We start from the raw sequence: 45978 nt of genomic DNA on the forward strand, positions 1-45978 counted from the left end.
AGATAATAATTATCTTTTTAGTATTGAATTAAGTAATAAAGCAACTTTAACAAAAGAAGGTAAAAATACTATATTTATATTTATCTTAATAGTAATAATATTTTTAATTGTGCTTTTTTATATTACTTATTTATATCACAACATAGTAAAAGATCAAAATAATCAATTAGAAGAGAAAGTTGAAGCAAGAACTTTACAAATAAGATCAACATTAAAAGAGCTAGAAAAAGTAAATCTAAAACTTTATGATTTAGCTCATACTGACTTCTTAACAAAAACAATGAATAGAAGACATTTCTTTATGCATGCACAAAATGCATATAAAACTGCAATTGAAAAAGAAGAAGAATTAAGTGTAGTAATGATTGACATTGATAATTTTAAAAAATTAAATGATTCATATGGCCATGACTTAGGAGATAGAGTTTTAGTATCTTTTAGTAAAAGTATTAAAGATGCAATTGGAAAAGAGACAATTTTTGGTAGACTTGGAGGAGAAGAGTTTGCAATTATCTTTAAAAATACAAATTTGAAAGAAGCAATAATTAAAACAAATGAAATAAGAAATAATATTGAAAAATTAGAAATTGCAACAAAAAATAATACAATAAAAATTACAGCAAGTTTTGGAGTATCAGATAGAAAAAATGCACATAGTATTGATGAAATGCTTAAAAAAGCAGATATACATCTTTATCATGCAAAAAGTTGTGGCAAAAATATAGTAAGAAGTAGATTAAATTTAATTTAATTAACTGTTACTCTTCTTTTCTAATTAATCCCGCTTCTTTTAAAAATGGTGAATGTATAAAATCAATTTTCTTTATTCTATCATACTTAGCAAAGCTTAAATATAAAATATCTTTTGCTCTGGTTGCTGCCACATAAAATAGACGTCTTTCTTCTTCTAGACTTCCACCTTTACTCATTAGTTTTCTATTAGGAAACCTTCCATCCATTAAATCAATTACATATACCTCTTTAAATTCTAAACCTTTACTTGCATGAACAGATAAAAGATTTACACCATCACCTTCACTCATTTCACTTCCACCTAAAACCATTGAATTAATAAATTTTGACAAATCAGAGTAATGTGTTGATAACCTTTTTAAAAGTACTGTTTTTCTATTTATTTTTGAAATAGAATTACTTTTTAATTCTTCATTTATAGATCCATCTTTTTGAGTTGCTCTTTTTGTAGATACTTTTTCTTTTATTCTTTCAAAAAGTGGACTTTTAATAATATTTTCTATTTTTGTTGATGGAATTTTAATTCTTCTTTGTTCTTTTATTAACTTGTAAAAGTCATATAAATATGTTGCGCCCTCAACACTCAATTTAGGGTGTTTTAAAATTGGATTTGATAAAAAATTCTCTTCAAAACCACAATCTTTAAACTTAGATAAGCTTCCTAATTCAATAAAATCATCAAATAATCCTAACTGAATATTTTTTACTTTACTAGATTCATAGGGGTTTTTAATTTTTTCATCAGGATTAAATAATCCATCAAAAAGTTTTCCATGTCCAAGTTTTATTAAAGCATCAAAAATATCTTTTGCAATAGCTTTTCCAATACCTTTGCCATACTCTATAATATGAATAAATGCCATCATATCATTATGTGATAATTGCATCATTAAAATATCTAAAACAAATTTTATTTCAACAGCATCAAAAAAAGACATTCCTCCTTTTCTTTTTGCTGGAATACTAAATTCTCTTAAATTAACTTCAATTCCATCCGCACTTGAATTATTTCTAAAAATTATTGCTATTTCATTGTGTGGTGTGCTACTTTGAGAAATAAGCCTTGAAATATATTCATACTGACCAAAAAGCTCATTAAAAGCTAATAATTTTGGTTTTATATCAACATCAGTTCTCATAACCTCTAGATTTTTTTCATATATTCTTTCATTATGTTCTATAACTTTTGTTGCCAAATCTAAAATTGGTTTAGATGAACGATAATTTTTTCTTAATGTATAAACATTTGCAGATTTATATCTTCTAGAAAAAGTAGAAATTATACCAATATCTGAACCATTAAAAGCATATATACTTTGATCATAATCACCTACACAAAATAGTGATTTTGGTTTAAATCCATCAAGAAGTCTTCCTTGCAGTGGATTTGTATCTTGGTATTCATCAACTAAAATTTCTTTAAAATCAAATTCTTTTTCTTTTAAAGTATTCAACATTAAAATAAGTAAATCATCAAAATTTACATAACCATACTTTCTTTTTAAATCATCAAATTCTAAAACTACATCTTCATAAATGGGAGTATAAATTTCATGTGCAGCATTTTTTGATATTATCCATTCTGCAAAACTCTCACCATCATTAGAATTTAAAAAGAGTGAATACATATCATACAAATATCCACCATCATAAGGATTTGCTTCATCATCCCTATTATAAAAAACTCTTTTTTCATATAATGATTTAAATAGAGTTTTTAACTCATTGGGTTGTTTAAGTGTTATATTTATATCTAATTTTTTTAATAATTTATAAGAAACAGAGTGAAAAGTACCAGCCATAATACTTTGTGCAACATCTTTACCAAAATATTTAGCAACCCTTTGTACCATTTCTGCTGCTGCTTTATTTGTAAAAGTAAGTAATAATATTTGATCTGGTTGAATCCCATTATTAATTAAATTAGCTATTCTTCCTACAATAGTAGACGTTTTTCCAGTGCCAGCACTAGCAATAATTAGATTATAACCAGGCTGACAAGTTGCAGCTTCTAATTGTTCTTTGTTTAGATTTGATAAAGGCATTAGTTGAATTCATTTTTATAAGTAAGTTTAATCATTTCCGAATATTATCATAAAAATACTTTGCATTTATTTCAACTATTTATTTCTTTGGGAAATCCTTAATTATTGTAATAACTAATTCACCAACTGTAATTCCAAATTTCTTCATTTTTGAATGATTTATAATAACTCCATCTTCTTGAAGATGAAGCCAATCTTTTACATTTAAATTAATTGTACTTCCATTATAAGGAACTTTCATTGTATAATCCATCATAACTGTATTTCCATTTACACTCATAACAGCATCACCAATAATATCTCCAGCTGTTCCAATATATTTACCATCAGATGTTGGTTTTAGTGTCCAAACTCTTGTTTGTTTTTCTCCATCATTATAAACAAATTTTTCATCTAATGTCCCTACTCCATTCTCATCCCAACTACCAACCAAATCACCTTTGAAAGTTCTTATAATTTTTCCACTCATATCTTTAACTAACCCATAAGCAGTTAGCTTTCCATTAAAATAATTTTCTGGTACAAACTTTGGTGTTGTATTATCAAAATCACTAAGTTTCATTGAACTACATCCTCCTAATAATAAACTCAATCCGATTATGAACAATATTTTAAAACTCATATTAATCCTTTATTTAAATATATATTTTGATCTCTTGAAAAAACCAATTGAACAAGATTTATATTTCTTGTAATAAATGCTGCTTCACAATAGTTTAAATACATTTTCCACATTCTTATAAAATAATTGTCAAACCCTAACTCTTTTACTTTATCAATTTTATTTATAAAATTTTCATGCCATATATTAAGTGTTTTTGCATAATCTTCTGTAAACTCTTCCATATGTAATAAATTTAATCTAGTATGTTTTGAAGTTACATCTAAAATTTTTCCAACACTTGGAAGATGTCCTCCTGGAAAAATATATTTTTGTATAAAATCAGTACTTTTTAAATACTGCTTATATCTACAATCAGGCATTGTTATAACTTGCATTGCTAAAACACCACTTGGTTTTAATAAACTTTGGCATTTTTTAAAAAATACATCAAAATACTCTTTTCCAACAGCTTCAAACATTTCAACAGCAATTATTGCATCATACTTTCCAGATAAATCTCTGTAATCTTTAAGTAAAATATCAATTGCCTCATCAATATTTTCTTCTTTAAATCTTTTTAAACATAAAGCCATTTGCTCTTTGCTTAAAGTAACCGTTGTTACTTTACATCCTTTTTCTTTTGCTAAATGAATAGCCATAGATCCCCAACCTGAACCAATTTCTAAAACATGGGAATTTTTATTAATTCTTAATTTATCAGCTAATAATGAAATCTTTCTTTTTTGGGCTTCAAATAAATCTTCATCTTTATTTTTAAATACTGCACTTGAATACATCATAGTTTCATCTAAAAATAGTTTAAAAAAATCGTTTGATAAGTCATAATGTTCGGATATATTTTTTCTTGAATTTGTTTTTGAGTTTTTTCTTAAAAGGTGTTTTATTTTATTAAATTGTGGAAATAAGTTTATTAATTTATTATTTCTTTCATCACTACTTAATGTACCAAGTTTACTTGAATTTAATAATGCAATAGAAATCAGATTTGTTAAGTTATTAGTTTCAAAATCTTCATCCATATAACTTTCAGCAAAACCTATATCTCCATAAAGTAATACTCTTTTAAAAAAGTTATTACTTTTTATATTAAGTGTTGCTTTTGGATTAGTGTTATCTCCAAATAACTCTTTTTGCCCATTTGAAAAAGTAACTTCCAATGTTCCTTTTTCTATTTTAGATAAAAATCCATAACCGAACTTTTCCCAAAACTTTTTCATTAAAATCTCCTTGTTTCATCTTGCTTTGTAGGACTATGCCAACTTAAGCCTTTTTTATATAATTTTATTGCATGCAAAAAAGTTCTAGTAACTACAAAAAATGTTAAAAACCAATATTTAAAAAATAGTTTTAAGATGTTTTTACTAGTAAATTTCAATGCTTTCCCACTAAAAACAGCTGTAAGGCTCTTTTGCTCTTTTTCATAATAATCTATTTTTAAAGCAAATTTTTCTGGTTTTAAATTTAATGTAAAAAAATATGTACCATCTCTATTAAAAAAAGGTGAAACATACATATCTTTTGTAATCTTTGCTTCATAGTTATCATTATTTTTTTGTTCAAGTTTTAAATCATATATAATATTTCCACCATTATAATTATGCACTTCTGCTAACATATAAATAGGGATTTCATCTTTTATTACTAAAAGTAAACTAATTGGATTAAATACAAAATTACAAACTCTTGGAAGAGTTATAAATCTTAAAGTTACATTTTGTTTGTCTATTTCAAATTTTTGAAGCAATTCATCTACATTTTGCATAAAATCAATATTTTTCCCAAAATGATCCTTTGCATAAAATGAGAATAAATTTAATTTATTTATAGAAAAATATTTTTGTTTTGATAAAGTATTAAAATTATTTAAATCAATATCTAATAAGTAAAATCCATATGTAAATTCATGAACTTTAGGTTCAAATCTTTTGTGAAATATTTTACCTTCTATAAATTGATGACTCATAACTCACATCCAAACTCTTTTGCTATTGTATTTGCACTGTAAAGACCATCTTCATGAAAACCATATCGCCAATAAGCACCTGCAAAATAAGTATTATTTTTCCCATTTATTAAATCTCTTTTCTCTTGTGCATCTATTGCTTTTCTATCAAACTGTGGATGTTCATAAGATATCTTTTCTATATACTGTTTAAAATCATAATCTTCATTTAATGTTACAAAATAATCTTTTTTTGATTTTAAATTTTGCAATCTATTTATCCAATATGATAAACTAACACTTGATCTATTTTCATTATTTGTATAATTCCATGCTGCATAAATTTTTTCATCTTTATATAAAGCTTTCTTATCATTGTGTAAAACAGCTTTATTTTCTTTATATTTAAAACAAGAAAGAATATCTATCTCATTTTTTGTTGCATCTTCTAGAAGTTCTAAAGTTTGAGGAGCATGACAAGCAAAAATAACCTTATCATAAACAAACTCTTCATTAAAACTATTTTTTAAAATTACTTTATTCTCTTCTCTTTTTACTTTTACAATATCACTATTTAATATGATTTTTCCAGATATTTTTTTTGATATTTTATTTACATAATTAATTGAGCCATCACTAACTGTTAGCCATTGATGATGAGTATTTACTCCAAGTAGTCCATGGTTTTTAAAAAATTGAAGAAATGTTTTTGCAGGAAAGTCATTCATTTTTGTATCAGGAGTTGACCAAATAGCTGCACCCATTGGTAAAATATATCTTTGTTTAAATACTTCAGAAAAATCTAATAAATATTCTCCTAAATTTTTATTTAAATCATCACTATTTGTATCTAAATCACTATTTGCTTTTTTATTAAATTTTATAATATCAAATATCATTTTGTAGTGCTTATATGAAAATAGATTTTTTTTCTGAAAGAAAAGACCTTTTAAAGATTCTCCATTATATGCTACATTTGATTTTTTATCCCAAAATCCAAAACTCATATCACTATTTTCAATTTTTACATCTAGTTGTTTAAATAGTTTTGTCAATAGTGGATATGTTTCATTATTAAAAACTAAAAAGCCTGTATCTACTCCAAAGGTTTTGTTATTTTCTTGAACAATAGTAGTTCTTGCATGTCCACCAAGTCTTGGTTCTTTTTCATACAAATCAACTTCATATTTTTTACTAAGTAAATATGCACTAGCTAAACCACTTATTCCTGCACCAATAACTGCTATTTTCATTTGTATCGTCCTTGCTTATCTTGTTTTGTATATATCAATGTATTTAAATCAATATGATTTTTTAATTTGTTTAAAATTAAATCTAATTTTTTCTTTTTCATTTTTGGAGTTCGACTCATTATCCAAATGTGTTCATTATCTTCATCTGTAACTAATGCACTTTTGTAATCTTTATCTATATATGAAATATTATATCTTTTTGTAAAAATCCAAAAATATGTCATATCAATTTTTGCAACTGAATTTTTATTTGTAGAAGCACTTTCTCCTACACCCTTATACAAAATAAGCTTTCCACCTATTTTATTTTCAAAGCATCTATTGAAAATTTTATATTCATTATCTTTTAATACATATTCTACACTTGATGCAACACAATTTTCTTGATAATGATTTGGAGTTCTAGCTATTTCATACCATAAACCACTAAATTTTTTTATACTTACAAACTTTAAAGGTGGCATAGCATAAACATTTAATGAAAAAAAAGTGATTAAAAGTAATCTTAATAACATCTAATTCTCCTATAAAAACATTTTATTGAAAATCAAAGCTATTTTGTACTTGTTTTAAGTTAGTTAATATTTTAAATGTTTTGATTTTAATATATTTATTACAGCTATAATTTTTAAAGCTATAGGAAGAATACCATAAAGAGAAGATAAAACAATTTGAGAGGTTTGGGATTGGGGATTTTCATCAAAACCAAATAAACCTAAAATTACGAAGCTAACACCTACAGCTGTAGCAAAAGCAAGTTTTGTTAACATTGCCCAAAAGCTAAATAAAACTCCAGTAAATTGACTATTTTCATTTGTAAATTCTTGTGCAATATCAGCTTGAATAGAAGAAGGTAAAAACATATCAGCTCCTAAACTAAATCCAGAAAATATACAAACAATTAAAAAAGCAGTAAAATCTCCTTGAGATAAAAATGGAACATATAAAAATACGGTTGAAGCTAAAATTATTGAATAAACCCAACTATTTTTCTTACCAAATTTTTTAGAAATAATATACCAAAAAGGTAAAGCTAATACCCCCGAAAGAAAATAGACTAAAAGAAGTAAACCTATTGAGTCTTTTTTATCTATTACATTTGTAACAAAAAGAATAAAAAGTGTAGAAGGAATCGCATTTGCTACATTATTTATAAAAAATGCAAAAAAAAGTCTTTTAAATCTATAACTGTTATCTTTTAAAAAGACTAAAGACTCTTTTATTGATATATTTGTATTTATTTTTTTTGTATTTTTTGTTCCTATTATCAAAAGTAAAAGTAAAATAGGAAGAGAGAATAAAACTAAATCCCACATTAATAATAATGATTTATATTCATCTTTTGAGATATTAAAATAGTATGGCAAAAATAAAGCAAGAACAATTGCAATTATTGTAAAAAATTCTCTTGAAGATGCAAGTAAATTTGTATGATTTTTATCATAACTAATCTCTGCACTCAAACTAAAATAAGCAATAGTAATAAAACTCCAACCAGTATATACTAATATTGAAAAAAACAGTAAATATAATGCATTTACATTTTTAATTGGATGAGTAAGAAAATAAAAAGAAAAAAGTATAAGTATTGAGCCAATTATTATAAAAATATATCTTTTAAAATACCTATCACTTAATCTTCCAATAATGGGATCTGTAAAAACATCAATAATTCTTGCAACAAAAATAACAACACCAACTAATGCAATATCAATTCCAATATCTTTTGTATAAAATGTAGGTAAATATATATACAAAGGCAATCCCAAAATTGCTAAAGGAATTGCAAATAATGAATAAGACAATAGTTTAAATGTTGGTAGATTTTTATTCATTTAAACTTATCTTTTTTCTTATAATTTTTAAGATAGATCCTAATAATGGTATCTTTTCATAAATATTACTTGCTGCATCCCAATAATCAATATGAGATACTATTTTTGCATCATTATTAAATTTAACAATACTAACACCCGTAAAACTGCTTTGTTTACTATTATTTTTCATTTTATATACAAATTCCCACTCTATAAAAGATTGACTATCATTTGTAGAAAAACTCTTTATATTAAATTTTGCACTATATAAGGTTTTATACATATCTTGAAAAACATCATATATCTTTTCAACTCCAATGACCTTTTGAAAAGGATCTTGAAAAATTGAGCTTTCATCAAAAAAAAACCTATAATTATCATAGGGAGTATTTTTATTATTATTTTCAAAAAAGCAGCAGTAATTTTTTGTATAAGTTTCTATATTCATTTCAAAAGTCTTTTAGTTATATTTAGAGATATTGAATATGGCAATATCTTTAAAAGTCTTAGAAAAAAAGCTAATTTAAAAGGAAATCTAATTTCAAAACCTTTGTTTTTTTCTAATTGTGTAGCTATAATATTTGCGGCATCAATTGGTTCTAAAAGTTGAGGCATTTCAAAATCATTTTTTTTGGTAAGCCGTGTATTAACAAAACCGTGATTTATTATTTGTAAATCAATATATTTTCTTTTTAATTCAGGTTGAATAGATTGTAATATATTCACAAGTGCTGCTTTTGAAGCACTATATGCTCCTCCATAAGGAAGCCCAAAATCACTGGATAAACTACAATTAAATACCCACTTGCCATATCCTTGTTTCTCAAAAAAATCTTTTAGGTTTTTTATTACTCTAATTGCACCTAAATAATTAATATTAGTCATTTGTTCGAAATCTTTTATAATCCATTCATCAATACTAAATGCATTATATACAGCAGCATTATAAAAAAGTAAATCAATTTTTAGATTTTGTGATTTTATTTTTTCAAGTGAATCCATAATTGAAACTTCATCACTGACATCAAGATTAAGCAATATCAATTTTTCATTATAAGTGTACATTAAAGACATTAACTCTTTTGATTTTGTTGCACTTCGTGCACTTACAATTACAGTATGCCCTTTATTTAGCCAGATTTTAACAAGCTCTAAACCTATTCCACTACTTGCACCTATTATCCAAATATTTTTAGACATGATATGTCCTTTTGTTTAAACTATAAAATATATTATTATCATAAGAGGTTTTTTAGTAGTATTTTTTTGTTAATTAATATCAAAAAAAGTAAGCAAAAAAAAAGGCCTTCAAAGAAGGCCTTTTTACACACAAGGAAACATAAAAAAAATCTTGTAGAAATTTAATTCTACCAAAAATAAGTAAGTCCGTACTCTTGCTTATTTATGTTAAAATTATAACAGTTCATAATTAACTGTTTTTGAATAGAAAATTAATGATTAGTTAATAGAAATTTTAGGCAAAAAAAAACCTCCCGTTAGGAGGTCTTTACACACAAGGAAACATAAAATTTTCATAGGAAAAAATTCGCTATGTAATTTATTAAGCATAAATAAGTAAGTCCGCTTCTTGCTTATTCATAATAAAATTATAACAGTTAACGATTAACTAAATTTCAACAAAAAGTTAATGAATAGTTAACTACAAAATAGCTTCTATCCAATTAATAACTTTTTGTAAACTCTGTTCATCTTTATTAGATATAAAGACTGATGGTTTATTTTTTCTATTATTAGCAACATCATTTTTCATATTATCTAAATCAACCCCTACATATACAGCTAAATCAGTTTTATTTATTACTAATAAATCAGAAAAAAGTAATCCTGCACCTTTTTTTCTTGGAATATCTGCACCTTGTGCAGTATCAATAATATACATATAATAATCAATTAACTCATAAGAAAAAGTTGCACTAAGATTATCCCCACCACTTTCTACAAATATTATATCAGGATTGTATTTTTCCTCAAGCTCTTCAACTGCTTTTTGATTCATTGAGATATCATCTCTAATTGCAGTGTGAGGGCATCCTCCTGTTTCAACTCCTATAATTCTATTTTCATCAAGATCTAATGTTCTTTTTAAATAGTTCGCATCTTCAGTTGTATAAATATCATTTGTAACAATTGCTAAAGAGTATTTATGTTTTAATGAATTTGTCATTGATTCAATAAGTGAGGTTTTTCCACTTCCAACTGGTCCAGCAATTCCAATTTTTAAACTCATTATATATTTCCTTTTTATTTTTTATGTACTAAACATCTTTGGTTCTAAATTTTTATGTGAAAAAATCACCTCTTCAAATAATGGATTAAAGTTTGTGATTTTATCTTTTATATTTTCAAAATCAATATTTTCCAAAATATCATCAAATTCAAAAAGCATTTGTTGTATTTGTGTTGGTTTTATTCTTGATATTTTAAGTGTAGTTGCAGAAATATTAATAAAATTTTTCTTTGTCCACATAACAATAAAATTTCTCATATTAATATTCATATCATATGCTAATGCACTTAATACTATTATCTCATTTGCATCACATTTTTTATTTTCTATTAAATTAAAATATCTTTTTACTTCTTCTTTTTTTACAAGATTTTTTATCTGTTTGAAATAATTATTACCTATATCTTTTGAAGCCTTTGCAAACTCATAAGTTAAAAAAGAGCCATAATCATTATCAAATTTTTTAATCAAATTTATTTTTTTATCTTCAAATGCTTTATATACTTTTTTAATATATACAAACTCTTGTTGTAAATATTGATGTGTTATTAAATTTTCTAAATAAATTTTTAAAGTCTTTATATCGTGAACTTCACCTTTTATAATATGTGGTTCTAATCCAAAAGAGTGAACAAAAACACCAGATGGAAAACTTCCATCAAGTATTTGTAAAAATCTACTAAGACTTTTTAAATCTGTACTAGTGTGAGTGATGTGCTTTTCCATTTGGTTTAAAATAGCCTTTTGTTTTCTCTACTTCTATATTTATATCTAAATGAGAAGCTTTTATAATATCTTGTATTGAAATATCATCTAATACTGTTATTTTAAATTTATCTAGCATTATAGGCTGATGTCTATTACCTATTTCATATGCTGTTTTTGCAAAAGTTAAAGCATCAGAAAATTTAAGAACATAAACCTCATCTTCACATCTAATAACTTTTATTTTATAACCTTCTTCATCAACTAAAAAATCATTTTCATGTAAATGCGTAAATTTCACTTTTACAATAAAATCTTTACCTTTTTTAGTAATTGCAGTTAAGTTTGGCTTTTGCATATCAAACCATGATAACTCTACTTCATCATCAAATTTTTCTAATTGTTTATCAATTTTTATAATCTTTTTTATCATGAGTATTCCTAAAACATAAAATATTTTTTTGCCATTGGCACACTTGTTACATAATTTGATTCAATTAATTCACCATCAACAGTTACATCATATGTTTCAGGATCAACTTGTATATCTCCAATAAAATTGTTTAATTTCATATCTTTTTTACCAATATCTCTTGTGTTTTTAACACTTAATACTTTTTTATTTATTTCTAATTTTTCTTTTAAATCATGACTTGCCACTTTAGAAGTAAAGATTGCACTTGTTTTAGCACTTGCTTTTCCTAAACTACCAAACATTGGTCTATACATATTTGGTTCTGGAGTGGGAATTGAAGCATTACTATCACCTAACATGGCTAAAGCAATAAATCCACCTTTTATTATAATTTCTGGTTTTACTCCAAAAAATGCCCTATTCCATAAAACTAAATCTGCCATTTTACCAACTTCAATACTTCCAACATACTCATCAATTCCACATGCAATTGCTGGATTTATTGTATATTTTGCAACAAATCTTTTTATTCTTTCATTATCACATAATTCATCATCTTCTTTTAAAGCACCTCTTTGTCTTTTCATAGAATCTGCAACTTGCCATGTTCTAATTATTACTTCACCAACTCTTCCCATTGCTTGAGAATCACTACTTGTAATAGATATTGCTCCAAGATCATGTAATACATCTTCTGCTGCAATTGTTTTACCTCTAATTCTACTCTCTGCAAAACTAACATCTTCAGGGATTTTAGGACTTAGATGGTGACATACCATAAGCATATCAAGATGCTCCTCAATTGTATTTTTTGTATATGGCAAAGTTGGATTTGTACTAGAAGGAAGAATATTAGATAATCCTGCAACTTTCATAATATCAGGAGCATGTCCACCACCAGCACCTTCACTATGAAATGTATGAATTGTTCTATTTTTAAAACTATTAACTGTATTATCAACAAATCCAGACTCATTTAAAGTATCTGTATGAATTGCAACTTGTACATCAAAATCATCTGCAACTTTTAAACAATTGTCAATTGCATTTGGTGTACTACCCCAATCTTCATGTAGCTTTAAACCCATTGCTCCAGATTCAACTTGCATTTTTAATGCTTCATAACTTGAGCTATTTCCTTTTCCCATAAAACCAAAATTTAAAGGTAAATCATCAACACTTTGTATCATTTTTGAGATATTCCACTCTCCTGGAGTACAAGTTGTTGCATTAGTTCCAGTATTTGGCCCAGTTCCTCCACCAATCATTGTTGTAACTCCACTTGCAAGTGCTTCATCTATTTGACCTGGACTTATAAAGTGTATATGAGAATCAATTCCACCTGCTGTTATTATTTTACCTTCTGCTGAAAGTATTTCAGTGTTTGCACCAATTTCTAGACCTTCAGTAATTCCATCACAAAGATTTGGATTTCCTGATTTGCCAATTGCACTAATAATTCCATCTTTTATTGCAATATCAGCTTTGTAAATACCTGTATAATCAATTATTACTGCATTTGTAATAATCAAATCTGCAACATTAGTAGCAGTTGGACTTTGAGCCATTCCATCTCTTATTGTTTTTCCACCACCAAATTTACTCTCTTCACCATATGTTGTAAAATCTTTTTCAATTTTTGCAATCAATGAAGTATCAGCAAGTCTAAATCTATCATTTGTCGTTGGTCCATACATTGAAGCGTATTTTTCTTTTGATATCTTCATCTTACTCTCCTAAAAAATGTTTTAAATTCTGCATAGCTTTAATTTTAATCTCATCATCATCTAAAAATCCTTCAACTAAGCCATTAAATCCACTTACATACCTTTTCCCAGTAAAATCTATTAGATTAATATTTTTCTTAGAGCCTGGTTCAAATCTAACTGATGTTCCAGCAGGAACATCTAATCTTTTTCCATAAGCTTCTTTTCTATCAAAAAATAATTCTTTATTTACTTCAAAAAAATGATAATGTGAACCAATTTGAATAGGTCTATCACCTTTATTCTCAACTTCTATTGTCAATACATCATAATTCTCATTTAAATTTATTTCACCCTCATCTATAAAATACTCACCTGGAATTAAATCATTTTTATCAAAAGATATAGGGTTATGCACTGTTACTAGTTTTGTTCCATCATTAAATGTTGCTTCAACTTGTACCATTTGCATCATAGAAGCAATACCTGGCAAAACATCATCTTCATTTAAAACTTTTGTAGCTTCAACCATAAGTTCTGCAACACTTTTACCATCTCTTGCACCTTCTAAAATGAAAGAACTAATTATTGATACAGCTTCTGGATAATTAAGTTTTAAACCTCTTTGCTTACGCTCTAACGCTAATTTTGATGCTGTATAAATAAGCAGTTTCTCTTGCTCTTTATTAGTTAAGAACATTCTAATAACCTCCCTTTAAATTATTGTTTTCCTAAAACAAAAAATTTTTTATTTAATTGTTTTCTATAAAGTTTCCAAATATATTCAATATTTTGTTTTAATTTTGACATTGAACTACTACTAATTGAACCAATAATTATTTTCTTATGTTTACTATAGGCAAAACTTTCAAATTCTTCTAGATGTAGTGTGTTTAAAAAATGTTCATTATGGTTAGTTTTTATATATATTTTTGCAAAAAGTCTGTTTTTTGAACTTTTTTGAAAAATATACTCTTTTAAATATTTACCTGTAATGTCAAATTTTTCTAAATACTCTGTGTTATTATTAAAAGTAAATCTATTTTTCATAAGCATAGAAATAAAATCAAAATCTTCAAAACTTCTTCCTTGACTTAAAATATCAGTATAAAAAAATGTTGATTCTTCATCAAAATTTAATTTAAATGTTTGAATATATTTTGAGTTTTTATATAAAATTAACTCGTCATTTATAAATTCTAAATTTGATTTTTTTATATTTATATTAAAAGCACTTATTCCATACTCTTTTTTTGATGGATAAATTTTTGTTGCAGACTCTGTAGTTAAAACTAAAGAGGAATTATACAAATTAAAAGAAGTTTTTACTCTATCTTTTGGGAATATTCCCTCCCCTATATTTAGAAGTTTTATATAATTTTCATCATCATTAAAATAGTAGTGTCTAGAAGGTAAACTTAACTTTTTTAAATCAAGTTTATTGTCTTTAAAATCAAATTTTATACTCATTTTATTCCTATACTGATAAATGTTTTTTAATTATATCATCACTTAAATCTTTTATCTCTCCATTTGCAACAACACTTCCTCTATCTATTACATAAAAATCATCTCCATGTCTTCTTGCAAAAGGTAGTTTTTGTTCAACTAACATAACTGTTATATTTTCTTCTTTTGTTAAATAATCAATAACTTCACCAATTTGAGCAACAATATTTGGTTGAATCCCTTCACTTGGTTCGTCTAATATCAAAAATTTAGGATCAATACATAAAGCTCTTGCAATTGCCAATTGTTGTTGTTGACCTCCACTTAAATCTCCACCTTTTCTTTTTTGCATATCTTTTAAAACAGGGAATAAATCATATATCTTTTCAGGTACATCTTTTATCTTATTTCTATTAGACAAAACTCCAACTTCTAGGTTTTCTCTAACTGTTAATTGAGAAAATATTTCTCTTCCTTGTGGTACATAACCAATTGCTATACCTGCTCTTTTATGATCAGCAAGTTTTGAAATATCTTTTTCATTATAAATTATAGAACCATCTTTAATAGGAAGTAAGCCCATAATAACTTTACTCAAAGTTGTTTTACCAACTCCATTTCTTCCCATGATACAAGTACATCTACCCTTTTTTATGTGTAAATCTAAATCCCAAAGAGTGTGGCTTTGTCCATAATATTGATTTATTTTTTCAATTTTTAACATATTTTTTATTCTCCTAGATATACTTTTCTTACTTTCTCATTATTTTGTATTGCATCCATACTACCTTCTGCTAAAACTGAACCTTCATGCAAAACTGTAACTTTAGTAGCAATACTTCTAATAAATTCCATATCATGTTCAACAACTACAACCGCATTATCTTTTGATAAATCAGTTAAAATTTGTGCAGTATTTTCAACTTCTTGGGGTGTCATACCTGCAACTGGCTCATCAACAAGTAATAGCTTTGGTTCTTGCATTATTAACATTCCTATTTCAAGCCACTGTTTTTGACCATGGGATAAAATTCCAGCTTGTTTATTATATAGCTGTTTTAAACCAATTAAATTCATAGTATGTTCAATTTTATCTTTTTGTTCACCTTTTAATTTTGAAAAAAGTGTTTTAAAAAACCTTTTATCATCTTTCATTGCAAGTTCTAAATTTTCAAATACTGTATTGTTTTGAAATACTGTTGGCTTTTGAAATTTTCTTCCTATTCCAATATCTGCAATTGATGGTTCATCCATTGATAATAAATCAACTGCTTCTCCAAATACTACTTGTCCAACATCTGGTTTTGTTTTTCCTGTAACTACATCCATCATCGTAGATTTACCAGCTCCATTTGCTCCAATAATACATCTTAATTCTGCATAATTAATAGAAAAACTTAAGTTATTTAAAGCCTTAAAACCATCAAAACTAACACTAACTCCATCTACTAAAAGGATTCTATCTCCTTTTTTTATATTCCCAAAATTTTGTTTTATTTCATGTTTTAATAGTTTCATATTAAGATACCTTTTTTACTTTTATTCTTTGAAAGATTCCAACTATACCTTTTGGAAGATATAAAGTAACAATAACAAATAATCCACCAAGTGCATATAACCAAACTTCAGGAAGTGCAGATGTAAAATATGTACTTGCAAAACTTACAACAATTGCTCCAATTATTGCGCCATATAAAGTACCTCTTCCCCCAATTGCAACCCAAATAACTAATTCAATTGAAAATAGTGGAGAAAATACATTTGGATTAATTATTCCAACTTGTGGTACATATAATGCACCTGCAATTGCAGCTAAAACTGCTGAAACTATAAAAATAAATAGTTTATATTGTTCAACTTTATATCCCAAAAATCTAACTCTACTCTCTGCATCTCTAATAGAAATAATTACTCTTCCTAATTTAGAATTCATAATAAATCTACAAATTAAATATCCAATAACTAATGCAATAAAAGTAATTATAAGCAATGCTACTCTTGTACTATCTAAAGATAAATCAAAACCTAAAATATCTTTAAAATCTGTAAGGCCATTGTTTCCTCCAAATCCCATATTATTTCTATAAAAAGCTAACATTAATGCATATGTCAAAGCTTGTGTAATAATAGATAAATAAACTCCTGTAACTCTAGATTTAAAAGCTAAATAACCAAAAACAAAAGCTAAAAGTGCTGGTACTGCCATCACCATTAAAAATGCAAATATAGGATTATCAAATCCATGCCAAAACCATGGTAACTCTTTTAGATTCATAAATACCATAAAATCTGGTAAATCAGGGTTTCCATATACTCCTCGATCTCCAATTTGTCGCATTAAATACATTGCCCATGCATATCCACCTAAAGCAAAAAAAGCTCCATGTCCTAAACTTAAAACTCCTAAATATCCCCAAACTAAATCAAGTGCAAGTGCTAAAAGTGCAAATGCAAGATATTTACCTAAAATAGTCACTGTAAAAGTTGATACATAAAATATTGAATCTTGTGGTATGAAAAGATTACAAAATGCTACAACAAAAACTATAACAGCAAGAGTTGATAAAACAATTTTACCACCCTTGTCATTTTTTAAAATATTTAATAAAATTGGTTCTCTTTTCATTTATTAATCCTCTGCATCTCGACCTTTTTGAGGGAATAATCCTCTAGGTCTTTTTTGTATAAATAAAATAATAAATACTAATATAATTACTTTTGCTAAAACTGCCCCTGCTACTGGTTCTATAAATTTGTTTATCTCTCCAAGAGAAAATGCTGCGATTAGTGTCCCCCATAAGTTACCAACACCGCCAAATACAACAACCATAAAACTATCTACTATATATGATTGCCCAAGATTTGGTCCAACATTTGTCAATTGAGATAATGCAACACCTGCAATTCCTGCAATTCCAGAACCAATACCAAAAGTTAATGCATCAATATAACTTGATTTAATTCCCATTGCTCTTGCAATTGTTCTATTTTGTGAAACTGCTCTTACTTTTAAACCCAATGATGTTTTTTTCATAACAAATAAAACACCTAAAAATACAACTATTGCAAAAATTACAATATATAATCTATTGTAAGTTAATGATAATGAACTATTTATCTCTAATGCTCCACTCATCCAAGAAGGAGTTTTAACTTCTTGATTTAAAGGAGAATAAATACTTCTTACAAGTTGTTGCAAAATTAAACTAATACCAAATGTTGCAAGTAGAGTTTCTAAGGGTCTCCCATACAGATGTCTAATTACTAATCTTTCAATTAAAATTCCTACAAGTCCACTTACAATAAATGCTGCTGGAATAGCTATGATTACTGAATATTCAATAAGATTTGGCATTAGTTGTTGAATTGTATATGTTGTATAAGCCCCAATCATAATCAATTCACCATGAGCCATATTAATAACTTTCATAACACCAAATGTAATTGCTAAACCAATTGCTGCTAATAATAAAACAGAACCTAAACTAAGACCAAAAAATAGTTCTTGAATTACTCCATAAAAACTTTTTTTATGTTTTATATTTCCTAATGAAGTTTTAACTGCTTTTATTAATTCTTGCTGTTGTGAATTTTTTTGAATATATAATAAAGTTTCATAAGTTCTAGGTGACATATATGAACCTAACTTTTTAACTGCTTCAATTTTCTTATCTAAATTATCACTATATAATGCATTTAAATTTTCAATACATTCTAATAAAAGCTCTTTAATCTGTATATTTTTTTCAGTTTTTAAAGCTTTAAGAACTAAAGTTTTATCCTCTTTTTCTAAATTCGATAATATATTTTTTGCTGCACTCAATCTTTTATCTGAATTTTTAGAAAATAGATTTATTTGAGCAAGTGCGCTTTTTATAACACTTCTTAATTTATTATTGATTTTTATTTTTTTAAATGAGTATTTATCTGCTTTTTCTAGTTTTTTACCTGTTAATAACTCTTGTGTATAATAAGAGTATTCAACTTTTTTTAATAAAACTACAAGTTTTTTACTCTTTTTTTTGTAGTATAAATCACCTTTTAACATATATTTTAAAAGTGTTTCAAATCTTGCATCATCTTTATATTTATTTAATAACTCATCTAAAACTACTTGTTTTTTATTAAAACTTCTTGTAATTAACTTTGAAGAGTCTTCTTCAAAACTAGAACCAAAACAAAAAGTTATGATTAATAAATTAAGCAATATTATTTTTAAAAATTTCATACCATTCCTTTTTTAATATGAGAGAAAAACTCTCATATTATTTTTTACTGTTTCCCATACATTTTTTTGTAACTGTATTATAGTTTCCACAGTTAATTGGATCTGTCCAATCCGAAATTAGATTTTTACTATCTGGTAAATAGTTTGACCATGCATCACCTGGTACTTCTTTTTCAGTTTCCCATACTGTTTCAAATTGACCGTTATCTTGAATTTCTCCAATAAATACTGGTTTTGTAATATGGTGATTTTTAAGCATTGTTGCTGTTCCACCTGTTAAGTTAGGAACTGATAATCCAATAATTGCTTTTCTTACTTTATCAGGATCTGTTGTTCCAGCTTTTTTAACAGCTTTTACCCATAAATTAAATCCTATATAAGTTGCTTCCATTGGGTCATTTGTAACTTTTTTATTATCTTTTTTAAATTTATGCCAAGATTTAATAAACTCATCATTTTGTTTTGTTTCAATACTTTGAAAATAGTTCCATGCAGCTAAATGTCCAACTAAAGGTTTAGTATCAATACCTGAAAGTTCTTCTTCACCAACAGAGAATGCAACAACTGGAATATTTTCAGCTTTAATTCCTTGATTTGCTAACTCTTTATAAAATGGTACATTTGCATCACCATTAATTGTAGAAACTACAGCAGTTTTTAAACCTGTACTACCAAATTTCTTAATATCACTTACAATACTTTGCCAATCTGAATATCCAAATGGAGTATAGTTAACCATAATATCTTTATCTTTTACACCTTTAGATTTTAAGTATGCTTTTAAAATCTTATTTGTTGTTCTTGGATAAACATAATCTGTTCCTGCTAATACCCATCTTTTAACTTTCACTTCATTCATTAAGTAATCAACTGCTGGAATTGCTTGTTGATTTGGTGCAGCACCTGTGTAAAATATATTTTTAGATGATTCTTCACCCTCATATTGTACTGGGTAAAATAAAATTCCATCTAATTCTTCAACAACAGGAAGAACAGATTTTCTTGAAACTGATGTCCAACATCCAAAAGTTGCAGCCACTTTATCTTTAGTAATTAAGCTTCTCATTTTTTCAGCAAATAGTGGCCAATTTGAAGCAGGATCTACTACAACTGGTTCTATTTTTTTACCTAATAATCCACCTTTTTTATTCTGTTCTTTAATTAACATTAATACTGTATCTTTTAATGTAGTTTCAGAAATAGCCATAGTCCCTGATAGTGAATGTAACACTCCCACTTTAATTGTATCCGCAGCATGAGCTAACATTCCTGCAAGTAATGCAGAAGCAACTGCTGCTTTAGCAAATCTCATTTTCATTGAATCTCCTTTCAAATTAAGTCTTTTAAACTTATATTGAAAGTATAAAAAAACAGTGTTGTTTAAGTGTTGCTTTTATATCAAATATTTAATATTTATGTATATTTTCTATACATTATCTATTAAATTTTCATCACATATCTTAATTATTTGTTGATAATCAAAGTTCTCTATCAATTCAATAATAATTTTTTGTTTTGAAGGTGAGACATGAAACTCTTCAAATAGTTTATAAATTTTTTCATTGTTCATTTGCATTGCACAATCTTTTAATTTTCTAAAAAAATTTGTTGGTAAACTATCATCTAATTTTTCTTGAATATTAATATTCTCTTCTTTTAAAAATACATTTACATTAAGATATTTTTGTAACAATCTTAGAATATTCTCTTCTTCAAAAGGTTTTGGTAAGAAGTCATTTGCACCTGCATTTAAAGCTTTTTTTCTATCTTCTAAAAATACATTTGCTGAAAGAGTTATTATTGGTATATTTTTGTCTTTTTTCTTTTCTCTTATTATTTTTATTGCATCAAGACCATTCATATCAGTCATTAATATATCCATAAAAATCAAATCAACTTTATTTTGTTCATATAGTTTCAATGCAAAAACTCCAGAACTAGCTTCTAAAATATTAAATTCATACTGTTTTAGTATTTGAATTACAAGTTCTCTATTCTCTTTTATATCGTCCACTACTAAAATAGTTTTTGTAAAATTTTGTTTTTGAATTGATTTTATTCTACTTTTATTTATTTTTGAGTCAATATCATTATTTGTTGATTTTTCATAATCAACACTAAAATAAAACTCTGTTCCTTTATTTAAACTACTTTTTACATAAATACTTCCATTCATCAAAGAGATTAACTCTTTTGTAATTGAAAGTCCTAATCCTGTGCCATTTTGGCTATAATCATCTTTTTTTACTTGCTCAAAGGGTTTAAATACTTTTTTTAAGTTCTGTTTTGATATTCCAATTCCTGTATCTTTTACTTCAAAAAATAGTTTATTATTTAACTCATATATATAAAGACTTATAGAGCCTTGTTTGGTAAATTTTATTGAATTTCCAAGAAGATTAATCAAAATTTGTCTTAATCTCAATTCATCTAATTTTATAATTTTAGGTAAATTACTTGCTTTTTTTAGATTAAATTCTAAACCTTTTGATTCGCATCTAAATTCGAAAATTGATTTTATTTCATTTATTAACTCTTCTAAATTAAAAGTTTTAGGAACAATTTCTATTTTCCCAGCTTCTATTTTTGAAAGTTCTAATATCTCGTTTATAATATTTAATAAGTGATTTGCACTTTTTTTAATTATATTAAGATTCTTTTTTTCTTGAATATTTATATTTTCAGATTTTTTAAGTAGATTTGAAAATCCCATAATTGCATTTAGAGGAGTTCTTAATTCATGGCTCATTCTTACTAAAAATATTGATTTTGCTTTATTTGCACTAGTTGCTTCTTGCATTGCAATTTTAATTTTTTGTTCACTTGATATGAGCTTTTGCGTATTTTGTTTAAAAACATCAACTGCACCTATCATATCACCAATTTCATCTTGATATTTATCTTTGTTTAAATTTACACTCATATCATTTTTTGATAATCTAAGCATTGAGACTCTTAACAACTCTAAAGGTTGAACTATTCTAAATAAAATGATAAAAAAGGATAAAAGAAAAACTACTATTGAAAAAAGAACAATAACAGTAACATAAAATTCCAATTTTTTAACAATTGCTCTTGCTTGTTCTACTTTTTGTTTAGTTCTTGATTCAAACATTTTATAAAAAGTATCTAAAGGTTGCATGATTCTAATTTTTGCTTTATGATACTCTTCTGAGTACATCAATTCCCTTGCTAATTTGTAATTAGGTTTTGATTTTATTGTGTATTTGCCATCTTTATCTTGGAAAATACCTTGTATTGCATTCATTGCTTTATGTTCTAAATTTGTTAGGTCATCTGATTCATTTTGGGATGTAAATAGTAAGTTTAACTCTTCATCTGGAAAATTTGCTTGTTTCATTAATTTTCTCAATGGTATTTTTTTACCATCTAAAATAGGTTTACTTCCTTTTAAAGTTAAAAAGTCCCAAAAAATACCATTATATCTTTTTGGTCTTGGCTTCACTCCATTTCTAATATCTAAAACAGTTTGATATTGTTTTTTAAATAAAGGGTTTCCTGTAATTACATAAGTTCGTGCCATTCTTGTAAGGTCATCACTACTTTGTCTTAGTTCATGAGCTAAAACTAATGATTTATATTGCATTTGATATGCATCTTCAAGTGTATCTGTAGATTTTTGATAATTATTAATTACGACGACAACTAAAATAAATAACCCTGTATTTAAAATAAACAGAAGCATAAAAAGTCTTTTTAAATTCATCAAACCTCTCAATTTAATTTTATATCTTTTTGTTTATAATGATAACTAACTAGCAAATTCAAAAGAAAAAACAAATGAATAAAAAATATACAATATTAATAATAGATGATAAAATAGAAAATTTACAATACCTAAACAATATTTTAAAAGATGAGAATTATTTAATAAAAGCAACAACAGATGCTCAATTTGCAATAAAATCAGCTAAAGTTTCTGCTCCTGATTTAATACTTTTAGATATTAAGATTCCATATTTAGATGGATTTGAAGTTTGTAAAATATTTAAAGAAGATATAAATTTAAAAGAGATACCAATAATATTTATTAGTGCTTTAGATGATGTACAAAGTAAAGTAAAAGCCTTTGAAGAAGGTGGAGTTGATTATATTACAAAACCTTTTGAAAAAGAAGAGGTAAAAGCAAGAATAAAAACACAATTAATGCTTTTTGAAAATAAACAAACAATTGTTAAATTACTACAACAACAAGATTTTTTTCTAAAAAAAATTATTCATGAAATGAATACACCTTTAAGTATTATCTCATTAAATATAGATAATCTTGAATCACAAATAGGTCCAAAAGAACAATTTGAAGCAATAAAAGCTTCTTCAAAATCTCTTTCTTCAATTTATGATGATTTATATTATTTAATTAAAAAAGAAAAAAAAGTAGAAAATAAAACAAAAATAAATCTTGTAAACTTCCTTGCTTCTAGAATTATGTTTTTTGACGAAATGGCAAATATAAAAAATATAGATATAATGCTTGATATTCATAAAGAGTTTGATATTAGTATGGATGAAAACTATCTACAAAGAGTTATAGATAATACAATCTCAAATGCAATAAAATATTCTAAACAAGATAGTCATATTGATATTATTTTAGATAAAAAAGATAATAAACACATGATAATAATAGAAAATAGTGGTTCATATATAAAAGATACAAATTCTATTTTTGATGCATATTATCAAGACAAAAGCAGAAATATTGGTTTAGGACTTGGGTTAAATATTGTAAAAGATATTTGTAATAATTGTAATATAAAAATTATTGTAGAATCACAAAATAATAAGACATCATTTTGTTATATTATTGATGAGAAAAATGTTATAAAAGGCAATTCATGAAAATTTTTTTGTTAGAAGATGATACTTCTTTAAACAAAATAATAAAGCTATCTTTAGAAAATAAAGGTTTTTATGTAGATAACTTTTTTAGTGGATATGAAGCTGCAAATATTATATTAAATAATAAGTATGATTTATACATTTTAGATGTAAATGTCTTAGGTTTTGATGGACATAAAATTTTAGAAATAATTAGAAAAGAGCAAATTGACACTCCTGTAATAATGATAAGTGCAGAAATTGATATTGATAATATTAAAAAATCTTTTAATCTTGGATGCAATGATTATATAAAAAAACCATTTGATTTTGAAGAACTATTTTTAAGAATTCAATTTCATTTATCATATAAAAAAGAACCTAACTCTAATATGAATATTGACTTGGGATACAATTTTAGCTTCAATCTTTTAGAAGAAAAACTTTTTAAACATAATTATGAGATTGAACTTACATTAAAAGAGAAATTACTTCTAACTTTACTTGTAAAAAATATAAATGAAACAGTAACAAATGAAACAATTCATGAATACGTATGGGATAGTAAAGAGATGGAATCTGTTAGTATGAGATCAATCATTCATAAATTAAAAAAGAAACTTAAAAACGCAATGATTATAAATATAAGAGGTGTTGGATATAAGTTAATTAGTATTAATTAATATTTTCTAACTTGTTGTAAAAGTTTAAAACATCCAATTATGATAATAAGCAAAACATAAAACATCTGATAAATATCAAGTGACTTTTGAGCTATAATAAGATGTATTGTTATTAAAAGTAAAGCTAAATATATCACTTTATGAAATTTATTATACTTTCTAAAAAGTTTTTTTGTAGAAGTTAAAGCCATAAAAAGTAAGAGTATAAAAGCAATCATTCCTAAATAAATAAAAGGTTTCTTGGTTGTCTCTTTAAAAATAAAATGAATATCAAATTGTGCATCTAAAACAATAAAATTTAAAAAATGTAAAAATGCATAAAAGAAACCAAAAAGTCCTATCATTCTTCTATATTTTAATAAATTTACATATTTTTTAATTAATGTAATTAAAATAGTGAAAAATAACAAGACTACTGAAATCACACCTGTAAAAGTATAGATATACTTTATTGGATCTATTACATTTTGTATTATAAATAAATTATAAGATGAAATAAATATAGGTATTAATAAAAGTACAAAAATTAATATTTTCACTAAAAATCCTTTGTTAAATCCATTCCTTTATATAAATGTGCGACTTGTTTTTCATAGCCATTAAACATCAAAGTTCTTTGTTTAAAAAAATTTCCCAATAAACGTTCTCTTGCTTGAGACCATCGTGGATGATCAACATTTGGATTTACATTTGCATAAAATCCATATTCATTTGAGTTTTCTTTTTGCCAAGTATTTAAAGGTTGTTTTTCAACAAAAGATATCTTTGAAATAGATTTTATAGATTTAAAACCATATTTCCAAGGGACAATAAGTCTAATAGGTGCTCCATTTTGCTTAGGCATTTTTGAACCATATAAACCAACAGCCATTAATGTCAATTCATTCATTGCTTCATCCATTCTCAAGCCTTCCACATAAGGATAAGAGATTGTAGAAAAAGCTCCTCTTGCTTGATCAGGGAACATTTTTTCATCATATAATGTTTCAAACCTAATATATTTTGCACTTGATAAAGGTTGTAAATATTTAATTAATTTTGATAATTCAAAACCAATCCAAGGAACTACCATTGACCAACCTTCAACGCATCTAAATCTATAAATTCTCTCTTCTAATGCAAATTTTTTCATTATATCATCTAAATCTATTGTCATTGGCTTTTTTACTAAACCATCAACTTTTATTTTCCAGTTATCTGTATTTAAAGTATGAGCCATATCTTTTACTTTTCCTTGACTCGTAGTAAACTCATAAAAGTTATTATGTGAAGTTATTTGTTCATAGGTATTTAACTTAAGATTATTTAAATTTTTATCTTTTTTATAATCAAGATTTTTTACAGGAATATTCTCTTTTGCAAAAAGTTCAACTAATGCTGATGAAGATACAATACTTGCAGCACCTAATTTAATAAAACTTCTTCTTTTATTAAAAAGATTTTCAGGTGTAACATCATTTTCATTAATTTGCCATTTCTTTGATTTTATATATTTCATAACAAACCCTTTATTCTTTATTAGTTTATACAATAATTATAAAGGATTTGTGTAGTATTTATTTGTTAATTAATATAATTTTGAGATATTTTGCTACAAAAAGCAATAAAATTGCAATTAATGCAACTGCTGAGAAATTAATCCAAAAGATATAACTTAAATGTGTATTCAAACTAAATGATGCAAAAATTCTAATAAATAAAACAACTTGAAGTAATACAATTACTAGTTTAAAGATTATGCTTTCGACTTTTAAAAATTTATAAATATATGTCAAAACAAAAGTTGAAATAAATCCTAGTCCAAGTATATGTAAAGATGCTTTTTCAAATAAAAAATCAATGTGAAAAATCTCAAAACAATTTTTTAAAGCTAGTACAAAAAATGAAATAGCAACCCAATATATAGCAATATAAAAAGCTTTTAATTTGAAATCAACTTTAAATATTGGTAATTTCCATTTATATATTTCACGACAAATAAATAAAAATATTACTGTATTTATTATCAATTCAAAATATATATTTTCATAAAAATGTGAAATCATTTTTATTAATATTAGTGTGAAAAACTCACTATTTAAAAATCTAGATTTATTAATTTTATAATCTTTAATTTCTGATTTAGTATATGCAAATATTAAATTCTGAGTTAAGACAAAAACAATTGGGAAAAAATAAAAATAAAAGCCTATATATGTTCCAATTCTTTTTAAAATAAAAGAATAATCTAATTCATAAAAAGATAAATAAAAAAATACATGAGAAATCAATGCAATAAAAAGAAAAAAGAGTATCCAATAAGCATCAGCTTTATTTTTTATATTACTTTCATAACTCATTATAAGAAGTAATTTAAAAGATAAAAATTGCACTGATAAAAGGGCTAAAGTAAAAAATATTATATATTCATTTGAAAAAAATAAAGAAGATAAAAATCCTAAACTACTGAAAAAATATATATAAAAATGCAACATATATATTTTTTTATCAACCTTTTCAATATTTAAAAGTTTAGGAAATAGATCATATAATATACCTATAAAAGATTGAATAAAAACAATATGTAACATTGAATAAGTATGATACGTAAGTATTGTTACACTTAAATTTACCATTTTAGAGTATGAAGCGAAAAGTAATCCTATAAATAGTATAAAAAATATAAGTCCACTTAATAAAAATGGATTTGAAGGTTGGCTTGTAAAAGATTTAAACCAATTTGTCATAATTGCTCCTAAAAAAGGTCAAATTTGACCTTTTTAAATTTTTATATCAAATTATAACTTTTCAAAATGATATTAAAATTGACTTATGACAAATTCAATATATTTTTATTAAATTCTTTTTTCTATTTCTGCCATAACTGTATCATAGTTTGGCTCTTTTGTAATTTCATCACATAATTCTTTATAAACTACTACACCTTTTTTATCAATAACAAATACAGCCCTTGCTGCTATTCCAGCTAATGCCCCATTTTCAATTAACAAACCATATGCAATGGCAAGATCTTTATTTCTAAAATCACTTCCTACATTTATATTTTCAATTCCTTCAGTTGTACAAAATCTTCCCATTGCAAAAGGTAAATCCATTGAAACAACACTAATTTCAACACTACTTAATCTTGCAGCCTCTTCATTGAATTTTCTTGTTTCTGCTGCACATACTGGAGTATCTAATGATGGTACAACTACTAAAACTTGAAGAGTATCTTTTGCTCCCCCAACTTCAAATTCAGCTAAATCTTGCCCAACTACTTTTACTTTTGGTGCATTATCTGAAACATTTACTTCATTTCCTAGTAAATTTACTTCTTCACCTTTTAAATGAGTAATTGCCATTTTTTAATCCTTATTATTTTTATTTTATTATATAAAATTACTTTAAAATATTACTTAATGATTTAATTTTATGTTATTTGTTTCTAATATAACTTGATTTGATTTTACTAAAATATTTAATGCAGCTTTAAATCTTTTTTTACTCATATCAAAAAGATTTATTATTAACTCTGCATCACTTTTTGACGTAACATCTAAAGTATTATTATTTTGTTTCAATACATCAATAATCTTAGAAGTATCTTCATTACTTCCTTTTATACCAATTTTTTGTAGTACTAAATCAAGTTTACCATCTGTTCTGACAGTTTTAATATAAGCTTTTTTAACATCACCAATATTAATTTTTGTAAAAATTTCAGTATGAAAAATCATCCCTTCATACTCTTCATTTACTAAGACTTTAAAACCTAATGGTGTTTTTTTATAAATTAAAATTTGAACCTCATCATTTTTCTTAAAATGATTAATATTTCTATTAAAACTAGTAATAAACTTCTCTGTTCCTATTAATCTATGAGATTTTTCATCTTCAATAATTTTTATTAATCTTCTCTCACCAACTTTAAAAGCTGCTTTTTGTTTATTTATTGGAACTAAAATATCTTTAGGTAATCCAATATCAACAAAAGCCCCAAATTTTGCTGTATCAACAACTTCAAGATATTTGATTTCGTTTTTCATTGCTTTGGGAGTTAAAGTAGTAGCAACAAGTCTATCTTCACTATCAGTATAAATAAAAACCTCTAACTCTTTGCCTAAAGACATGTCTTGTTTTATATATACATTGGGAAGTAATACTTCAGTTTCATCTTCACTAATTAAATAAAGCCCAGGTTCACTTGCTCTATTTATTTTTAAAGTGTTTATTTCACCTAATTTAATATTTTTATTCATTGGTTATTCCGTTTCTATAATTTTTATATATTATATCTAAAATTATCTCTTTATTAGTTTTACTATTAAAAGAGTCACTACACCAACAATTATAATACTCGCACCTGAACTAATATCATAAAAATATGAAATTGCTAATCCAAATACTGTAAAAAGTACTGCAAAGATGGCACTAATAATCATCATAGTTGAAAGTTTTGAAGCAAATAACTCAGCAATATATGTAGGAATAGTAAGCAAGGCAATAACTAAAATAAGTCCTACAACTCTAATTGCCGCAACTACGCAAAGTGCAGATAAAATCAATATCAAAGTATAAAAGAACTTAACACTTATTCCTCTTAATTTTGCAAACTCACTATCATATGATACTGCTAATATTTGTTTATAAAATGCACATATACAAAAAAGAATAATAATATCTAAAATACTCATAAAAATAATATCATCTTTTGAAACTGCAATAATTGAACCAAATAAATAACTCATCAAATCTGCATTATACCCAGGAGTTAAATCAACAAATACAATTCCAATAGCCATTCCTAAAGCCCACATCATTCCAATTATACTATCGATTCTTGTTTTATTATTTTGTGTTACAATTGCTATAAATACAGCAGATATTATTGCAAATATGGTAGCTCCAAAAAGTATAGGAAGTCCAAAAAATATAGCTAATCCTATTCCACCATAAGAACTATGTGCAATTCCACCTGCTAAAAAAGTAATTCTATTTACTATTACTAATGAGCCAATAATTCCTGCTGCAATTGATATTAAAACTCCTGCAATCAAAGCATTTTGGACAAAATCATATGATAAAGCTTGTATAATTGCATCAACCATGAGTACACCCACAAGTTGTTTTTCCTAATGCAGACAATAGCTCTACTTCACATAAATGTTCATTTTCATTTACATTTTTATCTAAATTATCCAATTTATGATATACAAGATTTTTATTTACATGAGCAACACTTCTTGCATAGTTTAATAATACAGAAATATCGTGGCTTACAACAACAATTGCAATTTTTTTATTTAATTTTGCAAGCAATTCATATACCTCTTTTTGTCCTTTCACATCAATACTTGCTGTTGGCTCATCCAACAACATAATTTCAGGGTTAGCACAAAGAGCTCTTGCAATAAATACCCTTTGTCTTTGCCCTCCACTAAGATTTCCTATTTTTTTATTAGAATAATCTTTCATACCAACTTGTTCTAATGAATTCATAGCACATTTAATATCTTCTTTTGAATATCCAAAAAATTTTCTTTTTGAACCTATATGTCCCATCAAAACAACTTCTAATGCTGTAATTGGGAAATCAATATTTAAATTTGTATTTTGAGGAACATATCCAAAACTATCATTTTTTAATTTTTTATTAATTGTTCCTGTTTGTGGTTTTTTTAAATCTAATATCAATTTTAAAAGTGTAGATTTTCCACCACCATTTGGACCTATTATTGCTAAAAAATCATCTTTTTTTATATCTAAATTTATATCTTCTAAAACATTAGATTTATCATATTTATAAGATAAATCTCTAATTTCAACTATATTCAATTATTTACCTTTTTATTAGTGCGACTAAGTTGCAATTTTAACTAAATTTTTTTTAAATGTTGCTAATCAATAGAATCTTTTAGCTTTTCCCATAGAGTTCCTAAATATTCATGGAAAGCAAGTTCTGATTTATAAAGATTGTATCCACTTGGTCTAGAAAAAATTTGACCTTTATCTTTTGCAAGATGATTAGTAGGTGCAGGAATTGCATTTAATCTTAATTTTTTAAATATTTTCATTACTCTTGGCATATGTGAAGCAGAAGTAACAACTATAAATTTTTCACCTTTTATCAAATTTTTTACTGAAACTGCTTCTTCTGTTGTATCTTTTGGTGTTGATAAAGTTAAAATATTTTCATTATCAATTTTTAAATCAAGTGCAAGTTCTTTTTGCATAAAAGCATGTGCAGTTACATCTTTACCACCATACCCTGAAAAAATAAGTTTTGCATTTGGTATGTTTTTATATATTCTATATGCTTCAATAAAACGATTTAATGCAGTTGTACTTAATTGTGAAGTAATACTTAAACTTTTATTTGTTGTATGAGAAGAACCCAAAACTAAAATATATTTAACATCTTTAGGAATTATTTTTAAATCTTTATAACTATTCTCAAGTGGAAATAATAATCTATTTGAAATTGGTTCGTAAGATAATAAAACGATCCAAATTAATGAAAAACAAATAAATATTTTACTTTTAAAATATGATTTTTTATATAAAAAATATAAACCTAGTAATAATATTATCAAACCTATTGGCAAAGGCATAAAAAATCCTGATATAATTTTTTTTATAAAAAACATAATTAATCTTCTTTTATTTTTATAACTTCATAAATGTACACTTGTGCATTTTGTTCAAAGCATGAAGTTGAAACTCCTGCTTTCAAACAAAGAGAATCTATAAACTCTTCAAAAGTAGGTAAATCATTCCAAATTTGAGGTAAAAAAGTAGCTTGTTTACCTTCAAAATTTAGAATCACTCCATGCTTTTTAGGAATAATCTTCTCTTTTAAATCATATTTATCAATATAATCTACTTTCTTTGCAGGAGTCAAAACAGACACTTCAATTTTTATATTAAAAAAATCTTTCATCTCTATTGGTGAAAACCTTGTATCATAAAAAGCAGCTTTTCTTGCATTTTCAAAAACATCTTCATAAAGTTCTCTATATGCTTCAATTGATCCAATACAACCTCTTAATCTACCATTAATAGTAAGGCTTACAAATGTTGCTCTTTGTTCAGTTAATTCATCATGGTTTGATATATAATACTCTTTACTTAAAATTAAAGACTTATCAAAATATGTAAATATACTTTTTCTAGCAATATCCAATAGAATTCTCAAGTCCATTATTTTCCTATTAACTCTTTAACTGTTTTAATAAATGATTCAGAATCATTTACACATTTACAAACTTTATAATCACTAACACCAATTTCATCTGCAATTTCTTTATACTCTATACTTAATTCAAAATCTGTTTCTGAATTATCTATAATAAATGCAATTGGATATATTAAAACTTTTTGATTTTTAAAATTTTTTAGCATATCATCAAGTGAAGGTTCTAACCATTTCATAGGTCCAACTTTTGATTGATATGCTAAGTTAATTGACTTAAAGTTATACCCTTTATTTTTTAATTTATCTGATAAAATTTTCACATGATCATTTACATGCTTTTCATAAACATCCCCAGCATTTACAATTTTTTGAGGTAATCCATGCGCTGAAAAAATTAAATTATAATCACTCACCTCATCAACTTTAGAAATTAATTCATTTATAATAATTTCATTAAATTCATCATTTTTATAAAATGGATCTATAACTTCAATATTAAACTCATTTTTTGCAACTTCTTGAAAATCTTCAACTGAAGATTTTGTAGTAGTTGTTGAATATTGTGGATATAAAGGAAGTAAAATTACATCTTTTATTCCTTGTTGTTTTATTTGTTCTACAGCACTTATAGCAAATGGAGGTGTATATCTCATGGCTTGAGTTACATATATATCATCAAAACTATCATTTAACTTTTCAACTAAATTTTCTGTTATTTTATTAATAGGAGAAAGTCCACCAATCTTTTCATAATTTTCCCATGCACTATTTAATCTAGAAGTAGTAATAAAAAAAGCAATCATTTTTCTTAATAAATTACTTTTAACTGTAATGATATTTTTATCATTAAACATATTTGTTAAAAACATTTTTAACTCTTCTTTTCTTCTTGGTCCACCCATATTTAGTAAAACTAAAGCTTTTTTATTTTTCATTATACAACCTATTTAAATCTATTATTTTATCTGCACACCACTTTGCAAGTGACATATCATGTGTAATTAAAAGTATTGCACATCTATTCAAATTTTTAATTAACAATTGCATAACTTCTAATGCTATTACATTATCCAATGCAGATGTAGCTTCATCTACAAGTAATAATTTTGGATTCATTAATAAACTTCTTAAAATTGAACACCGTTGAAGTTGTCCCCCACTTAATTCATGTGGTTTTTTTAATAGAATTGATTTGTCTAAACTTAATTCATTAATAAATTTATCCAAATTATCATTATAAAACTTTCTATCATTTATCACATCATCAATTTGATTTATTATTGTAAAAGAGGGATGAAAAGAACTATAAGGATCTTGATAAATACAACTAATTGCTTCATTCTTAATTGTTCCTCTTTGTGGTTTTAAGTTTTTACAAATTAACTCAAAAAGTGTACTTTTCCCTTTTCCACTCTCTCCTACAATACAAACCAATTCACCCTTTTTCAACTCAAGATTAAAATCTTTGAATATTAGTCTGTCTTTTTTATATGCAAATGTTAAATCTTCTATACTCAAAACTACATCATTTTTCATTTTTTATACAAAACCAATCTATTAAAATTATAATATAATATAATAAGAAGCTTTAAAACAAGATATCAAGAATATTTATTATAAATTTTTATACTCACATTAATTTGTTTTTTAAAAGTTTATACAAGATTAATTAAGCTAAAATAACTGTCCTATATATTGAAGGAGATTAAAAAATGAAAAAAATCGTAATAGGAACTATTATTGCTGCAGCATCTTTGATGGCTGCAAACTTTGCACAATGTGCAAGCTGTCATGGGGCTAAAGCAGAAAAACATGCTTTAGGGAAATCTCATATTATTGCTGGTTGGCCAGTAGATAAAATTAAAGAAGCTTTACACGGTTATAAAAACGGTACATATGGTGGAGCAATGAAAGGTGTTATGAAAGGTCAAGTTGCAAGACTTTCTGATGCTGATATCGATCAACTAGCTAAAAAAATTTCATCTTTTAAATAATTATTAATTTTTAGCTTGAAAAGTAAATCACTTTTGTGATTTACTTTTTTTATGCTCTTTTTTTGCCTTTTCAACTCTATCTTCTTTACTTTTAGCATCATTTAAATCTTCTGTTGAATCAAAAAGTAAACCACTCATCATTTTTTCACTATCATCAAATTGTCCATTTTTTGCACCCCATATAAAAAAACCAAGTATTGCAAAAGATATTATTATTCCTACAACTAACATCATTAAAAGTGTCCCATTTATCCCCATAAATTATCCCTATTTTTTTAATTTTATTCTCATTGAATTTCCTACAACTATTAATGAACTCAAACTCATTGAAAGTGCAGCAACAAGTGGTATAACAAATCCTGCCATTGCAAGAGGTATTGTTATTGCATTATAAATCAAAGATATAAATAGATTCTGTTTTATAAATTTGTATGTTCTTTTTGATATAAAAAATGACTCTTCTAAACTTTTTAAAGAGTTGTCTAAAAGTACAATATCAGAAACGCTAAGCGCAATATCAGCAGAATTTCCCATTGCAATTGCAATATCACTTTTTGATAATGCAACTGAATCATTTATTCCATCTCCTGCCATAACTACAGTCTTATTCTGATTTTTTAATTTATCAATATACTGTGCTTTTTCAATAGGATTAACATCACTTATAAATTTTGTAATACCTACTTCTTTTGCAACTTTTTGTGCAGTTTTATTATTATCACCAGTTAACATAATTGTATCTATTCCAAAAGATTTCATTTTTTCAATAAACTCTTTTGCACCCTCTTTTATTTCATCTTCTAATTCAAAAGTTGCAATAACCTGTGAGTCAATTGCAAATAAATAAACAGAGTTTAAACTATCAAACTTATAATTGATTTTATTATCTCTTAATAGTTTTATATTACCACCTAAAAGCTTAAATACTTTTCCATCAACATTTTTATATTTAGCTATTAAACCTTTTGAATTTATACTTTTTATATCAAAAAGTTCTTTTTCTGATAACTCATAATTTTCATCTAGATATTTTTTTACAGATTTACTTATTGGATGATTTGAATTTGATATTAAAGAGTATAATAGATTTAGTTTATGAATATTATTATCTAATATTTTTGCTTTTTTAACTTTTAACTTACCTTTTGTAAGTGTTCCTGTTTTATCAAGAACTAAAGTATCTGCAACTGCTAAACTCTCAATAAACTTAGCTTCTTTAAAAAGTAATCTTCTTTTTGCAAGTTCAGATATACCTATTAAATTTGCAATTGGTGTAGCTAAAGCTAATGCACAAGGACAAGCAATAACAATCACTGAAACTGCAACAATAAAAGCTTTTTCAAAATGACTAACACCATCATAATTAAATCCAAAGTTAATTCCAAAATAGTACCAAACAATAAAAGTAATTAAAGACAAACATAAAATTGTTATACTAAAACCTTTTGAAATTTCATTTGCCCTATGTTCAATTTTTGGTTTAGAACTAAGAGAATCTTCCAGTAAAGTTACAATTGAATTTAAAGTTGAGTCTTTATAAGCTTTGTCTACTTTATATCTTATTACTGATTCATTATTAATTGTTCCACTAAATATTTTTTCACCCTTTTTCTTATCAACAGGTAAAGATTCTCCACTTAAACTTGACTCATCAAATGAAGCAGTTGTACTTATTAATTCTCCATCAAAAGAGGCTTTTTCTCCAGCTTTTAATTCAACTATATCTCCAACTTGCACACTATTAATTGGAAGTATGTTTTTAATCTTATTTTTAATTACTACAGCTTCAAGAGGAATTGAACTTTTAATCTTATCCAATGTATCAACTGCTGATTTTTTTCCAATAACCTCTAAATATTTTCCTACTAATACAAAAGTTATTATCATAGCTACACTATCAAAATAACTCTCTCCTTTTCCACCAAAAAGAATATATAAAGAGAATATATAAGAAGATAAAGCTCCTACACTAACTAAAAAATCCATATTTAATATACGATTTTTCAATCCATAATAAGCACCTTTGAAAAATATCCAACCACTGTAAAAAAGAACAGGAGTTGAAAAGATAAACTCTGCAATATGGATGTAGTGTTTTATTTCATCATCAATCCCAGTAAAAAAACCAGTATATTTTGCAACTGAAAGCATCATTATATTCATTGTTGCAAATACTGCAACCATCATACGAATAAAAAAATCCCTTTTAGCAACAGTTGCTTTTTCATCTGCAATAGTTGCATCATATGCATATGCATTGTAACCAATACTTCTAATTTTTAAAATAATTTCAGATAAGTTTATTTTGTCACTATCCCAAACAATTTTTGCTTTATTAGTAGAGAAATTTATATTAGCTTCAATAATTCCATCTGTATTAAATAGAACTTTTTCATTTAACCAAACACAAGCTGCACAGTGAATACCTTCAATAATTAAATCTATTTTTTTATAGCCATCTTCTGTTTGTGTAATAAAATTATCTTCAAAACTTTTTGTATCAAATTTCTCAACATCTTTATCTGAATTTATAGGTGGAGAAATAGTTTTATTACCTAGTTTATCGTAAAAAGAATCTAACCCATCAGATTTTAATAGGTGATAAACTCCTTGACATCCTTTACAACAAAAATGTAAATTTTCATCTTTTATCATTATATCTTCATCATATTCCAAATGACAATGATCACATTTTATTTTAGACACTTAAATTCCTAATATATCTTTTCTTTTAGAGGTTTGTTTGTAATTAAAATAATTAAGATATTTATATAACCTCTTTTAAATCCTTTTATGTTATTATTACTTACAATAACAATTTGATTTTATTAACATATTATTATAGCGAATTAAGTTTGGAGTAAGTCTTAATGATTAACAATATATCTATATTAAAAAATATTACTATATTATATGCAGAAGATGAAGAGAGTTTAAGAGAGATAACACTCAATATCTTAAAAGGTTTCACAAAAAAGCAATATGTAGCAGAAGATGGGAAAGAAGGACTTGAACTATTCAAGAAAAATGAAGATGAAATTGATTTAATTATCACAGATGTAAATATGCCACATATGAATGGCTTAGAGATGATTAAGCATATTAAAGAGATAAATCCTAATATTCCTATAATAGTAGCAACTGCTTTTTCAAATACAGAATATTTACTTGAAGCAATTAATATTGGCGTTGATAAATATGTATTAAAACCAATAGATATGAAAAAACTTCTTCAAACAATGAGCCAATCTTTACTTTATCATGAATTAAAAGATTTATATATTGATAAACTAACTCATCTACCAAATAGAAATAGATTAAAAAAAGATTTAGAAGATACGCAAGAAGACTTGATGGCCTTAATAAATATTGATAAATTTTCAACTATCAATGACCTATTTGGTGAGAATAATGGCGATAAAATTTTATCAGAATTCTCAGATAATTTAAAAGAACATTTCAATAAACATGAATACAAAATTTATAGAATTGAAGCAGATAAATTTGCAGTAGTTTCAAGGGATAAAAAAAGAGATATTCAAGAGTTTAAAAACTTATGTAAAGAGTTCGCTGATGATGTGCAAAAAAGAACTATTATCATAGATGATAATGAAATTGACTTAGCAATAACAATTGGTATTGCTAAAGGCGATGGAAATATTGCATATAAATATACACAAAGAGTTATAACTTATGCAAGAAATAAATTTGAACAAGTTATGATTTATGATGATTCTTTTAATATTCAAGAGTCATTTGAAGAGAATATAAAATGGGTAAAGAAAATAAAAAATGGTTTAGCAAATGGCAATTTTAAAGGTTTTTATCAGCCAATTGTAAATAATAACACAAAAGAAATCTATAAATATGAAGCATTAATCAGATTCATTGAAGATGATGGTGAAGTTATTGCTCCATTTAAATTTTTAGACATTGCAAAAAAAGCAAAACTTTATCCTAATATTATTAGAGTAATGCTAAAAGAAGCTCTTTTATTAATTAAAAATAAAAATAAAAGAGTTGCAGTAAATATCTCATTTGAAGATATAGCTAGTAGTGAGACAAGAAGATTTATATATGAAGAGTTAAAAAATGAAAGCGAATATACTAACTCTTTAGAATTTGAGATACTAGAAAGTGAAGAAATTTCTGATATGAATATTGTAAAAGAGTTTATAAAAGATGTTAAAAACTTAGGGTGTCATGTTGGAGTTGATGACTTTGGAGCAGGATATTCAAATTTCAATATGCTTACAAACCTAGACATTGATTTTGTAAAAATTGATAGTTCTTTAATTAAAGAAATAGATCATGCAAAAAACCAAGAAATCATTGTAAATACTATTTCGAATTTCTCTAAAGAATTTGGATTTGCTACTGTTGCAGAATTTGTAAGTAGTAAAGAAATTTATGAGAAAGTTAAATCTTTAAATATTGATTACTCACAAGGATACTACTTTGGTAAACCTATGAGTTTTGATGAAGTATAAACTACTTCATCCAAGCTTTAACAACTTCATCTTTATTAAATAAAGTTGCATTTATTTTAGCAATATTTGCTAATGAAACTAACTTTTTACTAGCTTCTTGTAAATCATCATTAATTAAAAAGTAATCATATTTATCAATTGCATTAATTTCAATTTTTGCATTACTTACTCTTTTTTCAATTACTTCTTTTGAATCTGTTGCTCTTGAATTTAATCTATTTTCTAATTCTTTTAAAGATGGAGTAGTAATAAATACTGATGTAACATAAGTAGATAGTTCTGTTTTCTTTACTAAATCATGCCCTTGTACATCTATATCAAAAATTACAAGTTTATCTTCTTTTAATGCTTGTTTAACAGGTTTAAGAGATGTTCCATAATAGTTTCCGTGAACATTTGCATACTCTAAGAAATTATTAGCTTTTATATCAGCTTCAAATTCTTCTTTTGATACAAACAAATAATCAATACCATGTTTTTCTCCTTCTCTAGGAGCTCTAGTAGTCGTAGAAATTGAGAAATAGTATTTATCAATATTTTTATATACCTCTTTTAAAAGTGTAGACTTTCCACATCCACTTGGACCAGAGATTAATAATATTGCTCCATTATTATGCATTTTCTTTTCCCTTTAAACTAAGTTTTAAATCAACATCTTCCCCATTAGATAATTTATCAATAACACTTTGATCAAATTTTTTCAATAGTGGTTTTAATTCATCAATTGAGTATTTATTTAATATCAATTTTAATGGTTCACTTGGATGAGTTAAATCATATTCATTAACCTCAGTTAATGCATCATCTATAATATCTGATAACTCTTTCCAATCAGCTTCATCTTTTATTACTTGATTTTGAACATCTTCATATCTTAAAATATCAGTTATTTTTGAAAGTTCATTATTATCTAAAACTCCACCTTCTCTAAGTGAAGCTAAAGTAACAATACTCTCATCACTATCATCTTCTATATCTGCTGCTATATCATCTGCAAGGGATTCTACATAATTTGTTAAATCACTAGCATCATCATCTAAGTTTACTTTATTTGTTAATGTAGCCTCTTTAGAAGCCTGCTTTTTTTCGTTAATATCTTCTTCTTTTAAAAACTTAATTTGTTCAGATAATATCTCTTTTAATTGTAAAGGTAAAAAAGGTCTTGGAATAATAAAATCTCTTGCTTTATCAAAAGGTAATTCATCATTTGAAATTGCCCCTAATTTAGAACAATATTTCTTAAAATTATTGAACTTATCATTAATAAAATTTTGATCTATTATTATAAATTCTGTACTATTTTCTACATTTAGATTATTTTGAACATGAAGTTTCAGATCTAATTTTTTACAAATTAATGTAAAAATCTTAATTATAATTGCTGTATCACTTATTAGTATCAAATTCACCTTATCTCCTCTAACTTCAAATCAAGAACTCTAAAAGTTCTATCACATTTACTTGCAAGAGTTTCATCATGTGTAACTAAAATAAGTCCGGCTTCATTATTTTTTACATAATCAAATAAAGCATCCATAACATGAGAAGAAGTCTCTTTATCTAAATTTCCAGTAGGTTCATCAGCAAAAATTACTTTTGGTTTCTTTGTTAAAACTCTAGCAATGGATAATCTTTGCTGTTGACCTCCACTTAATTCTCCAACACCTTGATTTAAAACATGTTCGATATCAAGATCTTTTAATAACTTTAAGTCTATATCTTTTGTACTTAAAAGTGTAGCAATATCTAAATTTTCTTTAGCACTAAATCCTCTAAACAGATAGTGAGCTTGAAATATTATACCAAAATCTTCTCTTCTTATATTTAAAAGCTTTGATTTTTTTAGTTCATAAATATTATTTTGTTTATATATTATTGAACCTTCATTTGGTTTTAAAAGTGATGACAAGATGTTTAATAATGTAGATTTTCCACTACCACTCATTCCAATAATGGCAATAGTTTCATGTTTATGTAAAGATAAATTTATATTCTTGAAAAGTTCATAATCAAACTTATGAGAAATCCCCTTTGCTTCAAGCAAAAGGGGATTAATAGAGTGTGACGAGCTACTTGTTTTTTGTTCGTGCACAATTAAACTTTGGGGATTATTTACCCATTTGTTTTGCAACTTCTGCTGCAAAATCTTCTTCTTCTACTTCAATACCTTCACCAAGTTCAAATCTAATATATTCAACAATTTTAATTGAAGGATCAGTTTCTGCAATTGCTTGCTCAACTGTTTTTTTGTCATCCATAACATACGCTTGAGATAAAAGAGCAAATCTTCCATCTAATTGAGTATTATCTTGGATATATCTTTCGATTTTCCCTGGAATAATTTTATCCCAGATTTTTTCTGGTTTACCTTGTTCTTTTAACTCAGCTTCAAATTTAGCTTTTGCATTTGCAATAGCTTCATCAGTTAATTGAGATTTAGAAACAAAATCAGGAATATTTTTTAATGGTTTACCTAATCTTTTTAATTCATCATTATCAGCTTCAATTTCTGCTACAATTGCTCTATTTTCAGATTCAACAAATGCTGGATCTAAATCAGTATAAGAAATAACAGTTGGTTTCATAGCTGATGCATGCATTGCAATACTTTTTAATAATGAAACAGTTTTCTCTTTTGCAGAATCATCACAAGTTGCAGCTAATAAAACTCCAACTTTACCTGTTGCATGAACATAACCATTAACAACTTGACCTTCTACTGAAGCTAATTTTCTAGCTACTAAGTTTTCACCAATAGTTGCAATTTTTTCATTTAAGAAAGTAGTAAAATCTTGCCCATTGATTGAAGATGAAGCTAAAGTTTCAGCATCATTAATTCCATTTTCTTGTGCATGTGCAGTAATTTCTTTAGTTAATGCAATAAAGTTATCATTTTTAGCAACGAAGTCAGTTTGTGAATTAAGTTCTAACATAGTACCTTTAGTATTATCTTCATTAACTAATACAGAAACTAAACCTTCAGCAGCTACATTACCTGCTTTTTTAGCAGCTTTACTTAATCCTGCTTCTCTTAAGTGTTGAACTGATTTATCTAAATCACCTTCACACTCATTTAAAGCATTTTTACAATCAAGCATACCTGCACCAGTCATTTCTCTTAATTGTTTAATTAATTTTGGAGTTGCACCTGCCATAATTACGCTTCCTCTTCAGTTTTAGTTTCTTCCTCTGCTACTGCTTCAGCTACTACTTCTTTTGTTTCTTCTTCAGTTACAGGAGCTTCTTCTTCAGTACCTTCTGCATCTGCAGCTGCTGCTTTACCTTCATTTACTGCTGCTGCCATTTCTTGGCAGAATAATTGAATAGATCTAATTGCATCATCATTTCCAGGAATTGGGAAATCAACTACATCTGGATCGCAGTTTGTATCTAATGGAGCAACTACTTTAATTCCTAATCTTCTTGCTTCTTTAATAGCAATTTTTTCTTTAACAGCATCAAGAACAAACATCATATCTGGTAAATTTTTCATCTCTTTAATACCACCAAGATATAACTCTAATTTTTCTTCTTTTCTTGAAAGCATTAAAGCTTCTTTTTTAGTTAAAAGATCAAATTGACCTTCTTCTCTCATTTTTTTAATAACTTCTAATTTTCTAATTGATTTTTTAATTGTTCCGTAGTTTGTTAACATACCACCTAACCATCTGTGGTTAACATATGGCATATTACAAGATTCTGCAGCTCTTTTAACAGCTTCACTTGCTTGTTTTTTTGTTCCTACAAAGATCATAGTTTGACCTTCAGCAGCTGCATCTCTTACTACATTATATGTATATCTGAAATATCTTAATGTTTTTTGTAAGTCAATAATATAAATATTCTTTCTAACACCGAAAATGAATTTTTTCATTTTTGGATTCCATCTTCTTGTTTGGTGTCCAAAGTGTACACCACATTCTAATAGGTCTTTCATTGTAACCATATTGTTTCTCCTAAGTTTTATTTTTTTCAAGTGGGTTTAGCCTCTGTGCCCCTTAGTACCGATTGATACAACCCATTTTAGGACTGACACATGTGAGGTTTCTTTGTTATCTTAACAACAAAGTAAAGATAATAAGAACGCGTATGATATCCAAGTTAACTTTAATTTAAGTTTAAGTGAAAAAAGGAGAAATATTTCTCCTTTTTATTTTGTAGTTTATTTTGCTGCTTTTGCTTCTTTTATCCAAGCATCCACTTTAGTTTTATTTTTTTCTAGCCACATTTTTACATGTCTATTAATATCTTTTTCTTTATTTTGACCTTTATTCATAAGCATATTTTCACCACTAATATCATTTACATTAACTTTAATAATGTCAAATAATTTTGCAATATCTTTATGCTTTTCTTTTACACCTGCATTTGTAACAATTCTTTGAGAATTTACAGCAAAACCATAATCTGCTCCATTTGATAATTTTGTTGATTTTTGATTTGGATTAGCTGAATATTTTACTTGTAAAAATACAACATCTCTACCAGGAACAAGTTTTCCACTTACCCAATATGGAGTCCATGTATAATATAAGATTGGTTTGCCATTTTTATAATTTGCAATTGTATCTGCAATCAATGCTGCATATTCACCTTGATTATGTTGAATAGTATCTCTAAGTTTATATTTATCTAATTGATAATTAATAACTTTTTCACAACCCCAACCGGCATTACAACCAGTTAAATCTGCTTTCCCATCTCCATTTAAATCAAATAATTTTGCAATTTTTGGATCTTTTAAATCATTTATATATTTTATATTATATTTTTGTGCAGTTTTCTTATCAATTAAATAACCTTGTGCACAACCAGTTATAAATGGATTAAATACATCAAATTTTTCTTTACCTAAAGCTTTTAATTTATCATCATGTAAAGGATGCCAATTAACAGCTAAGAAATATATGTTATCTTCATTAGCATGGTCTGCAATTGTTTGATATGCAATATCATAACCAACACCATTTGTCATTTCTACATCATAACCTAATTTTTTTACTAAATTAACTACAATTTTTGTTTGAAAACCCTCTTCTGCAATTGTAGTTTTTATTGCAGTAACTTTTGTTGCAAAAAGTGAACTTGCAAAAACTAAAGATGATACGGCACCTATAATTATTTTTTTATTTAACATTATTTCTCCCTTTTAAATTGTTATATATTAATCCAATTGGTCCTTTTTCATACCATTTAAATTTAATTGTTTTATCTCTTTTCCCCATTTCCTGTGTTAGTCTATCTAATATTACTGCTAATAATACAATTCCTAATCCACCAACAGATGCAAGCCCAACATCAAGTCTACCAATTCCATTTAGAACCATTTGACCTAATCCACCAACTGCAATCATTGAAGCAATAACAACCATTGATAAAGCAAGCATTAATGTTTGATTTACTCCTGCCATAATTGTTGGCATTGCAACTGGAATTTGAACTTTCCATAACATTTGTCTAGAACTTGATCCAAATGATCTTGAAGCTTCTATTAAATCTTCTGGAACTTGTCTAATTCCTAAATTTGTAAGTCTGATTAATGGAGGAAGCGCAAATATAATTGTAACAATAACACCAGGTACATTACCAATACCAAATAACATTACAATTGGAATTAAGTAAACAAACGCTGGTGTAGTTTGCATAGCATCAAGTAAAGGTCTTACAATTTTATTAACCCTATCACTTTTAGCAGTCCAAATACCCAAAGGTAAACCAATAATAATGCAGAAGAATACTGCTGTGATAACTAAAGCTAAAGTTATCATTGCTTGTTGCCAAGCTCCAATAAATCCAATTATTGCAAATGAAATAAATGTTCCAAAAGCCATCTTTTTAGTAGAAAATTGTAATGCAACTAATACAAAAAAAACAATTACAACATAAGGTGATAAATATTGTAAAAAAGTTTCAATAGATTTTAAAACAATATCAATTGGTGCTTTTGTATATAAAAAGAAATCTCTAAAATTTGTAACTAGCCAATCAATACCATGATTAGTCCAGCTATCAAAAGGAATAATAGAGTCTTTAAAAGGATGTAAAATATCAAAATTTGATGCATTATCTAAATTTGAAGTATCTATATTAGATGTCCAATCAACAGAAGACTGTTTGTCAGCTTGTGCAGCTGAAGCATTTCCCCATGGATCACTACTCATAATCTACTCCTTCATCAAATATTTTAAGTAATCCACTTTTAGAAATTGTTCCTTTATATTTGCCATTGTCATTAACAATTGCAGTTGGATAACTATGAGAGGCAATATCTGAAATAAACTCTGAAATTTGTAAATTTTCATTTATCGGTTGTTCATCAATTATTGCATCTTTAATTGTTCCTCCTAATCTTTTTTGTTCTTTTAAAGAATCTAAAGTAAGTAATCCTATATATGTTCCATTTTTTTCTACAAAATATGCAAAGTCATCATCAAAATCAGATAAATATTGCAATGCAGCTTTTATTCCTGTCCCATCTTTATTTATAATAGTAGAACGGACTTTTTTTGCAATATGTGAAGCACTAAGTACAGATGTTACATCAACACCTTTAAAAAATGATTTTACATAATCATTGGCAGGATTATTGATAATATCTTCTGGAGTTCCTATTTGAGAAATTTCTCCATTCTGCATAATTGCAATTCTATCACCAATTCTAATGGCTTCGTCTAAATCATGTGAAATAAACACAATAGTTCTTTGTTCTTCACTTTGTAAAGTTAAAAGCTCATCTTGCATTTCTGTCCTAATCAAAGGGTCAAGTGCAGAGAAAGCTTCATCCATCAGTAATATATCCGGGTCATTAGCTAAAGCTCTAGCTAAACCTACTCTTTGTTGCATACCACCACTTAATTCATCTGGATAAGACATCTCATGTTGAGCTAAGCCCACTTGAGCTAGTGCTTTTCTTGCTTTGTCATATCTTTCATCTTTATTAACTCCACTTAACTCTAATCCAAATGATACATTATCAATAATATTCATATGAGGCATAAGTGCAAAAGATTGAAATACCATAGAAATTTTCTTTCTTCTTATATCAATTAATTCTTTGTCACTTAAATTTGTTATGTTAGTGTCGTCAATAAAAATTTCGCCAGCTGTTGGCTCAATTAATCTATTAAGTAATCTTACAAGTGTAGATTTACCAGAACCTGAAAGTCCCATTATTACAAAGATCTCTCCCTCTTTTATTTCAAAAGAAGCATTTTTTACTCCAATTGTCATGCCTGTTTTATTAAAAATCTCATCTTTATTAATCCCTTGCTCTAAAAGCTTAATTGCCTTTTTAGGATGGGATCCAAAAATTTTATAAACATTTTTAACAACAAGCTTTTTTTTCCTTTTATCTTCGATAGTTCTCTCCTTATTAAGAAGTCTACAATTATTATAAGACATCTTGGTGTTAATTTTTATCTTAGTATGTATATTTTTTACACAAACTGTGTATTTTATTGCATAATATATGTAATATATTTGCATTCATACTGTTTTAATATAACATAAATTATATTATTTTGATAAGTAAATGGTAATTTTTTATGATATTTTTATATTTTTTATGTTTTTTACACTAAAATTGTAGATTTTATATATATTATAT

General features: G+C 26.0%; 47 protein-coding genes. 5 read left to right on the forward strand and 42 right to left on the reverse strand.

Annotation, left to right across the window (positions count from 1 at the left end):
* Positions 1–751 (forward strand): GGDEF domain-containing protein (locus CRU93_RS10010; RefSeq protein WP_164967666.1); only part of this gene is annotated, 751 nt, incomplete at its 5' end.
* A 7-nt stretch (positions 752–758) separates the two neighbouring features.
* Here the strand turns inward: CRU93_RS10010 and CRU93_RS10015 are convergent.
* The 21 genes from CRU93_RS10015 to CRU93_RS10115 form a co-directional block, all read right to left on the reverse strand.
* Positions 759–2798 (reverse strand): ATP-dependent helicase, encoded by a 2040-nt coding sequence (locus tag CRU93_RS10015; protein WP_129104067.1) that lies wholly within the window; start codon positions 2796–2798, stop codon positions 759–761.
* A gap of 79 nt (positions 2799–2877) precedes the next feature.
* Complete coding sequence (locus tag CRU93_RS10020) at positions 2878–3420, reverse strand: DUF3833 domain-containing protein (protein WP_129104068.1); 543 nt, start codon at positions 3418–3420, stop codon at positions 2878–2880.
* On the reverse strand, positions 3417–4640 hold the full coding sequence (locus CRU93_RS10025; protein WP_129104069.1) for a cyclopropane-fatty-acyl-phospholipid synthase family protein: 1224 nt from the start codon (positions 4638–4640) through the stop codon (positions 3417–3419). The genes CRU93_RS10020 and CRU93_RS10025 overlap by 4 nt, the downstream gene beginning before the upstream one ends.
* A complete protein-coding gene (locus CRU93_RS10030) occupies positions 4640–5386 on the reverse strand; it encodes a DUF1365 domain-containing protein (RefSeq protein ID WP_129104070.1) in 747 nt (248 codons plus the stop codon). The genes CRU93_RS10025 and CRU93_RS10030 overlap by 1 nt, the downstream gene beginning before the upstream one ends.
* Entirely contained in the window at positions 5383–6618 is a 1236-nt protein-coding gene (locus CRU93_RS10035; protein WP_129104071.1) for an NAD(P)/FAD-dependent oxidoreductase, read from the reverse strand. Before CRU93_RS10035 ends, CRU93_RS10030 begins: the two co-directional genes overlap by 4 nt.
* Positions 6615–7133, reverse strand: coding sequence for a lipocalin family protein (locus CRU93_RS10040; RefSeq protein ID WP_129104072.1), 519 nt, complete (start codon positions 7131–7133; stop codon positions 6615–6617). Before CRU93_RS10040 ends, CRU93_RS10035 begins: the two co-directional genes overlap by 4 nt.
* Positions 7134–7196: 63 nt before the next feature.
* The gene (locus tag CRU93_RS10045; protein ID WP_129104073.1) at positions 7197–8453 is read right to left on the reverse strand and encodes an MFS transporter; all 1257 of its coding nucleotides are present in this window, start codon (positions 8451–8453) and stop codon (positions 7197–7199) included.
* Entirely contained in the window at positions 8446–8883 is a 438-nt protein-coding gene (locus CRU93_RS10050) for a nuclear transport factor 2 family protein (protein ID WP_129104074.1), read from the reverse strand. The genes CRU93_RS10045 and CRU93_RS10050 overlap by 8 nt, the downstream gene beginning before the upstream one ends.
* Positions 8880–9635, reverse strand: a complete 756-nt coding sequence (locus CRU93_RS10055) for an SDR family oxidoreductase (protein ID WP_129104075.1) — start codon at positions 9633–9635, stop codon at positions 8880–8882. Before CRU93_RS10055 ends, CRU93_RS10050 begins: the two co-directional genes overlap by 4 nt.
* Positions 9636–10095: 460 nt before the next feature.
* The gene (gene ureG, locus CRU93_RS10060) at positions 10096–10683 is read right to left on the reverse strand and encodes an urease accessory protein UreG (protein ID WP_129104076.1); all 588 of its coding nucleotides are present in this window, start codon (positions 10681–10683) and stop codon (positions 10096–10098) included.
* 21 nt (positions 10684–10704) lie between these two features.
* On the reverse strand, positions 10705–11409 hold the full coding sequence (locus tag CRU93_RS10065) for an urease accessory protein UreF (protein WP_129104077.1): 705 nt from the start codon (positions 11407–11409) through the stop codon (positions 10705–10707).
* Positions 11384–11821, reverse strand: coding sequence for an urease accessory protein UreE (locus tag CRU93_RS10070; RefSeq protein ID WP_129104078.1), 438 nt, complete (start codon positions 11819–11821; stop codon positions 11384–11386). Before CRU93_RS10070 ends, CRU93_RS10065 begins: the two co-directional genes overlap by 26 nt.
* An 8-nt stretch (positions 11822–11829) precedes the next feature.
* Complete coding sequence (gene ureC, locus CRU93_RS10075) at positions 11830–13530, reverse strand: urease subunit alpha (protein WP_129104079.1); 1701 nt, start codon at positions 13528–13530, stop codon at positions 11830–11832.
* Between the two features lies 1 nt (position 13531).
* On the reverse strand, positions 13532–14209 hold the full coding sequence (locus tag CRU93_RS10080; protein ID WP_129104080.1) for an urease subunit beta: 678 nt from the start codon (positions 14207–14209) through the stop codon (positions 13532–13534).
* A gap of 20 nt (positions 14210–14229) precedes the next feature.
* A complete protein-coding gene (locus CRU93_RS10085; RefSeq protein WP_129104081.1) occupies positions 14230–14979 on the reverse strand; it encodes an urease accessory protein UreD in 750 nt (249 codons plus the stop codon).
* Between the two features lie 7 nt (positions 14980–14986).
* On the reverse strand, positions 14987–15682 hold the full coding sequence (urtE, locus tag CRU93_RS10090) for an urea ABC transporter ATP-binding subunit UrtE (RefSeq protein ID WP_129104082.1): 696 nt from the start codon (positions 15680–15682) through the stop codon (positions 14987–14989).
* A gap of 5 nt (positions 15683–15687) precedes the next feature.
* Positions 15688–16476: an urea ABC transporter ATP-binding protein UrtD gene (gene urtD, locus CRU93_RS10095; RefSeq protein WP_129104083.1), complete on the reverse strand. Its 789-nt coding sequence runs from the start codon at positions 16474–16476 to the stop codon at positions 15688–15690.
* A gap of 1 nt (position 16477) precedes the next feature.
* Positions 16478–17584, reverse strand: coding sequence for an urea ABC transporter permease subunit UrtC (urtC, locus tag CRU93_RS10100; RefSeq protein ID WP_129104084.1), 1107 nt, complete (start codon positions 17582–17584; stop codon positions 16478–16480).
* Between the two features lie 3 nt (positions 17585–17587).
* Positions 17588–19186, reverse strand: a complete 1599-nt coding sequence (gene urtB / locus CRU93_RS10105) for an urea ABC transporter permease subunit UrtB (RefSeq protein ID WP_129104085.1) — start codon at positions 19184–19186, stop codon at positions 17588–17590.
* A 37-nt stretch (positions 19187–19223) separates the two neighbouring features.
* On the reverse strand, positions 19224–20504 hold the full coding sequence (gene urtA, locus CRU93_RS10110) for an urea ABC transporter substrate-binding protein (RefSeq protein ID WP_129104086.1): 1281 nt from the start codon (positions 20502–20504) through the stop codon (positions 19224–19226).
* Between the two features lie 108 nt (positions 20505–20612).
* Complete coding sequence (locus tag CRU93_RS10115) at positions 20613–22913, reverse strand: response regulator (RefSeq protein ID WP_129104087.1); 2301 nt, start codon at positions 22911–22913, stop codon at positions 20613–20615.
* 74 nt (positions 22914–22987) lie between these two features.
* On the opposite strand from CRU93_RS10115, the gene CRU93_RS10120 reads away from it, so the two are divergent.
* Together CRU93_RS10120 and CRU93_RS10125 are read left to right on the forward strand one after the other, a co-directional pair.
* A complete protein-coding gene (locus tag CRU93_RS10120; protein WP_129104088.1) occupies positions 22988–24049 on the forward strand; it encodes a hybrid sensor histidine kinase/response regulator in 1062 nt (353 codons plus the stop codon).
* The gene (locus CRU93_RS10125) at positions 24046–24711 is read left to right on the forward strand and encodes a response regulator transcription factor (RefSeq protein WP_129104089.1); all 666 of its coding nucleotides are present in this window, start codon (positions 24046–24048) and stop codon (positions 24709–24711) included. The genes CRU93_RS10120 and CRU93_RS10125 overlap by 4 nt, the downstream gene beginning before the upstream one ends.
* Here the strand turns inward: CRU93_RS10125 and CRU93_RS10130 are convergent.
* The 11 genes from CRU93_RS10130 to CRU93_RS10180 all read right to left on the reverse strand — a co-directional run bounded on the left by CRU93_RS10130 (position 24708) and on the right by CRU93_RS10180 (position 33424).
* Positions 24708–25250, reverse strand: coding sequence for a sulfite oxidase heme-binding subunit YedZ (locus CRU93_RS10130; protein WP_129104090.1), 543 nt, complete (start codon positions 25248–25250; stop codon positions 24708–24710). The genes CRU93_RS10125 and CRU93_RS10130 overlap by 4 nt on opposite strands.
* Complete coding sequence (gene msrP, locus CRU93_RS10135; protein WP_129104091.1) at positions 25250–26209, reverse strand: protein-methionine-sulfoxide reductase catalytic subunit MsrP; 960 nt, start codon at positions 26207–26209, stop codon at positions 25250–25252. The genes CRU93_RS10130 and msrP overlap by 1 nt, the downstream gene beginning before the upstream one ends.
* A gap of 58 nt (positions 26210–26267) precedes the next feature.
* Positions 26268–27437, reverse strand: coding sequence for an NnrS family protein (locus CRU93_RS10140; protein ID WP_129104092.1), 1170 nt, complete (start codon positions 27435–27437; stop codon positions 26268–26270).
* Positions 27438–27545: 108 nt separating this feature from the next.
* Positions 27546–28055, reverse strand: a complete 510-nt coding sequence (gene tpx / locus CRU93_RS10145) for a thiol peroxidase (protein WP_129104093.1) — start codon at positions 28053–28055, stop codon at positions 27546–27548.
* A 54-nt stretch (positions 28056–28109) separates the two neighbouring features.
* On the reverse strand, positions 28110–28952 hold the full coding sequence (locus CRU93_RS10150) for a S1 RNA-binding domain-containing protein (RefSeq protein WP_129104094.1): 843 nt from the start codon (positions 28950–28952) through the stop codon (positions 28110–28112).
* 42 nt (positions 28953–28994) lie between these two features.
* Positions 28995–29801, reverse strand: coding sequence for a metal ABC transporter permease (locus CRU93_RS10155; protein WP_375153650.1), 807 nt, complete (start codon positions 29799–29801; stop codon positions 28995–28997).
* The gene (locus tag CRU93_RS10160) at positions 29794–30528 is read right to left on the reverse strand and encodes a metal ABC transporter ATP-binding protein (RefSeq protein ID WP_129104095.1); all 735 of its coding nucleotides are present in this window, start codon (positions 30526–30528) and stop codon (positions 29794–29796) included. Before CRU93_RS10160 ends, CRU93_RS10155 begins: the two co-directional genes overlap by 8 nt.
* 62 nt (positions 30529–30590) lie before the next feature.
* Positions 30591–31304 (reverse strand): ElyC/SanA/YdcF family protein, encoded by a 714-nt coding sequence (locus CRU93_RS10165; protein ID WP_258238891.1) that lies wholly within the window; start codon positions 31302–31304, stop codon positions 30591–30593.
* A gap of 38 nt (positions 31305–31342) precedes the next feature.
* Positions 31343–31894, reverse strand: coding sequence for an AmmeMemoRadiSam system protein A (gene amrA / locus CRU93_RS10170; RefSeq protein ID WP_129104097.1), 552 nt, complete (start codon positions 31892–31894; stop codon positions 31343–31345).
* Positions 31894–32826, reverse strand: coding sequence for a ferrochelatase (gene hemH / locus CRU93_RS10175; RefSeq protein WP_129104098.1), 933 nt, complete (start codon positions 32824–32826; stop codon positions 31894–31896). Before hemH ends, amrA begins: the two co-directional genes overlap by 1 nt.
* The gene (locus tag CRU93_RS10180; RefSeq protein WP_129104099.1) at positions 32813–33424 is read right to left on the reverse strand and encodes an ATP-binding cassette domain-containing protein; all 612 of its coding nucleotides are present in this window, start codon (positions 33422–33424) and stop codon (positions 32813–32815) included. The genes hemH and CRU93_RS10180 overlap by 14 nt, the downstream gene beginning before the upstream one ends.
* Before the next feature lie 176 nt (positions 33425–33600).
* Here CRU93_RS10180 and CRU93_RS10185 point away from each other — a divergent pair, with 176 nt between their 5' ends.
* Entirely contained in the window at positions 33601–33882 is a 282-nt protein-coding gene (locus CRU93_RS10185) for a c-type cytochrome (protein ID WP_129104100.1), read from the forward strand.
* Between the two features lie 27 nt (positions 33883–33909).
* On the opposite strand, the gene ccoS is transcribed toward CRU93_RS10185, so the two are convergent.
* Complete coding sequence (gene ccoS / locus CRU93_RS10190) at positions 33910–34140, reverse strand: cbb3-type cytochrome oxidase assembly protein CcoS (protein WP_258238892.1); 231 nt, start codon at positions 34138–34140, stop codon at positions 33910–33912.
* A gap of 9 nt (positions 34141–34149) precedes the next feature.
* Positions 34150–36588 (reverse strand): heavy metal translocating P-type ATPase, encoded by a 2439-nt coding sequence (locus CRU93_RS10195; RefSeq protein ID WP_129104101.1) that lies wholly within the window; start codon positions 36586–36588, stop codon positions 34150–34152.
* Positions 36589–36752: 164 nt separating this feature from the next.
* On the opposite strand from CRU93_RS10195, the gene CRU93_RS10200 reads away from it, so the two are divergent.
* A complete protein-coding gene (locus CRU93_RS10200) occupies positions 36753–38372 on the forward strand; it encodes an EAL domain-containing protein (RefSeq protein WP_129104102.1) in 1620 nt (539 codons plus the stop codon).
* A gap of 1 nt (position 38373) precedes the next feature.
* On the opposite strand, the gene gmk is transcribed toward CRU93_RS10200, so the two are convergent.
* From gmk to proV, 8 genes are all read right to left on the reverse strand, one after another.
* The gene (gene gmk, locus CRU93_RS10205) at positions 38374–38991 is read right to left on the reverse strand and encodes a guanylate kinase (RefSeq protein WP_129104103.1); all 618 of its coding nucleotides are present in this window, start codon (positions 38989–38991) and stop codon (positions 38374–38376) included.
* On the reverse strand, positions 38984–39781 hold the full coding sequence (locus CRU93_RS10210; protein ID WP_129104104.1) for a hypothetical protein: 798 nt from the start codon (positions 39779–39781) through the stop codon (positions 38984–38986). The genes gmk and CRU93_RS10210 overlap by 8 nt, the downstream gene beginning before the upstream one ends.
* Positions 39778–40416: an ABC transporter ATP-binding protein gene (locus CRU93_RS10215; RefSeq protein WP_129104112.1), complete on the reverse strand. Its 639-nt coding sequence runs from the start codon at positions 40414–40416 to the stop codon at positions 39778–39780. Before CRU93_RS10215 ends, CRU93_RS10210 begins: the two co-directional genes overlap by 4 nt.
* 64 nt (positions 40417–40480) lie before the next feature.
* On the reverse strand, positions 40481–41527 hold the full coding sequence (tsf, locus tag CRU93_RS10220; protein ID WP_129104105.1) for a translation elongation factor Ts: 1047 nt from the start codon (positions 41525–41527) through the stop codon (positions 40481–40483).
* Positions 41528–41529: 2 nt separating this feature from the next.
* Positions 41530–42318: a 30S ribosomal protein S2 gene (gene rpsB / locus CRU93_RS10225; RefSeq protein WP_129104106.1), complete on the reverse strand. Its 789-nt coding sequence runs from the start codon at positions 42316–42318 to the stop codon at positions 41530–41532.
* A gap of 216 nt (positions 42319–42534) precedes the next feature.
* The gene (gene proX / locus CRU93_RS10230) at positions 42535–43509 is read right to left on the reverse strand and encodes a glycine betaine/L-proline ABC transporter substrate-binding protein ProX (RefSeq protein WP_129104107.1); all 975 of its coding nucleotides are present in this window, start codon (positions 43507–43509) and stop codon (positions 42535–42537) included.
* Positions 43499–44533 carry a glycine betaine/L-proline ABC transporter permease ProW gene (gene proW / locus CRU93_RS10235; protein ID WP_129104108.1) on the reverse strand — a complete coding sequence of 345 codons (1035 nt, stop codon included), beginning with the start codon at positions 44531–44533 and terminating at the stop codon, positions 43499–43501. Before proW ends, proX begins: the two co-directional genes overlap by 11 nt.
* Positions 44526–45857: a glycine betaine/L-proline ABC transporter ATP-binding protein ProV gene (gene proV / locus CRU93_RS10240; protein WP_309109280.1), complete on the reverse strand. Its 1332-nt coding sequence runs from the start codon at positions 45855–45857 to the stop codon at positions 44526–44528. Before proV ends, proW begins: the two co-directional genes overlap by 8 nt.
* Positions 45858–45978 lie beyond the last annotated feature (121 nt).

Origin of the sequence: Arcobacter sp. CECT 8985, from assembly GCF_004116495.1 — a bacterium.
Lineage (GTDB): Bacteria > Campylobacterota > Campylobacteria > Campylobacterales > Arcobacteraceae > Malaciobacter.

Excerpts from the sequence above, each read along its gene's own strand:
- CRU93_RS10155 (WP_375153650.1), bottom strand. The coding sequence starts at position 29,801 with ATGGTTGATGCAATTATACAAGCTTTATCATATGATTTTGTCCAAAAT.
- CRU93_RS10150 (WP_129104094.1), bottom strand. The coding sequence starts at position 28,952 with ATGAATAAAAATATTAAATTAGGTGAAATAAACACTTTAAAAATAAAT.
- ureC (WP_129104079.1), bottom strand. The coding sequence starts at position 13,530 with ATGAAGATATCAAAAGAAAAATACGCTTCAATGTATGGACCAACGACA.
- CRU93_RS10070 (WP_129104078.1), bottom strand. The coding sequence starts at position 11,821 with ATGATAAAAAAGATTATAAAAATTGATAAACAATTAGAAAAATTTGAT.
- CRU93_RS10125 (WP_129104089.1), top strand. The coding sequence starts at position 24,046 with ATGAAAATTTTTTTGTTAGAAGATGATACTTCTTTAAACAAAATAATA.
- CRU93_RS10035 (WP_129104071.1), bottom strand. The coding sequence starts at position 6,618 with ATGAAAATAGCAGTTATTGGTGCAGGAATAAGTGGTTTAGCTAGTGCA.
- CRU93_RS10180 (WP_129104099.1), bottom strand. The coding sequence starts at position 33,424 with ATGAAAAATGATGTAGTTTTGAGTATAGAAGATTTAACATTTGCATAT.
- CRU93_RS10045 (WP_129104073.1), bottom strand. The coding sequence starts at position 8,453 with ATGAATAAAAATCTACCAACATTTAAACTATTGTCTTATTCATTATTT.
- urtA (WP_129104086.1), bottom strand. The coding sequence starts at position 20,504 with ATGAAAATGAGATTTGCTAAAGCAGCAGTTGCTTCTGCATTACTTGCA.
- CRU93_RS10165 (WP_258238891.1), bottom strand. The coding sequence starts at position 31,304 with ATGCCTTTGCCAATAGGTTTGATAATATTATTACTAGGTTTATATTTT.
- CRU93_RS10020 (WP_129104068.1), bottom strand. The coding sequence starts at position 3,420 with ATGAGTTTTAAAATATTGTTCATAATCGGATTGAGTTTATTATTAGGA.
- proW (WP_129104108.1), bottom strand. The coding sequence starts at position 44,533 with ATGAGTAGTGATCCATGGGGAAATGCTTCAGCTGCACAAGCTGACAAA.
- CRU93_RS10085 (WP_129104081.1), bottom strand. The coding sequence starts at position 14,979 with ATGAGTATAAAATTTGATTTTAAAGACAATAAACTTGATTTAAAAAAG.
- urtC (WP_129104084.1), bottom strand. The coding sequence starts at position 17,584 with ATGAAAAGAGAACCAATTTTATTAAATATTTTAAAAAATGACAAGGGT.
- proX (WP_129104107.1), bottom strand. The coding sequence starts at position 43,509 with ATGTTAAATAAAAAAATAATTATAGGTGCCGTATCATCTTTAGTTTTT.
- proV (WP_309109280.1), bottom strand. The coding sequence starts at position 45,857 with ATGCAAATATATTACATATATTATGCAATAAAATACACAGTTTGTGTA.
- urtE (WP_129104082.1), bottom strand. The coding sequence starts at position 15,682 with ATGTTAAAAATTGAAAAAATAAATCAATATTATGGACAAAGCCACACT.
- CRU93_RS10120 (WP_129104088.1), top strand. The coding sequence starts at position 22,988 with ATGAATAAAAAATATACAATATTAATAATAGATGATAAAATAGAAAAT.
- tsf (WP_129104105.1), bottom strand. The coding sequence starts at position 41,527 with ATGGCAGGTGCAACTCCAAAATTAATTAAACAATTAAGAGAAATGACT.
- CRU93_RS10025 (WP_129104069.1), bottom strand. The coding sequence starts at position 4,640 with ATGAAAAAGTTTTGGGAAAAGTTCGGTTATGGATTTTTATCTAAAATA.
- CRU93_RS10080 (WP_129104080.1), bottom strand. The coding sequence starts at position 14,209 with ATGTTCTTAACTAATAAAGAGCAAGAGAAACTGCTTATTTATACAGCA.
- msrP (WP_129104091.1), bottom strand. The coding sequence starts at position 26,209 with ATGAAATATATAAAATCAAAGAAATGGCAAATTAATGAAAATGATGTT.
- ureG (WP_129104076.1), bottom strand. The coding sequence starts at position 10,683 with ATGAGTTTAAAAATTGGAATTGCTGGACCAGTTGGAAGTGGAAAAACC.
- CRU93_RS10185 (WP_129104100.1), top strand. The coding sequence starts at position 33,601 with ATGAAAAAAATCGTAATAGGAACTATTATTGCTGCAGCATCTTTGATG.
- CRU93_RS10050 (WP_129104074.1), bottom strand. The coding sequence starts at position 8,883 with ATGAATATAGAAACTTATACAAAAAATTACTGCTGCTTTTTTGAAAAT.
- CRU93_RS10015 (WP_129104067.1), bottom strand. The coding sequence starts at position 2,798 with ATGCCTTTATCAAATCTAAACAAAGAACAATTAGAAGCTGCAACTTGT.
- CRU93_RS10040 (WP_129104072.1), bottom strand. The coding sequence starts at position 7,133 with ATGTTATTAAGATTACTTTTAATCACTTTTTTTTCATTAAATGTTTAT.
- CRU93_RS10055 (WP_129104075.1), bottom strand. The coding sequence starts at position 9,635 with ATGTCTAAAAATATTTGGATAATAGGTGCAAGTAGTGGAATAGGTTTA.
- urtD (WP_129104083.1), bottom strand. The coding sequence starts at position 16,476 with ATGAAACTATTAAAACATGAAATAAAACAAAATTTTGGGAATATAAAA.
- gmk (WP_129104103.1), bottom strand. The coding sequence starts at position 38,991 with ATGCATAATAATGGAGCAATATTATTAATCTCTGGTCCAAGTGGATGT.
- CRU93_RS10030 (WP_129104070.1), bottom strand. The coding sequence starts at position 5,386 with ATGAGTCATCAATTTATAGAAGGTAAAATATTTCACAAAAGATTTGAA.
- ccoS (WP_258238892.1), bottom strand. The coding sequence starts at position 34,140 with ATGGGGATAAATGGGACACTTTTAATGATGTTAGTTGTAGGAATAATA.
- CRU93_RS10200 (WP_129104102.1), top strand. The coding sequence starts at position 36,753 with ATGATTAACAATATATCTATATTAAAAAATATTACTATATTATATGCA.
- tpx (WP_129104093.1), bottom strand. The coding sequence starts at position 28,055 with ATGGCAATTACTCATTTAAAAGGTGAAGAAGTAAATTTACTAGGAAAT.
- urtB (WP_129104085.1), bottom strand. The coding sequence starts at position 19,186 with ATGAAATTTTTAAAAATAATATTGCTTAATTTATTAATCATAACTTTT.
- rpsB (WP_129104106.1), bottom strand. The coding sequence starts at position 42,318 with ATGGTTACAATGAAAGACCTATTAGAATGTGGTGTACACTTTGGACAC.
- amrA (WP_129104097.1), bottom strand. The coding sequence starts at position 31,894 with ATGGACTTGAGAATTCTATTGGATATTGCTAGAAAAAGTATATTTACA.
- CRU93_RS10065 (WP_129104077.1), bottom strand. The coding sequence starts at position 11,409 with ATGGAAAAGCACATCACTCACACTAGTACAGATTTAAAAAGTCTTAGT.
- CRU93_RS10140 (WP_129104092.1), bottom strand. The coding sequence starts at position 27,437 with ATGACAAATTGGTTTAAATCTTTTACAAGCCAACCTTCAAATCCATTT.
- CRU93_RS10115 (WP_129104087.1), bottom strand. The coding sequence starts at position 22,913 with ATGAATTTAAAAAGACTTTTTATGCTTCTGTTTATTTTAAATACAGGG.